Origin of the sequence: Bradyrhizobium sp., assembly GCF_035484855.1 — a bacterium.
Lineage (GTDB): Bacteria > Pseudomonadota > Alphaproteobacteria > Rhizobiales > Xanthobacteraceae > Bradyrhizobium.
In genome coordinates this window covers 1-55,058 of record NZ_DATHOP010000190.1, presented here as the reverse complement: position 1 = coordinate 55,058, position 55,058 = coordinate 1, and the positions used below count along the sequence as shown (strand labels likewise).

Genomic DNA, 55,058 nt, shown 5'->3' with positions numbered 1-55,058 from the left:
GCGGCGCGAAAGCCGGGTCTGCGAGGTGTTGACATGGGCTTCGGCGACGCGCAGCGCGGACAGCGCGGCGTCGAGATTGGCCTGGGTGCCGGAGCCGGTCTTGCTCAGGGAGTTGGCGCGGTCGTAGCTCTGCCTAGCGTTGGCCAGCGTTGCGTTGTTCTGGTTGAGGTCGGCCTGCTGCAGATCATCGTCAACGGAATAGAGTTGCGCGCCAGTCTTGACCTCGTCGCCCTCGCGCACATTGAGTTCGGTGACGCGGCCGGATTCGTCGGGGCTGACGAAGATCATGTCGGCCTCGACCCAGCCCTGGAAGCCCGGATCGCGCGGCGGGTTGCAGCCGGCGAGCCCTGCCGCCAGCGCCAGCGCCACGAGCGCTCGCAAAACTATTCGTGACGACATCATGCCGTCCTCCGTTCGCCAAAAATCAGATCGAGATGCACGCGCAGCATTTCGAGCGCGTCCAGCGGCGCATGCCGTTCGAACAAGCTTTTCCAGATCACGGCGACGATCGCGGGCGCCACGACAATCTGGGGAAAGCGCGCCAATTCCGGCTGACTGATCTCGCCGCGCGCAACGGCGAGTTCGATCATGGCACGCATGCCGGCAAGGCCGCGCGAAATCACTTCGCGGTAGTAGAAGTCGGCGATGCCTGGAAATCGTGGACCCTCGGCGACGATCAGGCGCACGATGTCGCCGCGCCGCGTGGAGGCGACCTCCTGGATGAAGGTCCGGGCAAAGCCCTCGAGCGTCGCGCGAACCGACGCCCCCGGCAGCGGCGGTGACGTCAGGCGGCCGATCAGCGGCACGATCGCGGTCCGGATCAGTTCCTCGAACATCGACTGCTTGTCCTTGAAATGCAGGTAGATCGTGCCCTTGGCGACGCCGGCGCCCCTGGCGATGTCGTCGAGCCTGGTCGCGGTAAAACCGCGCGCAATAAACTCGTCCAGCGCCGCTTCCATGATGGCTTGGCGCCGCTCCGCGGCGCGCGCGGCGCGGCTGGATGGCGGCGAGCCTGGTGCCACATCCGGCTTCGGCAAATGGTTCACGGCAGTCTTCCCCCCACGCCGGCGGTTGGCCGGCTTGGCGGGGGCGCCTTTGATGGTGCTGGAACCTGACATAGGTCAAATATGACTGACTGGTCAGTCAATGTCAATAAACTGACCGGACCGCATTCTCACTACGCCGTTATTTCAAATCGGAAGAAATCGGCGTTGATCCGCCGCAGGCCGCGCAAGCGGAGCGGTCGGACCCAACGAGAGCGGCAACGTCCGGACGCCACGGCCAAAAATCCGCGCCTTAGAGCTTCTTCCTGCGCTGCGCCTTCAGCCGCTCGACGATGCTGCCCAAAATGCCCTTGGGCAGGAAGATGATGAACAGCACCAGCAGCACGCCATAGACGAGATTGTCCCAGCCGACGGCGCCGGTGCCGAAGCCGATGCGCAGGACCTCGGCCAGCATGATGGTGATGACGGCGCCGACGGTCGGGCCGAGCATCATATAGAGGCCGCCGACGATGGCGGCGAAAACCATCTGCAGCGACACCGCAATGCCGCTCACCGTGTCGGGCGAGATGAACATCTGGTACTGGCAGTAGAGCGCGCCGGACAGCGCCGTCATCAGCGCCGAGATCACCGTGATCTTGAGCTTTTCCCAGGTAACGTTGACGCCGGCGGCGGCTGCGGCATCCTCGTCCTCGGAGATCGCCTCCAGCGCATAGCGATCCATGCTGCGGTCGACCCAGCGCCAGATCAAGAGGCCCGCCGCCCACACCGCGAGCGCAATCAGGTACCAGGTGGTCTTGTCGTCAAACTGCAGCGCCAGCAGATGGCTGCCCCTGGTGCGGTCGGGCGTGTAGCCGAGCGAGCCGCCGGTATAGTCGCGCGTCGCGGTGATGACCTGCAATACGATGCCCGACAGGGCCAGCGTGACCAGCACGAAATAGTGCCCGGTGATGCGGAAACGGAAGCACGGATAGGCCACGATCACCGCGAGCAAGGCGGCGGCCGCCATCGCGACGGGAATTCCGAGCCACGGCGATATGCCAAGATGATTCCACAACAGCGCCGTCACATAGGCGCCCACCCCCATGAAGCCGCCATGGCCGAGCGAGACCAGGCCGAAGCGGCCCATCATCGACCATGAGGTATAGGCGAACGACCAGATCAGGATCAGGATCAGGATGTGCAGGTGATAGGGATCGCGATAGACGAACGGCAGCGCGATCAGCGCGACACCCGCGATCCCCTGGGCAAGCCGGCGTGCGGTCACGAACGCCTCGCCAATAGCCCGGCGGGCCGGATGAACATCATCACGATGAAGAAGGCGAAGGCCAGCACGTAGCCCCATTCCAGATCGGAGAACAGCCCGCCGAGCGAGATGATCTCGGCGAACACGAAGGCTGCGACAAAACCGCCGACGAAATTGCCGAGCCCGCCCAGCACGCAGATCAGGAAGGTGATCGGTCCGAACGACAGGCCGACGAACGGATGCACGTCGTATTGCAGCACCAGCAGGCAGGAGGCGAGCCCGGCGAGCCCGCCGCCGATCGCCGAGGTGATGAGATAGATGCGGCGGGTATCGACGCCCATCAGCGCCATGATCTGGCGATCCTGCGAGATGGCGCGGATGGCGGTGCCGAGAAAGGTCCGCTTCATGAACAGGAACACCAGCACCATGCCGATCAGCGCTGCGGCGAACGACAGCAGGCGTGCGTAGCTCAAATGCATGTCCATGAACTGCAGTACCGGCAGCCGGATGCCCAGATTGCGGAAATCGATGCCGAAGGCGACGGTGGCAAAGCTCTGCAGCACGAACAGCACGCCGCCGGTGGCGAGCAGCTGGTTGATCGGCGGCGCCGACAGCAATGGCGCGATTACCAAGAGATGCAGCAGCGCGCCGAGCGCTGCGACCAAAAGGATCGTCAGCGGTGCGGCGGCGTAATAGGGCAGTCCAAAGTACTGCACCAGATAATACATGCCGTACATGCCGATCATGACGAGTTCGGCGTAGCAGATCCAGGTCACGTCGATGACGCCGAAGATCAGGTTCAAGCCGAGCGCCAGCAGCGCCAGCACGCCGCCGAGCAGGATGCCGTTCACGACGGCCTCGAGCAGGTAGATATCGAAAATATCGAAAAATCCCGTCATCGTCTCACCTAGACTCCAAGATAGGCTTGCCGGATCGTGTCGTTTTGCAGCATGTCGGTCGAACTGCCCGAGGCCCGGATGGTGCCAGCCTCGAGCAGATAGGCACGGTCCACCACGCGCAGCACTTGCTGCACGTTCTGTTCGACGATCAGCACGGTCAGGCCGTTGCCGCGGATTCGCTTCACCAGTTCGAACACCTGCTGGACCACGACCGGCGCAAGCCCCGCGGAGGGCTCGTCGAGCAGCAGCAATTTCGGGTCCGACATCAGCGCGCGGCCGATCGCGCACATCTGCTGCTCGCCGCCCGACATGGTGCCGGCGAGCTGGTTGCGGCGTTCCTTCATGCGCGGGAACAGATCGAACACGAAGTCGAGCCGCTCGGCGTAGCGGGCGCGCGCTTCCGGCATGAAGGCGCCCATCTTGAGATTGTCGGTAACCGAAAGCCGCGGAAACAGCCGGCGGTTTTCCGGCACATGCGCGATCCCGAGACTGACGATGCGATGCTCCGGGGTCTTCAGGATGTCGACGCCTTCCATCGATATCGTGCCGGCGCGCGGCCGGATCAGGCCGGAGATCACCCGCATCAAGGTGGTCTTGCCGGCGCCGTTGGGGCCGATCACGCCGACCGCCTCGCCCGCCCTGACGTCGAGGTCGACGCCGAACAGCGCCTGAAAGGTCCCGTAACCCGCGTCGATCGATCTCATCTGAAGCATGCGATGGCTCCGCTATCGCCGCGCTTCGGCGGCGGCGGCTTGGGTCGCATGGGCGTCGGTGCCGAGATAGACCTCGACCACCCGCGGATCGCTCGACACCTCGCGCGGCAAGCCTTCCGAAATTTTTTCACCGTGATCCAGCACCATCACGCGGTCGACCACGCGCATCAACACCCCCATGATGTGCTCGACCCAGATGATGGTGATGCCGAGTTCGTCGCGAATCTTGCGCAGCATGTCGGCGGCCTGGTCCATTTCGGTCTCGTCGAGGCCGCCGAGACTTTCGTCAGCGAGCAAAAGTTTCGGACCCGTCGCGAGCGCCTTCGCAAGCTCCAGCTTCTTGAGGCCGGCGGCGCCGAGGCCGTCGACGCTTGCCCGGCGATCCGCCGGCAGGCCGACCATGCCAAGTGCCTTCTCCGCGGCCTCCTCGGCCCTGGCGCGGCTGTGCCGGCCCTGCCCGAAATAGCCGGCCAGCGCCACGTTCTCGAACATCGTCAGCCGGTGGAATGGACGGGGGATCTGGAAGGTGCGGCCGATGCCGCCATTGATGATGCGATAAGGCGGAAGGCCCGCGATCTCCGCCCCCGCAAAGCGGATCGAACCGGCCGACGGCGAAAGCGTGCCGGAGAGCATGTTGAAGATCGTGCTCTTGCCCGAACCGTTCGGGCCGATCAGGCCGAGAATCTCGCCCTGATCGACCTTGAACGATACCTTGTTGACGGCCGTAAAGCCGCCAAACCGCTTGACCAGCCCCTCAACCACCAGCACGACGGCCCCTTCCGTTCTTCAGGACCGTTATTTGTAGCTGTAGGTCGTGCCTGCCGGCAACGGCAATACGGTGTCGCGTTGTGCCTGGCTCTTCGGCCAGACCACATAGGCCTTGTCGTCGATATACTGGACCACCACCGGGAACGAGCGCTCGTTCTGGTGGGCCATCTCAGTACCCTCGCCGAAGAATTTGACGCCGTAGCCCAGCATGGTGCCGCCCTCGGGAATATCCGTTTCCATCGCGGCCTTGCGCAAGGCCTCGGAATCGACGCCGCCATATTTCTTGATCGCACGCGGCAGCACGTCGTTGAGGAAGACGTAGGTGTTCGAGGCAGCGATGCCGACATGCGCGGAACGGATGGAGGCGCCGGGTTTGAGCCTGTCGTACTCCTCGCCGATCATCTTGATCACCGGCAACAGCTTTGGATCGAGCCCTTCCGGCTTGGCCTGCCAGATCGAGATCGGGTCGGTGTCGAACAGATAGTTGGCATCGGGGCCGAGGCCTTCCTTCAGCTTGTCGTAGACGCCGTAGCCCGCGCCATGGCCGACGATGGCGCCGAACTTCAGGCCCTGCTCGCGCGCCTGCCGGAAGAACAGCGTGATGTCCGGATTGTAGCCGGTGTGGAAGATCACGTCGGGCCGCGCCCGCTTCAGTTTTGTCACCAGCGCGGACAGATCGGGCGCGGTCGCGGAATAACCCTCGTCCAGCACCACGTTGAAGCCGGCCTTCTTGGCGCCGGCCTCGTTGCCCTTGCTGACGTCGACGCCATAGGCGCCATCCTCGTGGATGATGGCGACCCGCAGATCCTTCGGCTCCTTGCCGAACTTGGACATCGAATTGTTGGCGATGAAATCCATCGTCATCAGCCCGAACTGGTCGCCGCTCGCCTGCGGCCGGAAAATGTACTTGAAGTTCTTGTTATCCATCACGGCCGACGAAATGCAGGTGGTGATCCACATGAACTTCTTCAGCTGCTCGACACGGGCGGCCACCGGCACGCACTGCGCCGACGAGAAGAAGCCCAACAGCATGTCGACCTTTTCCTGCTCGAGCAGGCGGACCGCCTCGTTGATGGCGACATCCGGCTTGCTCTGGGCGTCGGCATAGACCGCCTCGACCTTGTAGCCCTCGACCCCGGTCTTGGCGTAGTGGTCGAGCATGATCTTGGCGCCGAGATATTCGAGCTCCGAACCGCCGCCCGCGAGCGGGCCGGTGAGGTCGAAGACCACGCCGATCTTGATTTTCTTTTCCTGGGCGTGGGCGGAAAGCGCCATCCCCAGCACCGCGACAGCCGCGATCAGCCCACCGAACAGACGGGCAGCCCTAGGCATCGGCATCACAACCTCCCTGGAAGAACTGTGTCTTGGAATTTTCTCGGGTTTTTCTTGGTCTTGTTGGCGCCCATCACACGGGCAGCGCCGACCGATGTCAAGCGCCTTGCGGCCGCCGTTCGTCGTTAGAAGGTCGCACATCATGCGACCTGTTGCCCAGCAACCATGCACGTTTATGAAGCAGCGCCCCCGAGCTGCGCGAGGTCGTCGTGAAACCGTCAGGAGTGAAATTTCAGTCCATCGACGATCTTGTCGATCACCTTGCGCTCGGCGCGCATGGCAAGCCCGACCAGGTTGAGATCGGCGCGGGCGACCGCCCTCACCACCTCGCGATTGGCCGCATCATGGGTGGTCCTGAACATGTCCTCGGTATAGAGCGCAGGCCGCACGTCGCGCGCCAGCGCCCGCTCCAGCGCGCGGGAGAGCTGCGGCCGGTCGGCGCCGTAGATCAGGATCGGCTGGCCGATCAGCGGCAGATATCGGGTACCGGAGCCGTCCTGATAGGGCTCGCCGACGCATGGCGGAAACGAGGCTGCGATGCCGCCGGCGAGAAACGAGGCGACGTTCAACTTCTGCCACGCCTCGAGATCGGTCCGGATCACGACCGCGATCTTGGTGTCGAATTGCATGATTTGCTCCGGTGTTAATGCAGGAGCGCGCGATGGCGCGAACCTCAGATGTGCAATAGGCGAATCTCGAGATTCTCAGATGCGCAATAGCGCATGTTAGGACGCGGGCTCATCAGCACGCAACCCAATGCGGCCTTTGCAGCCGTTGCAGTTGAGCGGCCTGTTGGCATCGTAGTAAGCGGCGAGGCATTGTTTCTCGGCAACTCCGCTCGTCTTGTGGCTCTGGCCGCAGAACATGCAGTGCCAACGGTTTACCCCATCCGCGTGGCCACGACTGCTGGCGGCCTTATGAGCTATGGTGCGGATCCGATCGATGCCGGAAGGTTGGCCGCCATTTATGTCGGGCGTATTCTCAAAGGCGAAAAGCCTGAAAACTTGCCGGTGCAACAGTCCACGAAAGTCGAGCTGGTCATCAATCTAAAGTCTGCAAAAGCGCTCGGTCTTTCCATCCCGTTGGCGCTGATTGGCCGCGCCGACGAGGTGATCGAATAGGCGAGTTGCCGATGTCCGAGTCTGGCAGGTTTGAGACATGGGACCGGCTCTGGGGATGTCCGTTTCCAGGGGAAGAGCGGAAGTAGCCGGCCGTCGGCCAAAATGACGCGATTGACTCACAACAGTCATCGACCGCACTTGCGAGATTTCGGGCGCAAAGTAGTTTTTGTCTCTTCCCGGACGCTCCTCAGCCGCTACGATGCCGCCCGTCGAACGGGGGTGGGCATGAGACGGCGCGAGTTCATCGGTCTAATCGGCGGCGGAGCAGCGGCGTGGCCGTTCGGGGCGGTGGCGCAGCAGGCAGCGATGCCGGTGGTCGGATTTCTCGGAACCGGGTCGCCGCAATCCGATGTTTTTCGAGTGACCGCTGTTCGCCAGGGCCTGATGGAAGCCGGCTACATAGAGGGTAAGAACGTCGCGTTTGAGTACCGCTGGGCGGAGGATCAATACGGGCGACTGCCGGTGCTAGCGTCCGAGCTGGTCCGTCGCGAGGTCGCCGTGATTGTCGCGATAGGCGGCATCACTGCGGCCATAGCGGCCAAGTCGGCAACTGCAACCATCCCAATCGTCTTCGAAATGGGTGGCGATCCGGTCGAGGCTGGCCTTGTCGCCAGTTTCAACCGGCCCGGCGGCAACGTCACGGGCGTGACCAATTTGATTGGTAAGTTGGCCGCGAAACAGTTTGAGGTCTTGCACCAAGCGGTTCCAAATGCAGCGTTGATCGGCTTCCTCGTGAACCCTACCCTCGCGGATGCCGGAAGTCAGACAAAAAATGCGCTTGCAGCCGCGGAGTCTGTTGGGCAGAAAATGGTCATCGTTCAGGCCCGCAACGACAGCGATTTGGGCGCGGCCTTTGACATGCTGGCTCAACAGCATGCAAGCGCGCTCGTGGTCGGCGCCGATCCTTTCTTCAACACCCGACGGGACAAACTTGTTGAATTGGCAGCACGTTATGAGTTGCCCACGATGTATTCTCTGCGCGAGTTTGCGGAGGTCGGCGGTCTGATGAGTTATGGCACTAGCATCGTTGAAGCACTTCGCATCGCCGGCCTTTATGCTGGCCGAATTGTTAAGGGCGAAAGGCCAGCCGATCTGCCGGTTCAGCAGTCCACAAAAATCGAGCTGGTCATCAATCTCAAGACCGCTAAAGCACTCGGCATCGTATTTCCGCTGTCGTTGCTTGGCCGCGCCGACGAGGTCATTGAATAGTCGCCGCACTTCCGAAATTGGCACCTTTGAGACGTGGCGACCGGCTCCGGGGATGTCCGTTTCCAGAGGAAGAACGGAAGTAGCCGGCCGTCGGCCAAAATGATCCGATTGACCTGGGACGGACCTCGCGCCGCTTTGGTTTCAGGTGCAGAAATCAAGAATTATGAATTCGAGGAACGTTTGACGCTGCGCGGATGGATCGTTTCGCCGCGACGAAGCATGGTCAAGAGTTCCGTGATCTTCGCCGCGCGCTTCTCGGCGGTCTTTGCTTGGTGAACCCGATAGATAATGGCGTAGCGATTCGCCGAGTCCAAAGCGTCAAACACCTTACGAACCCGCGGATCATCATGCAGCGCTGCCTCCAAATCAGCGTGGGGAGCGGCCGTGCTCTGCGATGGGTACGCGGCTTGCCATCGCCCGTCCGCTTTTGCCGCATCAACCTGCGCCAGCCCTTGTTGTGTCATCTGGCCGGACACGATCAGCCGCTCGGCGCGTTCACAGTTTATTTTCGACCAGGCGCTCTTTGGTTTCCGTGGCGTGAAACGCGTCTTGAAGTAAAACTCATCTACACGTCCCAACTGCCCATCAATCCAGCCATGCGCGAGGGCAAGGTCTATGGCGTCCGACTTGCTAATTGTTGCCTTTGCCGCCCCTTTCTTGGCGAATTTTAACCAAGCACCCTGAGAGTTGCGGGGCTGGGCTGCCAACCAACGCTTGAATGCCGATGGGCTGGAGAAACTCAGAAGGGGAAGTTTGTCAGAGAGCATAGCATCATGATAGCATGTCGCCCTGCCATTCAGCCAGATTGGGTAGTGGAAGATCCTTGAAGCTGAAGCTGCCTTCCACGCTCCAGGCGTTTCCGTGCGTGTACTGAAAGACCGCCGATCGGAAAGAGCTTTTTCGGTGCAAAAAATATGGTGCAGAATCCCGGCCATGTCGTATCTCGGCACGTTTGAGACATGCCAACTTCCGCTGAGAATGTCCGGAGTTGGGGGCAGACCGGAAGTACGACCTCAAGGAGTTCAGTGCCGAGGTGATCGAATGAGTCGAATTTTTTTCTTGCTTGGCTTGATGCTGTTTGCGGGCCAGGTTTCAGCCGAAGAGCGCATTTGGCGGCTGGGCGTGCTTACGCCGTTTGATTGGCCGGCCGATACCACGATGCATAGCGTCATGATTCCTGAATTGGCGCGACGCGTATTCGTCGAGGGCCGGAATCTCGTTGTGCTGCCGCGGTGGGGCGGCAATGTTGATTCCGAGCAGCTTGCCCGGCTCGCGCAAGACCTCGCCACGGCCAAACCCGACGTGATCATTGCCGTTTCCCCGAGGGCAATTACGGCCGCGATGAAGGCGGCGCCTCAAACGCCTATTGTTGCATCTTTCACCATCGATCCGGTCGCGGAAGGTGCGGCGGCGAGCATGTCACGGCCCGGAGGTGAGGTCACGGGCATAGCCATGCTGGCATCCGAGGGTGACAAGAAGCGAATTGAGCTTTTGCATGATGCGATCCCGGGCGCTCACAAGTTCGCTTTTGTAGCGGACGAGGACGGGATGACGCGCAAGGACGAGTACAGGCGCGCGGCCGAAAACATCGGCGTTGAAATCGTCAGTTTCGAGGCAAAAAGTCCGGCCGATTATCAGTCGATCTTTGATGCCATTCACAATGCAGGTGTTGACGGCATTGTCATTCAGTCCTCGCCCGTATTCCATCGTGACGCAGTGCAACTGGCGCTCCTCGCGCTGGAGCGGCACCTCCCAACGATCTGCGAATGGCGCGCCATGGCCTCCGATGGCTGTCTTATCGGCTATGGCCCCGATCTTGCCGAGCTTCGACTGCGCACCGCCGATTTTGTCGTGCGTGTCTTCTCCGGCGGCAGCCCGGCTGAGATGCCATTCGAGCAGCCGACCCGTTTCGAGATGGCCATCAACAATAAGGTTGCCCGCACGATCGGGCTAACAGTACCGCCGTCGGTCTTCGTTCGCGCCGACGAGGTCATTGAATAGTGCGGCTGTCACTTCCGTCTTTGGGACTTCTCGCACGCCGTCGACAGCTTCGCTGGATGTCGGTTTCCGCGGTAAAGCGGGGGCAGACCCGGTCATCGCCGGGTTTCGGATATTGCGGCAGACTCGATCTAATGCTTCCGATTCGATCGGCTATCATGACTGACCAATGGGAAGGGCGGCTCCCAAATGAAGGGAAACCTGATTTCGATATTCGTGGGCATTTTCATCGCAGTCGTGTCATGGGTGCCGTTGTGGATTGTCGAGGCGTACGATCGCTATGCGATGCCGGTCGGGCTGGGCCTGTTTGCCTTTGCCGCCACTTTTGTCGGCGGGATAATAGCCCTAGTCGGGCTAATCCGGCTTGTTATCCACTCCTGACGAGCCTCAAATTAGGACACTGCCCGACCTTTGAGACATGCCGACTGCATTGGGCAATGTCCGCTTTTTGCGGCGCATGAGTCCGGTTGTGGCACTTTTCGGATATGGCGCGATGTCCGATGTGAGTCCGTCAGGCGCACCGAAGCCGCCGTCCGCCGACCACTCCTGATTGATGGGCTGATGCCTTGGCCCGGTCCGCGTCGGAGCCTGTCATCGGGCCGCGCTTTGTGCGGACCCGTTGGATGCGCCCGGAATGCCGGCTGATGGAATCACCCCTTGGCGTCGCAGGCCCAGGCGCGGATCACGCATTCCTTGCCGCCGAATTCGTAGCATTTGCGGGTGGCTTCGTTGAGCGAGCCGGAAATGTGCGGCTTGACCGCGTAGCCATAGGGGCCGCAGGGATTTTTCATGTCGATCGAGAGCGACGCGCAGGCCCGTTTCATGGTCACGGCCGTGCAGTCGCCCTTGCATTGCTTCAGCGCCGCGGCGCGCGCGGCAGCCTCGCCGCCGAAATCATAGGCCTGGCCATAGGCGCCGCATTTGCCGATCGCAAACGCGCCGGCCGCCCAGGATTGGGTTGCGAACCGGGTGCCGGTGATCGCTAGCGTCAGAGCAAACAGAAACAGCGCGCGGCGTTGCGCTGCGGCGGTCGAAACGATCAAAATCCCCTCCCCCGAGGCGGGTTCGCCGCAAATCTACGGGAGAGGACGTTTCAACTTGGTGAACGAGGGGTTGAAAATTTGGGGTGGCGGCCTGACCTAGGATAACCGCTCGGGCTGACGCCTGCTCTGCTGCGCATCCGCGAGCGCCTGCGGGGTGTCGATATCGAGGAACGCGCCGTGGCCCTCGACCGGGACTTCGGCTACCGCCTCGCCGTGCTTGGCGATCAGATGACGGGCGCCGATGTCGCCGTCGAGCGTCATCAATTCGTTGAAGAAGCGGCGCGCCCACAACACCGGATTGCCGCGCCTGCCATCGCTGACGGGCAAGGCGATCAGCTGGCCGCGGTCCGGCGCGAAAGCCTCGATCAGCCGGTCGATCAGCTGCGAATCGATCAGGGGCATGTCGCCCAGGCAGATCACCGCGCCATCGGCGCCGGTAGGCACAGCCGCGATGCCCGCCTTGACCGAAGAAGCGAGCCCCGCGGCGAAATCCGGATTGTGCACGAAGGTGACCTTCAGGCCGCGCAACGCCTTCTCGACCTCGCCGGCCTGGTGGCCGGTGACGACGATGACGCCTTTCGCTTTCGAGGCCAGCGCCTGCTCGGTCACGATCCGCACCAGCGGCTTGCCGCCGAGTTCGGCGAGCAGCTTGTTGGGGCCGCCCATCCGGGTCGAGCGTCCGGCCGCGAGGATGACCGCGGCGACGTTGCGGTTGCCCTCGATGTCAGGCTTGGTGCGCGGCTGCGGCCGCGTCACGATTTCCATCAATAGCCCGCCGACGCCCATGCCGGTGAGGTCGGCGCGCGTGACCTTCAGCCCCGCCAGCAGGCGCATCAGCACCCAGTCGAATCCGTTCTCGACCGGGGAGCGCGCGCAGCCGGGCGCGCCCAGCACCGGGATGCCCTGCGCATTGCCGATCAGCAGCAGATTTCCGGGGTCGACCGGCATGCCGAAATGCTCGATGGCGCCGCCGATGCCGGTCAGCGCCGCCGGAATCACGTCGCGCCGGTCGGCGATTGCGGAAGCGCCGAACACGATCACGAGTTCGGCGCCGAGCCCAAGCAATTCCCTGATCGCGGCCTTCAGCGCGGTCTCCTCATGCGGCACGCGGCGCTCGGCGATGATGGCAGCACCCGCCGGCGCCAGCCGCTCGGCCGTCACCCGCAGCGTCTTCTCCACCACCTTCGGCGCCAGCCCCGGCAGCAAGGTCGAGACGATGCCGACACGCTTGATCATATAGGGCGCGATCCGCAGCGCGCCGCCGCGGGCCGCTTCGACCGCGGCATCGCAAAGTTTTGCTTCGACCCCGAACGGGATCAGCTTGACGGTCGCCACCATCTCGCCTTCGACCACCGGCTTGAACGCGGCCAGCGTCGCAAAGGTGATGGCTTCATCGACGGCGTTGATGCGATCGACCTTGGCGCGATCGACCACCAGCACGCCGGGTTTTGCCGCGAACAGGTTGGAACGCCCGGTAAAGGCGCGCTCGACATTGACGCCCTCGCCGGCCACCGCCTGCGCGATGCTGGCGGCGGCGGCGTCCTCGGAGACGTCGCCGTCCTCGAGCCGCACCACCACGATCTCTTTCACCCCGGCCAACGTCAGCGCCTCGACCTCGGCATGGCCGATGGTGGTGCCCTTCTTCAGCACCAGGGATCCCTGACGCAAGGTATGGACGGTGACGCCGCCCATCGCTTCCATCGGGCTGGCCGGACCGAATTTCATGCCGCGGCCTCTTTGGCCTCTTTCGGCAGCCGCAGCACGGCCGTGATCTCGGCCATGATGGCGACCGCGATCTCCGACGGCGACACCGCGCCGATCGACAGCCCGATCGGCGCGTGGATACGGGCGATGTCGCTTTCCTTGGCGCCTTGCGCCCGCAACCGCTCGCCACGCCTGGCATGGGTCTTTCGCGAGCCGAGCGCGCCGATATAGAAGCAGTCACGCTCGAAGGCATGCAGCAGCGCCGGATCGTCGATCTTGGGATCATGCGTCACCGCCACGAAGGCGGTATAATGATCGATGTTGAGCGGCGGCAGCGCGACATCGGGCCATTCCGCGATCAGCGGCACGTCGGGAAACCGCTCGGGGCTCGCAAAGGCGGTGCGCGGATCGACCACGGTGACGTCGTAGTCCAGCGCACGCGCCAGCGGCGCCAGCGCCTGGCTGATATGAACCGCGCCGATGATGACGAGTTTGGCGGTCGGCGCATAGACGTTGAGAAACAGCTTCTTGCCGCCAGCCTCGACCATGCCGCTCTTGCCCATGCGCAATTGCTTTGCAAGCTCGGCACGCAGCGGGTCGGCAGCGAAGTCTTTGGCCTTCACCAATCGCTGCTCGCCATTGGCGGTGTCGGTGACGAGAATGACCGGCCGGCGCGCGACGCGCTCGGCATTGAGCTGATGCAGCGTTTCGAGCTTCACGACTGGCCTACTTTCTCGACAAAGACGCGGATGGTGCCGCCGCAGGACAGCCCGACATTCCAGGCGGTCTCGTCGGCCACGCCGAATTCGAGCATCTTCGGCTGCCCACTGGCGATCACGTCCAGCGCTTCGGTCACGACCGCGCCCTCGACGCAGCCGCCGGAGACGGAGCCCAGGAACGTGCCGTCGTCGTTGATCACAAGCGAGGAACCTGCCGGGCGCGGCGCCGAGCCCCAGGTCTCGACCACGGTGGCCAGCGCCACGCCGTGACCGGCCTTCTGCCAGTCCTCAGCCGCCTTGAGAATGTCTTCGTCGCGATTGAGCATGGGATCCTCTTTCAGGCTGCTACGGGGCGGATCAGGCTGCGATGCTGCACCGGCGGGGCGGAGGATAGCGCCGATATCAGCCCCTCGATGGAACTCAAATTATGCACCGGGCGGAATTCGTCAACGTGCGGCAGCATCATTTTGATGCCCTGCGCCTTGGCTTCGAAGCCGCCATAGCGCAACAGCGGGTTGAGCCAGATCAGGCGCCGGCAAGACCTGTGCAGCCGGTCCATCTCGAATGCCAGCCGGTCGTCGGCCTCGCGCTCCAGCCCGTCGGAAATCAGCAGCACGATCGCGCCCTGCCCCAGCACCCGCCGGCCCCACAATTTGTTGAAGGTGTGCAGCGAGGTGGCGATGCGGGTGCCGCCGGCCCAATCCTCCACCGTGGCCGAACAGCTCGCCAGCGCCTCGTCGGGATCGCGCGCCCGCAGGGCCCGCGTCACATTGGTGAGCCGGGTGCCGAACAGGAACACCGAGACCCGCTTGCGCGCGTCGGTGATGGCATGCAGGAAATGCAGGAACAGGCGCGTATACTCGCTCATCGATCCCGAGATATCCAACAGCGCCACGATCGGCGCCGGCTTGTCGATCCGCCCCAGCCGATGGATGTCGATGATGTCGCCGCCGGTACGCAAACTGCCGCGCAAGGTGCGGCGCATGTCGAGCCGCAGGCCCCGCGCATCCGGCCGATAGCGGCGGGTGTGGAGTTCTGCCTGCGGCAGTTTCATCTTGTCGATGGCGCGGGTGACTTCGGCGATCTCGGCCGCGCTCATCTGCGCGAAATCCTTCTTCTGCAGGATTTCCTTGTCGGAGACCGAAAGCCGAAGCTCCCGCTCCTGGGCCTGTGGCACCTCGGTCGTCTGCGGCTGTGCAAAAGCCTCCTGGACCCGGCGCGAGGCCGGCTTCGGCTTCTTCTTGGCGTGATCGGGCAGCGGCACCGAATCCAGCATGTGCTTCCAGTCTTCCTCGGCGCGGAAGAACAGGTCGAAGGCCTGGGCAAAGATCAGCGCATGCTCGTGACGTTTGACAAAGATCGATTCCAGCGTGGTGAAGACATCCGCACGGTTGCCGATATCGATCACCTGCAGCGCGTTCATGGCATCGATGACCGCCCCCGGCCCGACCGGAATCCCGGCCGCCCGCAGCGCGCGGGCAAAACCGATGACGTTGTCGGCCATCTGGCCGGTCGGGGGATTGAGGTGATCGATGGGCATTGGTTCTACGATTCTCCCAAACCGCGGGCGGTGCTCCCCCTCTCCCGCTCTTGCGGGGGAGGGCTGGGGTGGGGGCTGCCGCAGCGAGCACTCTGTCCGATATGCATGCGCTGTATCCGTCAGTGCCAAATTTCATAAATGGAGTAACCTGAGAGAGCCCCCACCCCGACCCTCCCCCGCAAGGGCGGGAGAGGGAGCGCACTGCGTTGCTTCCCAAGCCAAACCTACGTCTCGCTCGTCGCTTCCTTTAAAACCTTCTGCAAGCCGTCGCCCTGCATTCGCGCGATGTCGTCCTGGTATTTCAGCAATGCGCCGAGCGTATCGCCGACCACTTGCGGCGTCAGCGAGCGGGCGTCGAGTTCGGTCAGCGCGGTGGCCCAGTCGATGGTCTCGGCCACGCCCGGCGATTTGTAGAAATCCTGCTCGCGCAGCGCCTGCACGAAGCGGACGACCTGTTCCGACAGCTTTGCGGAAATTCCCGGCACGCGCGATTTGACGATCGCAAGCTCGCGCTCGGCACTGGGATAGTCCACCCAGTGATAGAGGCAGCGGCGCTTCAGGGCGTCATGGATTTCGCGGGTGCGATTGGAAGTGATAATCACGATCGGCGGATGCGGCGCCTTCACGGTGCCGAGTTCGGGGATCGTGACCTGGAAATCGCTGAGAATTTCCAAAAGATACGCCTCGAACGCCTCGTCGGCGCGGTCGAGTTCGTCGATCAGCAGCACCGGCGCGCCCGCGACATCCGGCTCCAGCGCCTGCAGCAGCGGCCGCTTGATCAGGTAGCGCTCGGCGAAGATGTCCGATGACAGCTGCTCGCGGTCGGTATCGCCGGCGGCTTCCGCAAGCCTGATCGCGATCATCTGCGCGGCGCTGTTCCACTCATAGACGGCGCTGGCGACATCGAGGCCTTCGTAGCATTGCAGCCGGATCAGCTTGCGGCCGAGCGCCGCCGACAGAACCTTGGCGATTTCGGTCTTGCCGACGCCGGCCTCGCCTTCCAGAAACAGCGGCCGGCCCATGCGCAGCGCGAGGTAGGTCACGGTGCCGAGCGAGCGCTCGGCGAGATAGCCCCGCGAGGTCAAAAGACCCAGCGTCGCATCGACGGAAGTGGGCAGCGCCGATGCACTCATGGCAAGACCAATCCCGGTTCGGCGGAGACCTGCAATGTCAGGCTTTGGCGGTCGCGGCTTCGAGCGCGCGCCGCGCCAGCACCGCGATCAGATGCGCGCGATATTCGGCGCTGCCATGCAGGTCGCTGTTCAACCCGTCGCCGGGCACCGTCAACCCGTCCAGCGCCTTCGCCGAGAATCGCTTCTTCAGCGCTTCCTCGAAGGAGGCGACGCGGAACACGCCGTCGGAGCCGGCGCCGGTGACGGCGACGCGCACGTCCGAGGGCCGCTTGGCCACGAACACGCCGACCAGCGCATAGCGCGAGGCCTGGTTGCGGAATTTCACATAGGCCGCCTTCTTGGGCAGCGGGAACATCACCCGGGTGATGATCTCGTCGCTTTCCAGCGCGGTCGTGAACAGGCCTTGAAAGAATTCCTCCGGCTTCAGCCGGCGCTTGTTGGTGACGATGGTGGCGCCGAGCGCGAGGCAGGCGGCGGGATAATCGGCGGTCGGGTCGTTGTTGGCGAGTGAGCCGCCGATGGTGCCCTTGTGGCGCACCGCGGGATCGCCGATTAACCCGGCGAGTTCGGCGAGCGCCGGGATCGCCTCGCCGACGACGGCGGAGGTCGCGACCGCGTGGTGGGTCGCGGTGGCGCCGATCACCAGCGACCGGCCCTTCATCTCGATGCCGTCGAGACCTTCGATGTGGGAGAGGTCGACCAGATGCGGCGGGCTCGCCAGCCGCTGCTTCATGACCGGCAGCAGCGTGTGGCCGCCGGCGATCACCTTGGCGTCTTCGTTCTTGGCCAGCAGATTGGCGGCCTGCCGCACGGTCGCCGGACGATGATATTTGAATTCGTACATGAATGATCCCCAAACGCCGTGCGACGAAAATTCGTTATGCGAGATCGGAGTTCGCCATCGCCTTGGCGCCGGCCGCGATCGAGACAACGATGTTCTGGTAGCCGGTGCAGCGGCAGAGATTGCCTTCGAGCTCTTCGCGAATGGTGTGGTCGGAAAGATCGTGGCCCTTGCGATGGACGATGTCGACCGCAGTCATGATCATGCCCGGCGTGCAGAAGCCGCATTGCAGGCCGTGATGCTCGCGGAACGCCTCCTGCATCGGATGCAGCGGCGCGCCGTCGGCGGCGAGCCCCTCGATGGTCCGGACCTCGTGTCCGTCGGCCATGACAGCGAGCGTGGTGCAGGACTTCACCGCCTTGCCGTCGAGATGCACGACGCAGGCGCCGCATTGCGAGGTGTCGCAACCGACATGAGTGCCGGTCAGCCGCAGATTCTCGCGCAAAAACTGCACCAGCAGCGTGCGGGGGTCGACATTTGCGTTGACGGGGTTGCCGTTCACGATCAGGGAAATCTTGGCCATTCAGCACTCTCTTCATCTGCGCCGCCTGGGGCGGCAGCACAGTCGTTAAAATCATTGCAAGGCCATAATATGAGCCATCCCGGCAATGAGCAACCTCACCTAAGGCATGGCCTGATATGACTTGCCGGGCACTATCGGCCTGGCCGGACTAACCCTGCACCGCCCTGGCGAAATTCGCGAAAAACTCGTCGGCCAGTTTCTTGGCCGAACCGTTGATCAGGCGCTGGCCGAGCTGGGCGAGCTTGCCGCCGATCTGCGCCTCGACGTCATAGGTCAGAAGCGTGCCGCCATCCTTGTCGGCAAGGGCCACCGTGGCACCGCCCTTGGCGAAGCCGGCAACGCCGCCCTCGCCTTCGCCCGAGATCTTGTAGCCGTTCGGCGGATCGAGATCGCTCAGCGTCACGCGCCCCTTGAAGCGCGCCGACACCGGGCCGACCTTGATCTTGGCCACCGCCCGAAAGCCGCTGTTGTCTTCGGTCCTGTCCAGTTCCTCGCAGCCGGGGATGCAGACCTTGAGCACTTCCGGATCGTTCAATTTGGCCCACACCGCCTCGCGCGGCGCCGCCAGCTGAACCTCGCCGTTCATCGTCATGGCCATGGGCTGCCTCCCGGATCATCGGTCTGTTGTCCTCCAAGTAAAGCACGCTCGGCCCAAAAGGAAGGGGACCAGGGGATGACGAGCGATGCATATTTGCCAAAAACCGTCATTGCCGGGCTTGACCCGGCAATCCATCGTCTTGAATAGAGTCTTCATCTACCGAACTCGCGGGGTATGCCATGCCGATGATCGACGCCGACGGTTGCCTCATCAACGTATCGGTCGAGGGCCGCGACGGCGGACCGACCCTGATGCTGTCGAATTCGCTCGGCTGCACCCTGCAGATGTGGGAGCCGCAGATGAAGGCGCTCACGCAAATATTCCGCGTGATCCGCTACGACCGCCGCGGCCACGGCAAATCCGGCGTGCCGCCCGGACCCTATTCGATGCAGCGGTTCGGGCGCGACGTGCTGGCGATCCTCGACGATCTCAACATCCAGAAGACGCATTGGTGCGGGCTGTCGATGGGCGGCATGGTCGGACAGTGGCTCGCCGCCAACGCGCCGCAGCGCTTCGGCAAGATCATCCTCTCCAACACCGCCTGCTACTATCCCGATCCGACCAATTGGAACAACCGCATCAAGGCCGTGAAGGAAGGCGGCATCGCCGCGATCGCCGACACCGTGATCGCCGCCTGGCTGACCGCGGATTTCAGGGAGCGCGAGCCGCAGGTCACGGCGAATTTGAAGGCCATGCTGCTCGCGACCCCGGCACAGGGCTATATCGCGGCTTGCGAGGCGCTGAGCACGCTCGACCAGCGCGACTTGCTGCCCAGGATCAAGAGCCCGACGCTGGTCATCGCCGGACGCCACGACATGTCGACGCCGGTCGCGGCCGGCGAGTACATCCGCAGCCAGATTCCGGGAGCGGCACTGACGATCCTCGACGCCGCGCATATTTCCAACGTCGAGCAGCCGCACGTCTTCACCGACGCGGTGGTCGGCTTTTTGACGCAGCGGTAAACTCTAACAGCGTCATTGCGAGGGCAGCGAAACGCTAGACTCCCGCAACGACATTGCGAGGAGCCCTTGCGACGAAGCAATCCATCTGAGTTCAGTGACGGCTGAGAGATGGATTGCTTCGCTTGCGCTCGCAATGACGGGAAGAACGCTATGAGGAAATGCCTCAGCGGTGCTCGAGGAATTGGGACTGCTGAAGGGATAGATCGTCGGCGATCGCGGCGCTTTCGGCCTGCGGCTGCGCGGGACGTTCGACCAGCAGCACGATTCCCGTGCCGAGCAGCATCAACAGTTCGGTCGCGTGCAGTCGAAGGGCGGCTGTCTCGCCGACCTGGGAGGCCATCACCATGCTGGCAAAGCTGATCACGCTGCCGATCGCAAGCGCCATCGCCAGCGCTTCATCGCTGCCGCCGGTCTTGCGGATCGAGGCGCGCGTGAGCAAAATCACGAACACCGCGAAGAACGCAACCACGGTGAGCTTGCCGAGCGCCAACAGCCAGGCGACGCGGACCGTGCCCGTTGCGGCGAGCTGCAGATGATCGCTGATGAACAGCCCGACCGCGATGTTCGGCCGCTCGAAAAGCGCATGGATCGGCGAGACCATGATCTTGAAGGCGACGATGGTCCAGGTCGGAATGAAATAGGCCGCAAGCAGCGCGCCGTTGAATGAACTGATCCGCCAGTTGGTCGCCATTGCCGCTTCCCGCTTTTTCCGCGGCGCTGAGAGAGCGGCGGCTTTGCGGGCGAGGTAACCTCCTTAAACTGCGACAGGCAATTTAAACCCTTTGTTTACCTTAATGGCAGGCGGCGGGACCCTACCCAATCGTCCCAGGACTCTTGCGAAAGGTCGTAGGGTGGATTGGAGCCCAACGGGTCCGCGCAAAGCGCGGCCCGATGACAGGCTCCGGCGTAATCCGCCGCTCCGGGCCGTAAATCAAAGCGGCGGGTTACGGCTTCGCCTCCAACCCGCCCTACGATCTGTCTCATCAGTTCGTGTGCGGCGTCTGCAGTTCGGGAATGCGATTGTCGGCGCGGCGGAGCCGTCGGCAAAGTTCGCGGTTGATATTCTGCAGCACTATCACATAGGCATGGATGTCGGCCTTGTAGCAGGTGTAGAGGTTTCGGGCCGTGAGCTCATACAATACGGTTGGGCTCTCGGTGACGACGGTGGCTGATCGGTTCTGCATTTCGATCAGCGTCATTTCGCCGAAAAAATCGCCCGGTTCGAGATCCGACATGCGAATGGCGCGCCCGGAATTCCCCAGCCGGCTCACCACCAGTTTGCCGGAGTGAACGATGAACATCGAGCGCCCTTGTTCGCCTTCCGCCACGACAGTGGCGCCGGCGTCGAAGCGGCGCTCGACCAGCATCGAGACCAGGAGATCGAGGCCTGCGTCCGAGAGGCCACCGAAGAAAGGCGTGGCGATCAGGAACGCTTTCAGATCGGGGGAGCTGACAGCCATCGGCCAAATATACTCCCGCGCCCAATGGCGACAAGCGGGCTGGGCCCCAGGATTGGTTCACGCATTTTGACGCAGTGCAGCGGTAGAGCAGACCCACGTGGATATGGGTGGTGAAATTCCCCGCGGCTTGTAAGGAAACGGTATCCGCAGGCCTTTGAGTCCCCTCCTGATGTTGCAATTCCCACGTTCCGTCGAGACCAGGGCGTCCTGGGCCATAGCCTCGGTCGCGCTCTTCATCCTCGGGATGTCGTTCGGCGGCGCCTGGATTGGCGTGGTGGCGCTCAAGGACATCGCCGGCGAGGTCAACGGGTCGCGCTCCGTGCCGGCGCTGGCCAGTTCGCTGGCCTGGCTCGGCACCGGCGCCGGTGGCATCATCATGTCCCGGATCGCCGATCGGATCGGCACGCGGTGGACGGTCATCTTCGGCTCGCTGATGATCGGCGTTGGGCTGTCGATCTCGACGCTTGGGCCGCCCTGGCCGCTGTGGATCGGCCACGGACTGTTCATCGGCTTGATCGGGATCGGCGGCATCAATGCACCCCTGTACATTTATGTCAGCCGCTGGTTCGACCGCCGCCGTGGCTCGGCGCTGGCGCTGATCTCGAGCGGAACCTATCTCGCCGGTGCGATCTGGCCGCCGATATTCGAGCATGCCATCGTCAATTTCGGCTGGCGGCAGACGATGCTGTGGTATGCGCTGGCCGAGATCATTCTGGTCGTGCCGCTTGCGTCGATTTATTTTCGCAGCCCACCCGAGATCATTCATCCGGCGGCGCCATCCGGTGCCAGTTCGAACAGAACGCGCGTCCTCGGCTGGCCGCCCAATGCGGTGTTCGCGGCAATGTGCGGCGCCGCCGTGCTGTGCTGCATGGCGATGGCGATGCCGCAGGGCCACCTCGTTGCTCTTTGCAGCGATCTCGGTATCAGCCGGTCGATGAGCGCCGTGATGCTGTCGGTGCTGCTCGGCACCGCGTTCGTGAGCCGGCAAATCTGGGGTGCGATCTCCGATCGGATCGGCGGCCTCGCTACCGTACTGATCGGATCGGCCTGGCAGGCCGCCTCGATGACGGCCTTTCTGTTGACGCAGAACGAAGCCGGCCTGTTCGTGGTGGCCGCCGCTTTCGGGCTCGGCTTTTCCGGCATCATCCCGGCCTATGTGCTGGCGGTACGTGAACTGTTTCCGGCATCGGAAGCCTCCTGGAGAATCCCGACCCTGTTGCTGTTCAGCGGCGGTGGCATGGCCGCCGGCGGCTGGCTCGCCGGCCTCATCTACGACCATCTCGGATATTATGCACCCGCCTTCGCGGTCGGCATCGGCACCAACCTTCTCAACCTGCTTTTGATCAGCGTGCTGGTCGGACGGCAACGCCAGCGCGCAGTCTATGCCTGAACGGTCAAGGCGGGCTGTTTTGCTTGCGCTGTAGCTTTCGAAGCCCCGGTTGAGCCCTAGTCATCATGTCTGGCGACGAGGCAGCCAGGTTTCGTAAACAGGCTGAGGAGTGCCGGGAGCCGGCGGCCAAGTCCGTCAGCACCCTCGACAAGGAAGCGTGGCTACGCGTCGCGGAGGAATGGCTGAGACTCGCCCAATCGACAGAAAATCAACGCGACAGTCGATAGCGTAAGGCCGCCTCAACTCCGGGGGGAGGCCGGCGTTCAGGCTGGATGCCCGTTCCAGATCACAAGCGCCAATCGGCAAGTTGATTTGATCGCTACGATGCCGTCGAGCGGCGAGTTCGGAATGGAAGAGGTTTTGGCCCGCCCACGATTGCAGACCGGCGTTCTACGCGCGCGGAACCGAAACAGACCTTGTCAGTTGGCTCTCCGAGATTTCATCGCTGGGAGTGTCCGCTATGGACAACGATCGAATTGCCGGCTCGGCGAAGGATTTCGCTGGTAAGGTCGAGAGCACCGTCGGCAATGTCGCCGGCGACGCAAAGACCCAGGCAGCCGGCCGCGTCCGAGAGACGACCGGCGCGGCGCAGAACCTGTACGGTCAGGCCAAGGATGTAGCGCGCGAAACCTCGGATGCAGCCGTCAGCTATGCCCAAGAAGCTTATCAGAACAGCGGCGACACCTTCCGTGACGGCTCGCAAGCGATTGCGAAGAAGGTGCAGGAGAAACCGCTCGGTTCGATGTTGATCGCGGGCGGGATCGGTTTTGCGCTGGCACTATTGATGACGCGCCCGCTGCGCCGCCCTCGGCCGCGACATTACGGCTAAGATGGCCATATCGGAAGAATCGCACTTTCGATTGATTGGCTGCTTGTTGGCTTGGAGATTAAATCGTGAGTGATGACGTCCCGCTGCCCTCTTTCGTCCACGAAGGCTTGGATCCCGTTCCAGAACCGAAATCCACCATCGCGGAAGTCTCCGACGCTGTGAAAGCTACTGTCAATCGAGTTAGCGGCGCGATAGAAGCGGGTCGAAAGCCCGGTATGCCATTGAGTGTCTTAAGCAATATCGCGCGCGAAGCGCCTCTAGGTTCACTGCTAATCGCGTTCCTGTTGGGAATAGCCGTCGCCCGCCGCCGGTGAGGGTTTGAGGGCGCTCACCGAACGCCACACCGATCCACTTTTCTTTTCGCCGAACGATATGACAAGGGCGACGTTTTAAACTCGATTACTTCCGATCCTCCCCAAAGCGAACGTCGCTGGTGCGGCTCGGCATGTCTCAGAGGTGCCAATAAGCGAGATTGCGCGCGAGCTCGACCATGACAGATCACCCAATTTCCTTTTTCGCCTGCGTCTGCCTATCCGACTATTGGAACGTTTTCGGGGACGGTGAGTTTGTGCCGGCTGGGAGCTAACAACCAACGAGGATTCCATGGCTAAAGACGAGCACAACAAGGCTGCCGAACACCACGAAAACGCTGCCAAGGCACATCGCTCCGCCGCCGAACATCACGGTAAGGGCGACCACGCCAAAGGTAAGGAGCACGCCAATGCTGCGAAGCAGCATTCGCAGACCGCTCACCAACACACCGACCAGGCCCATTCGAAGAGCCAGCAGCAGAAATAGCGAGGCAGAAAGGCCCGGGCATCCCCGGGCCTTTCAGTTTCCGCAGCACGGTAAACATTTTCTTTCAAAGAGAGCAATTGGGACTCTGTTGTGGACAGAAAAAGTAAAGCTATTAGCAAGGAGGATGAAATGTCCAAAAAGCCAAAAATTGATCACGAGTACCACGCTGGCAAGGACAAATTGAAGATAACGATAGAGGGTTATTCGCTCGGCAAAAAGTCTCGCGCGTCAATCATGAAAAAGGTGACGCACGCGGTTGAGCGCAGCCCGGACGGGCTGATCAAGGACCATAAGAAGTCAGAAAAAGGTTCTGGCAAAAAGATACCCGGTCACCAAAAGGTCTCCAAAACGTTTGAAGAAGTTGGCGACTAAGGCGAAGGGGCGGATGTCAAAGACTGAATGATGGAACCATGCAGTTTCAATACGAACAAACGTTCGGTCGGTCGTTAACTTCGCGTCTCTTGCCTTAAGATACATCCCCAAGTATACGGCCTTGCCGCATGATGATATATCAGGAGAAGATTCCGCCGCCCGCAGCTGTGCCTTTGGACGAAGAGCAGAGGAAATCGACTGCCGAACTGCTAGCCGATGACGATCGTTGGGTTAAGCACCTAATTGACGGCTTGGCCGGCATTCTTCGAGGGAAGTAGTAAGGGCCGCCTCAGTTGGCGGCCTCTTTCATTGTGGCAGCTTCGATCTCTTCGTATTTTTCCAAGTCGGCATCGACGGTGGCGCCGGTCCCTTTTTGCAGAAGCCATTGGCCCTTTCGGGTACAACTTCTGATGAGGGGGGCACCCTCGGCGGGGTAATGCACGGATGGAACCTAAGTGCACTTTTGAACAAAAGCAGTCTGGCAAGTTCGCCTATTTTTGGTTGAGTCCGGTACCGGACAATATATATTTCATAGCCTCGCTACCGGCCGATATCCGTCAGGGGACTTTTCGGATGGCAGAGTATCGGGCTTACACCATCGGGCGCGATGGGCATTTCATTGGGTTCGAACCGTTGGTCTGTGCCGACGACGCTGAGGCTATCAAGCTTGCCAGTCGCCTCCTCGGCGATCATTCGGTTGAGATTTGGAGCGGCGCCCGACTCGTGAAGCGGCTGGAGGCGAAGATAAGTCCAGTTGGTGATCCGTATGGATCAGACTCAATTTAAGACATTGGTCTAACTTGCCTTTGAGCCAAGGCTGCCAAATGTCCGAAGGCTCCATCTATCTGAGGTATCAGGCCGCCAAATGCCAGGCTCACGCCACGGCCTTGACGGACGAGCAAACGCAACTGGAGCTTCGGAGGCTGGCCCCGGAATACACTACGGAAGCGGTCGATATCGAAACCAAAGAGAAAAAGTAAGGCCGCCTCAGTTGGCGGCCTCTTTCGTCTAATGTCGTGATGACGCGGCGATCGATCGGCACGCACCGCGCTGACAGTGATGGCCTGATTTCAATTGTGAGTTGGAAACCGGACAGACAAACCAAATTTAACGCTCGTAAATGCTTCCTATCACCGTCCATTCTCGGCAATCACCGGTGACGGAGAGTTCGGTAGTGCTCCCGCCTGACCGGGAGTTTGTGCTCATGCAGCTTTACCGCGTTTATGTCATCGGCCAGGACGGTCATTTCATCAGATCCATCGACCTTAGCTGCGCGGACGACAATGCCGCCATCGAATCGGCCAAGCAACTAATTGACGGACACGATTTGGAGCTTTGGCAGCGGGATCGCCGGATCGCCCGGTTTGACAGCAAGCTGGAGTAGCCGTCCCCGATCGCCCAAAATGGAACTGAACATTTTCGCCGCTTCGTCGTCATATAGACAGCAGCCAATGACGACTGCATTCACGCGCGAATGCGGAGCTGGAAAATGTGTGACAAGTGTGTCGAACTCGACGGCAAGATCGAGCACTACCAGCGACTGGCAGACAGAATTATCGATCAACGCACCATCGATGGGATCAAGAAATTGATTGAGGAGATGAAGGCCCAGAAGATGGCACTTCACCCTGAGCAAACGCAGTAAGGCCGCCTCAGTTGGCGGCCTCTTTCATTCAATCATCATGTCGCAGGGATCGATCCGCTCGTGCAAGGCTGACTACGATCCATCCTCTCCATGGTATAGTCCTCTGTATGCGAGCGTTACTGGCCGGCCTGCTGGCGATGTCGATCCTGACCGGGGCGTCGGCCGCCGCGTTGGGCGAAGAGGTCGCCGCATGGACGATCAGCTTGCATCCGGCCGACTTCGTGATCGGCGCCACGCTCGCGCAATTGCACACCCGCCGCGCGTGGCTTGCCGGATTCGACGAGCGCTCGGGCAGCTTCGAGATCGCGCTGCGCAAGAAGGCCGTGGCGATCTCCGCGCCGCGCTGTCAGATGGATTATCTGATCCTGACGATACCGTCCTATTATCCGGAAAATCCCAAACAGGCGTCGGTCGGCGAGCGCCGCGCGATCTATGACGCCTTTGTCGCGTTCCAGGCCGGCGGCAGCGGCCACCTAGCCGCGCGGGTCGAAGCGCCGGGAAGTCTTGCAAGCCATGGTGCGAACGGCGCAGCGCTTGCCGCCTGCAATCTGTACTTCGCGTTTCCGCTATCGGCGCAGGTCTCGCCACGGTAGCGCCGGCCGCGTCTGTATTTCCCCCAACTGATTTGCCCCCTTGTCAAGCCCCTCTCGCAAAAATATTCTGCTTTACCGAATATTCTGATTATCCTATATTACTCCCTGTCCCGTCCCACCATGAGGGGCGTTTCGCGGTCGTCACTTAACGCGGGGCGGGATGCGGTGGACGCCGATAGTGCTCTTGACGAAGGCACTTGAAGCGGACGGCGAAGCCGTGTGGTCCTGGCACCTCGACGCTGGTGTCAAGTTGGCGCTTAGGAGCGCCGGCGACGGTGGCCAAAGAGCCCGAGCACCGGGGAGATCACGGAGTAAGCCGTAAACCATTGCGTGGGGAATGCCGGGTGATTCCGGTGTGACCTGACAACGCGTGTGCGTTCTACCGCTACCCGTTGCACACGCGGCTATCGGCCGCATCGGCCGCCCGGCATTCCCTGCGCCCTCAATGGAGAGGGCGGCAAATAAAGGGATACCTCGCGCAAAACGCATGCGGCGAGATCGCGAAGGTGTGCGTCGACGTCATTGCGAGGAGCACTTGCGACGAAGCAATCCATTCTTCGCTTGCTGCGCTATGGATCGCTTCGCTGCGCTCGCAATGACGAGGCTGCTTGACAATTGCGGCCTGCGCACCAAAAGAAAAGTCCCGCCTTGCGGCGGGACCTTCCTGCTCTCACTCAACTCTCGATCCGCTTTACCGGTCGCGCTGATCGGGCTTCTGGCCCTGGCGGTTCGGATCCTGCTGCTGCTGTCCGGACTTCTGGCCGCCGCCCTGTTGCTGGCCGGGCTTCTGGCTCGGGTTCTGGTTCTGCTGGCCCGGATTCGGATTCTGGTTCGCCATAACGGTCTCCCTGGTTGAACCTAACCGGAGATAACCGCGCCGGCAGAAAATGGTTTCAGGGAAAAATCGGTTCCCGCGCGGTGATTGGATGGCGGCCGCCTGTCCCGATCGCGGCGGGGGGAACCTGAGGCGAAAGTACCATTGTACAAGCGTTTGAGCCGCACCCTGCGCTGTTGCCGCCCCCGGTTCCCGCTGTTAGAAAATGGCACGACGCGCCGTTCCGGCTGCCGGGGCCATCGCCGCGTCCTTTAACTGACGGCAGCGCATGGACTATTTTGCCCAGCAACTGATCAACGGCATCGTGCTCGGCTCGATCTACGGCCTGATCGCCATCGGCTACACCATGGTCTACGGCATCGTCGGCATGATCAATTTTGCTCATGGCGACATCTTCATGATCGGCGGCTTCATCGCGCTGATCACGTTCCTGATCCTGGTCTCGATGGGACTGACGGCGGTTCCCGTGATCCTGCTGATCGTGCTGCTGGTGTCGATGGCGATCACCGCGCTGTATGGCTGGACCGTGGAGCGCATCGCCTATCGGCCGCTGCGGCACTCGTTCCGGCTGGCGCCGATGCTGTCGGCGATCGGCATGTCGTTCGTGCTGTCGAATTATTCGCAAGTCGCGCAAGGCGCGCGCGTCAAGCCGGTGCCGCCGATCATCACCGGCGGCTACACGCTGCTCGACCAGAACGGTTTCGTGGTGCGGCTGTCCAACGTGCAGATTATCGTCGTCGTCACCACCATCGTATTGCTGGCGATCTTCACCTGGCTGGTGGCGCGCACCCGGCTTGGCCGCGACATGCGCGCCTGCGAGCAGGACCAGACCATGGCGGCGCTGCTCGGCGTCGATGTCGACCGCACCATCTCGATGACGTTCGTGATTGGAGCAGCCCTCGCCGCGGTCGCGGGCATGATGTACCTGCTCTATTACGGTCTGGTCGATTTCTACATGGGGTTCGTCGCCGGCATCAAGGCCTTCACCGCAGCCGTGCTCGGCGGCATCGGCTCGCTGCCCGGGGCGATGCTGGGCGGGCTGGCGATCGGCCTGATCGAGACGCTGTGGTCGGCCTATTTCTCGGTCGAGTACAAGGACGTAGCAGCCTTCTCGATCCTGATCGTGGTCTTGATCTTCATGCCGACCGGGCTGCTCGGCCGGCCCGAAGTTGAAAAAGTTTGACCGCCGGCGTGACAGCATCGGCGCCCAACTCGAGCCCGGCCGCGCGCGCGCCGGGCATGGCCTTCATCCTCAAAAAGGCGCTGATCAGCGCGCTGGTGGCGCTGGTGCTGTTCTCGCTGATGATCGGCATCCGCACCGAAGCCGGACCCACCGGGCAACTGATCTACTGGACGCGGTTCGGCGATCTCGCGGCAATCGTCGCCGCGGTGTTCGCCGGCAGCATCGCGGTCGAATTGCTGCGCTGGTGGTGGGGGCCGGTCGGCACCATCGCGATCGTTCCGCCTGCAGTTACCCGCGCGCTGGCGCTGGCACGGCGTGCCATCGCGCCGCTGCTTCTGATCTTCACCCTGCTGGTGCCCGTGATCTTCTACGATCAGCGCTACATCCTCGACCTCGGCATTCTGGTGCTGACCTATGTCATGCTGGGATGGGGATTGAACGTGGTGGTCGGCCTCGCCGGCCTGCTCGACCTCGGCTATGTCGCGTTCTACGCCGTCGGCGCCTATTCCTACGCGCTGCTGGCGACCAATTTCGGGCTATCGTTCTGGGTCTGCCTGCCGCTCGCCGGCATCCTCGCTTCATTGTGGGGCGTGATGCTCGGTTTTCCGGTGTTGCGGCTGCGCGGCGACTATCTCGCCATCGTCACGCTGGCATTCGGCGAGATCATCCGCCTCGTCATCATCAACTGGCAGAGCCTGACCGGCGGCCCGAACGGCGTCTCCGGAATCCCGCGGCCGACGCTGTTCGGCATTCCGCTCGACCCCAGCGATAATGGCCTCGCCGCAAGGCTCGGCATCGAATTCTCGGCAACCCACCGCATCGTGTTCCTGTTCTATCTGATCCTGGCGCTGGCGCTGTTGACCAATTGGGTCACGATCCGGCTGCGGCGCCTTCCCATCGGCCGCGCCTGGGAGGCGCTGCGCGAGGACGAGGTCGCCTGCCGCGCGCTCGGCATCAACATCACCACGACCAAACTGACGGCGTTTGCGACCGGGGCGATGTTCGGCGGATTCGCCGGCGCATTCTTCGCCACCCGACAGGGTTTCATCAGCCCGGAATCCTTCACCTTCAATGAATCGGCGCTGGTGCTGGCGATCGTCGTGCTCGGCGGCATGGGCTCGCAGCTCGGCGTCGCGCTGGCGGCGCTCACCATGATCGGCGGCTTCGAGCTGTTTCGCGGGCTCGAGCAGTATCGCATGCTGGTGTTCGGCGTCGCGATGGTGCTGTTGATGATCTGGCGGCCGCGCGGGCTGATCGGCCATCGTGCGCCCACCGTCTACCTCGAGCACAGCCAGGCGATCTCCTCCGACCTCGTCAAGGAGGGTCACGGGTGAGCGACGAAACCATCCTCACCGTCGATCGCCTGACGATGCGCTTTGGCGGCATCGTCGCCGTCAACGAACTGTCGTTCACAGCGGAGCGGCACAAGATCACCGCCCTGATCGGGCCGAACGGCGCCGGCAAGACCACGGTGTTCAACTGCATCACTGGATTCTACAAGCCGACCGGTGGCGCGATGCGGCTGACGCATGACGATGGCCGCGCCATCCAGCTCGAACGGCTGAACGATTTCCGCATTTCAAAGCAGGCCAAGGTCGCGCGCACCTTTCAGAACATCCGGCTGTTTCCCGGCATGACCGCGCTGGAAAACCTGATGGTGGCGCAGCACAACGCGCTGATGCGGGCCTCCGGTTTGACGTTTCTCGGGCTGATCGGCGCGCCGTCGTGGCGCAGGGCGGAAAAGCACGCGATCGATCAGGCGACGCGCTGGCTGACGCGCATCGGGCTATTGGAGCGCGCCGACGATGCCGCCGGCAACCTGCCCTATGGCGATCAGCGCCGGCTCGAAATCGCGCGCGCGATGTGCACCGAACCGGCGTTATTGTGCCTCGACGAGCCGGCCGCCGGACTGAATGCGCGCGAAAGCGCGGCCTTGAGCGAACTGCTGATCTCGATTCGCGACGGCGGCACCTCGATCCTCCTGATCGAGCACGACATGAGCGTGGTGATGGAAATCTCCGACCATGTCGTGGTGATGGATTACGGCGTCAAGATCGCCGAAGGTTCGCCGCGAGAGGTGCGCGACGATCCCAAGGTGATCGCGGCCTATCTCGGCGTCGAGGATGACGAGGTCGCCGCGGTCGAACAGGAGCTGGGGCTGTGAGGGGGCTTCGGCATGTTCCCCGGATGCTGCGCCGCGCGCCGCCATGGCGGCGTGACGCGCCGCTGATCCGGTTCCAACACCTTCGCGCGCAGCCATGGGTCCCGGCTCGGCGGCGCATCGCAAGAGCGCGGCACCGCGTCCGGGACACGGGGGCGGTCGCATGACATCACCCCTGCTCGCGATTCGCGGTCTGCGCGCCGCCTACGGCAAGATCGAGGCGCTGAAGGGCGTCGACATCGCGATCAATCCGGGCGAGATCGTCGCCCTGATCGGCGCCAATGGCGCCGGCAAGTCGACGCTGATGATGACGGTGTTCGGCAAGCCGCGCGCCCGCTCGGGCCAGATCCTGTTCGACGGCCGCGACATTACGGAAATGCCGACCCATGAAGTCGCGCGCCTGCGGATCGCGCAAGCACCGGAGGGCCGGCGGATTTTCCCGCGCATGAGCGTCGCGGAGAACCTGCAGATGGGAGCCGACGCCACCGATTCGAGCGAGGCCGATCGTGCGGCCGGGCTCGAGCGCGTGCTGACGCTGTTTCCCCGGCTGAAGGAGCGCATGGCCCAGCGCGGCGGAACGCTGTCCGGCGGCGAGCAGCAGATGCTGGCGATCGGCCGCGCCTTGATGAGCCGCCCTCGCCTGTTGATGCTGGACGAGCCCTCGCTGGGCCTGGCGCCGCTGATCGCGCGCCAGATTTTCGACGCCATCCGCACTCTGAACCGGCAGGACGGGCTGACCGTGCTGATCGTCGAGCAGAACGCCAATCACGCGCTGCGGCTCGCCCATCGCGGCTATGTCATGGTCAACGGCCTGATCACGCTGCAGGGAACCGGCACCGAGCTGCTGCAGCGCCCGGAAATCCGCGCGGCCTATCTGGAAGGCGGCCGGCATGGGTAGCCGCAGCCCCGAAGCCGCGCCCCGCAAACGCCCCGGTAAAGACCGATTTGCCTGAAAAATGCCGATGACTTCGCGGCAAATTCAGCCGACAATAGGTGCGATCTTCGGACCCGGCCGCCCGCCGGGCACTTCCCGTAGCGATCTACCGCGAGGACCTCTCATGAAATCACTGAAACTCATCGGCCTGGCATTGGGCGCATCGTTGGCATTGTCGACGGCAGCCTCTGCGCAGGACATCACCATCGCAGTGGCGGGCCCGATGACGGGCGGCGAATCCGCCTTCGGGCGGCAGATGAAGAACGGCGCCGACATGGCGATCGCCGACATCAACGCCGCCGGCGGCGTGCTCGGCAAGAAGCTGGCGCTGGACGTCGAGGACGACGCCTGCGATCCCAAGCAGGCGCGCTCGGTGGCGGAAAAGATCGCCAGCGCGAAAATCCCGTTCGTCGCCGGCCATTATTGTTCGTCGTCGTCGATCCCGGCGTCGGAAGCCTACGCCGACGGCAACGTGCTGCAGATCACGCCGGCCTCCACCAATCCGTTGTTCACCGAGCGCGGGCTGTGGAACGTCGCGCGCGTCTGCGGCCGCGACGACCAGCAGGGCCAGGTCGCCGGCGATTACATCGCCAAGAACTACAAGGGCAAGAACATCGCCATCCTCAACGACAAGACCACCTACGGCAAGGGGCTGGCCGACGAAACCAAGAAGGCGCTCAACAAGGCCGGCGTGACCGAGAAGCTGTACGAGTCCTACAACAAGGGCGACAAGGATTTTAACGCCATCGTGTCGCGCCTGAAGCTGGAAAAGATCGACCTCGTCTATGTCGGCGGCTACCATCAGGAATCCGGCCTGATCGTGCGCCAGATGCGCGACCAGGGCCTGCAGACCGTGCTGATGGCCGGCGACGCGCTGGCCGACAAGGAATACGCCTCGATCACCGGGCCGGCCGGCGCCGGTACGCTGTTCACCTTCGGCCCCGACCCGCGCAACAAGCCGACCGCGAAAGCTATCGTCGAGAAGTTCAAGGCCAAGGGCATCGATCCCGAGGGCTACACGCTCTACACCTACGCCGCGATGCAGATCTGGTCGCAGGCGGCGGCGAAAGCCGGCACCACCGATCCGAAGAAGGTAATGGCCGCGATCAAGGGTGGCGGCGCCTGGGATACCGTGATCGGGCAGATCGAGATCGACGCCAAGGGCGACATCAAGCAACTCGACTATGTCGTCTACAAATGGGACGACAAGGGCAACTACACCGAGATCAATCCGAAGGGGTCGTAGGACTCATCGACGGATAGCAACGTCAAACGCCCCGCTTCGCCGGGGCGTTTTTGCATGACGTCTGCGGCGCAGGAAACACGCGATGAAGAATCTCCTCACCGATATTGCCGGCGTCAAGGTCGGCCATGCCGATGACCCAAAGCTCGCCTCCGGCGTCACCGCGGTTGTCTTCGACCAGCCCGCGGTGGCTGCGATGGATGTGCGCGGCGGCGCCCCCGGCACCCGCGAGGGCGCGCTGCTCGATCTCGCCAACAGCGTCGAGAGGATCGACGCCATCACGCTCTCCGGCGGCTCGGCGTTCGGGCTCGAGGCCGGCGGCGGGGTGCAGGCCTGGCTCGCCGAACAGGGCCGCGGCTATGTGGTGCGCGGCGCGGTGATTCCGATCGTTGCCGGCGCGATCTGCTTTGACCTGCTCAACGGCGGCGACAAGAAATGGGGCCGCTTCTCGCCCTACCGCGATCTCGGCTACGCCGCGGCAGTCGCCGCAGGCGAGAGTTTTGCGCTCGGCAGCGCCGGCGCCGGCTTGGGCGCGACCACGGCGAATTTCAAGGGCGGGCTCGGTTCGGCATCCGCCATGACGCAAGCCGGCGTGCGGGTTGGCGCCATCGCGGTCGTCAATGCGGTCGGCAGCGTCACCGTCGGCAATGGGCCATGGTTCTGGGCGGCGCCGTTCGAAATCGACGGCGAGTATGGCGGGCGCGGATTGCCGCCGTCGTTCACCCCGGACATGCTGGCAATGCGGATCAAGGGCGCGGCCGCCGCGACGGCGGCGGAAAACACCACGCTCGCGGTCGTGGTCACGGACGCGGCGCTGACAAAACCTCAGGCCAAGCGGCTGGCGATGATCGCGCAGACCGGATTTGCGCGCGCGATCTATCCGGTGCACGCGCCGACCGATGGCGACGTGCTGTTTGCCGCGGCGACCGGCGAGAAGCCGGTCGATCCGCTGGCCGGCCTTACCGAACTCGGCATGGTCGCCGCCAATGCGGTGTCTCGCGCGATTGCGCGCGGCGTCTACAATGCGACCGCGCTGTCCTTCCCCGACGCGCTGCCGGCGTGGAAGGACCGCTTCGGATAGCCCGCTGCGCTTCCGGCGGCGGGCGAACTAGGCATTGAGCGAGAGCAATGGGGTGGCGCCGGATGAAATCGCCTGCGCCTGGCGCTGGATCAGCTGCTCGAGGAAATTGTAGGATGCCGTCGCGTTGCTCGATGACGTCGTTGCCGCGGGCGAGGTCATCGTGATCCTGGAGCCATCGGGATTGGTGATGGAGGTCGTGGTCGAGCCGTCGCTGTTGGTGGCGGTGGTGGCGGTCGCACCTGCCAATGCCTGCAGCAGCGGGTCGCTCGCGCCGTCGGCGCTGGTGGCAGCGCTGGTCCCACTGGCCCCGGTGCTGTCGCCCGATCCGCCGACATGCGCGTGATGATGGCCGTGGCCACCCCTGCCCCCCGCTCCCTGCAGCGCAGATTTCAATTCGCCGAGACTGACCGAACCGTCGCCATTGGTGTCGAGCTTGCTGAAGACGTCGTCGGCCTGCGCGAGGTTGGTGCCGCCGGCGCCGAGCGCGTTTTCGAATTCCGATTTCGAGATCAAGCCGTCGCCGTTGGCGTCGATCTGCGAGAACAGGTCCTGCAACGCGCTGGACGGATCGGTCGATGCCGGTGTGGTTGCTCCGGTCGACGACTGGCCTTGCGCCGCGAGCAGCGCGCTCATGGTGGCCGGTGAAATCTGGGAATATCCGCCCGGCGCGGTCGACGGGCTGGAGCCGCCCGCGGTCGGGGCGCCGGCGTTGGCGCTGAAAGGATCGGTCGCGGCCTCGGCAAAGGCCGCTGCCTGGCTGGACGCCGAACCCGATGAGGTCAGCGAACGGATGGCGTCGAGCGCGGATGAGGCGGCGCCAAGGGCAAACAGCATGGCCATACTCCAACAGTGCCGCGTAACGCGGCCCACACAATTCGTGCCGATCGATCAGCAAGCCTCGTGCCATCGCGGGAAAGCCCATAAAACATGGGCTTTCTCAGCTCCGGCGGGTCCGGTTCCCCGGCAATTGCTGCCCCGGCGGCAGAATTTTCCGCCCCCTGCGGAGGGATCCGCTCGGCATTGCCGCCGCGCCTTGCCCATGTTACGCGGGGGCCCTCCGCGCGCATCAAGAGTGATCTCGGAAACAGCGCCCATGTCCGCCCAATTCGCGTCACGTCCGCTCGTCATCGCGCCGTCGATCCTGGCGTCCGATTTTGCCAAACTGGGCGACGAGGTCCGCGCCGTCGATGCCGCGGGCGCCGACTGGATTCATCTCGACGTGATGGACGGGCATTTCGTGCCGAACATTTCCTATGGGCCCGACGTGATCAAGGCGATCCGTCCGCATACCAAGAAGATCTTCGACGCCCATCTGATGATCTCACCGGCCGATCCCTATCTGGAGGCGTTCGCCAAGGCCGGCTGCGATCACATCACGGTGCATGCCGAGGCAGGCCCGCATCTGCATCGCTCGCTGCAGGCGATCCGCGCGCTCGGCAAGAAGGCCGGCGTCTCGCTCAATCCGGGCACGTCGATCACGGCGATCGAATATGTCATCGACATGATTGATCTCGTACTGGTGATGTCGGTCAATCCCGGCTTCGGCGGCCAGGCTTTCATTCCGTCGGCGCTCGGCAAGATCCAGGATTTGCGCGCGATGACGGCGGGACGGCCGATCGACATCGAGGTCGATGGCGGCGTCAGCCCCGATAATTCCGGCCAGCTGGCGGCCGCAGGCGCCAACGCCTTCGTCGCCGGCTCCGCGGTGTTCAAGGGCGGCACGATGGAGGCCTACAAGGCCAATATTTCCGCGATCCGCAATGCGGCGGCGCTGGCGCGCGGCGAGGCGATCTAGGTGCAATTCAAATCGAGCGGTCTCAGCCGGCGCCAGAGCTTATGCGCCCGCTGACGATTCTCGCATTGGTGCGAAACACGACATCCCAGAAGATCGTCGATACGCCAAAATTGCAATTCTCGAAACGATGATGCGTGAGATGCCGCAGCTTTGCCGAATAGAGCCAGGAGTTCGGCTCGATGGTCCAGCGGTGCACGGCATAGTGGACAGTGATAAAAGCCAGATAGCCCAGCAACAGGCCGGCGAAAATCGCCGATCCGTCCCGCAAGCCAGCGGTGCCGACCAGCAGAAGTCCGATCGGGAATGCCAGCAGTGGCGTGCTGAGGCTGGATCTTTCCGAATCCGGATCGTTTGGATGGTCGTGATGGAGCTGGTGCAGGCGCTGGCCCAGGGAAGGAAACTGATGGAAGACAAATCGGTGCACCAGATATTCCATCAGCGTCCAGGCCGCGAGGCCGAACAGGACCAGATAGAGCCGGTCCATGCCGGCCAGCGCCATGAAGATCATGGCGGCCAGCGGCACGGTCACGAAGTCGCCGAAGTGCCTGATACGCCGCATCACTTCGGCGGAAAGACTCGTCATGTTGACCGTTCCCCTGGTTGGACGCCTTGGCTGGCACTATCAGCGGCTTTTCCCGCGTCATGAACCGTGCAGGCTGGCGATAGGAGCAGATTTGAATGACGGAAATGCTGGCGGCCATCGGCTCCGGCGTTGCCCGAAATCGGGACCAGCCGATATAAGTTTCCAGTGGCGCAAAAGTTGCCGGTCAGGCCGAATATGTGAAGCCGTCGATCACGGCGCCGAGACCGACCGCGAGCCCGGCCGTGGCGTTACCTCCCTGCCGTGAGACGATCGGCCAGCCAGCGCGGCAGGCCGTTGTCGCGTATCCGCTGCGCCGCCGCCTCGACATCGTAGGGCACGCGGCAATAAGTGATTTCCCCGCTCACGGTATCGAACATCGCAAACCCCGCGGCCGGATCGCCGTCGCGCGGCTGACCGACCGAGCCAAGCACCGCGAGCCATTGCCGCCCCCTGAGCAGTTGCACCGGGACACCCGTGATCGGGACGAAGCTCGTCATTTTCGCGGTTATTGAGATGGAATACAGCGCCGGCCGGTGGATGTGGCCGCAGAAGGTGACATGCGCCTTCGTCGCCACCAGGCTGCGCGCCGCATCCAGCGTATTCTGGACATAGCGCCAATGCTGAGGATGGCTGGCCTCGGAATGGACATAGAGGCGATCGTCCTCCTGCAGCGTCAGCGGCAGCTCGGAAAGAAAGCGCCGCTGCGCGGTGCTGAGCCTGCCGCGGGTCCACTCGATCGCGGCCTGGGCTTCGGCGTTCATGAATTCGGACGCGGTGCTGACGGCGTTGTCGTGATTCCCGCACACCGCCAAAGCACCGTTCGCGACGAGGCCCATCACCGTCTCGACCGTCCATTCCGGATCGGCGCCATAGCCGACATAGTCGCCGAGGAGGATCATCCTTTCCGCGCCGCGGGCGCGCGCAAAATCAAGGCAGGCGCTAAACGCCTGCCGGTTGGCGTGGATATCGGAAAAAACGGCCAGCCGCACGATTTCCTCCGCGCCGATCCCGTTCGCCGGGCCTACGCCCGATTTGACCGACATCAAACATCAGCAAGCAGGCGGCGCACAATCGCGCCGAAAGCGCGCGATTGAAAATCACACGACTGAAATGGAGCGCCGGAGATGGCCTAGCGCTTGCGCGGCGCCTCCAGGGCTTTGAGCAGGAGCGCCAGCGCAGCGTCGATCCGCACCGATAGAAGCGGGTCCTTCCATTCCTCGGCATGGGCGGGATGATGGAAGCGGCTGGTGGCGTCGAACAGCGCCCGCGCCGTGGCCTTGACGTCGGCGATTTGGAAGGCACCCTGTTCTACCCCGTCCGACAGGATATGTACGATCTGATCGACCAGGCCGTCCTTGTGCGCCTTCACCACCTTGCACGCTTCCTGCGCCAAAGTGAGATAGGTTTCGAACATCTCGGGGTCGTCCAGAAGCTTCTTGTGCTTGATCGCGATCATCGTGCGCAGCCAGCGCTCCAGCCGCGCCGGCGCCGGTCCGGAAGACTCCGCGATCTTCGCAAGCGGCGCGTTAGTGCGGTCGAGCCAGCGTTTGGCCACCGCTTCGCGCAGCGAGGCCTTGCTCGGAAAATGGCGGTAGACGCTGCCGTGGCTGACGTCGAGCGCGCGCGCCACGTCGACCACGGTAGCTTTGGCGAGCCCGAAGCGGCGCAGCACGTCCTCGGTCACCTCGAGAATTCGCTCAGGTGTCAGAACAACGTTCTCGTTCATGCGCGCACCATCCCTTTTTTGAGCTTCCGCATCATTTTCGGGCTTGCGGATCGCGATCCGGCGGCTCGTCGCCGCCGTTATCTGTTAACGGGTCAGCCGCTCGACCTGGGCGGCAAGGTGGCGGGCCACTCGCCGGTTGAGCCAGCGCTGGAATTGGGAGGTCAGGTAAAGAATTTCGATAGTCATAGCGGTCGTCCTTTGCAACTCCGGGGCTTTTCGGGCCGACGGGCCCGCAAAATCCCGGTAACGCCCAGTTTGGCGTCAAAGCGAATATAGGACATCCCGCTGACAGATTTCAATATCTGTCATTCAATATTCCGTGATTGAGCGGACCCGGCCGGCTGCATAGCTGTGCGGAAGCACCAGTTCGCGACCGGCGCAGGTTTGTTTCACTCCCGCCGCTCTGCTAAAGCGCGGTGTAACCCCCACCAGTCCCGCCATGAGCCACGAGTCCTCGATGATTCCCCGTTATACCCGCCCGGAAATGGCCGCCATCTGGGAGGCGCAGACGCGCTTCAAGATCTGGTTTGAAATCGAGGCGCATGCGGCGGACGCACAGGCCGAATTGGGTGTGATTCCGAAGGAAGCCGCCAAAGCCATCTGGGCCAAGGCCCGCGACGTCATTTTCGATGTGGCGCGGATCGACGAGATCGAGCGCGAAACCAAGCACGACGTCATCGCCTTCACCACCCATCTGGCGGAGATCGTCGGCCCCGAGGCACGCTTCGTGCACCAGGGCTTGACCTCCTCCGACGTGCTCGACACCTGCCTCAACGTGCAGTTGACGCGCGCCGCCGATCTCTTGATCGACGACGTCGACAAGGTGCTTAAGGCGCTGAAGAAGCGTGCCTTCGAGCACAAGATGACGCCGACCATTGGCCGTTCGCACGGCATCCATGCCGAACCCGTCACCTTCGGGCTGAAGCTCGCCTACGCCTATGCTGAGTTCTCCCGCGCCCGCGAGCGGCTGCTCGCCGCCCGCAAGGAAGTCGCGACCTGCGCGATTTCGGGGGCGGTCGGCACCTTCGCGCAAATCGATCCGCGCGTCGAAGAGCATGTCGCCAAGGCCATGGGCCTGACGCCCGAACCGATCTCCACGCAGGTGATCCCGCGCGACCGCCATGCGATGTATTTTGCAACGCTTGGCGTGATCGCTTCCTCGGTCGAGCGGCTTGCCACCGAAATCCGGCACCTGCAGCGCACCGAGGTGCTGGAGGCGGAAGAATTCTTCTCCGAGGGCCAGAAAGGTTCCTCGTCGATGCCGCACAAGCGCAATCCGGTGCTGTCGGAGAATCTCACCGGGCTGTCGCGCATGGTGCGCGCCTATGTGACGCCGGCGATGGAGAACGTCGTGCTGTGGCACGAGCGCGATATCTCGCACTCCTCCGCCGAGCGCATGATCGCGCCGGACGCGACGGTGACGCTGGATTTTGCCCTCAACCGGCTCGCCGGCCTGATCGACAACCTGCTGGTCTATCCCGAAAACATGCTGAGGAACATGAACCGGCTCGGCGGGCTCATCCACTCGCAGCGGATTCTGACGGCACTAACGCAGAAAGGCGCGAGTCGCGAGGATGCCTACAAGCTGGTGCAGCGCAACGCCATGCCGGTGTGGCGCGGCGAAGGCGATTTCCAGACGCTGTTGAAGAAAGACCCTGAGGTGAAGAAGTATCTCACCGATGCGGAAATCTCCGAGCAGTTCGACCTCGGCTATCACCTCAAGCACGTCGATACCATCTTCCGCCGCGTGTTCGGGGAAAGCTAACCAAGGCCTGCTCGCTATTTGTCCGGCAGCAACTCGATCGTCAGATTGGCCGTTCCCTTGTTGTTCAAGGTATAGAAGTAATCGAAATATTTGGGAATGCCGATCACGCTGTCGTTGACGTAGACGAACAGTTCGCCGGATTTTCGCGCCGTGAATGTCGCCGTATAGCTCGTCGTACCCGGGCACTGGCAACGCGGTGGATCTATGCGATCCAACGACGGCACGATCTCGCCAAAACCCCTGTTGCCGATGCGAAGGATGGTCGCGAACCAGTTTGAGCCGACCAGCCGCCGGATCGGAAGACCCAGCCACATCGCGGGGGTCATCTTTTCCACGCCAAAGCCTTGCGGATCGGTTTCGATCCCCTTCGCCTTTACCGGATCGGGCTCCTTGAAGTTGTGACCGTCTTCCCAGGGGTCGGTGACGACGATGGAGAGTCGATAGGACTTGTTCCTTTCCATCGCGAGCCCGGTGGCGTTGCACAGCGTCCTGGTTTCGAACGGTTTGGTGGCGCTGCCGGTGACGAGTTGCGGGTTTTGGCTGGGCACGCACACCTGCCCCGTCAGATCGAACATCGCGAACGACACCCGGTTGACCAGCGTCACGACCGCGATCACCAGCACAACGAAAATAAGCAAGGCGAAAATGCTCGGCAAAATCCAGTGTTTGACCACATAGAAGAATGCGCGATAGGGCCCGGCCGTGCGGAGCTTGTAAACAAAACCTCCGGGCGGCTGCGCCGGGGCGGTCGGGGTTCGCCAGATACCGCGCATCACGTCGCGGATGTGTCCCTGCATCCAGCCGCCTGCATACATCAGAATGCCGAGGAGCAGCACGCCGGCGAGGAATTGCCCCGGCGAATTCCTGAACGCCTCGAGCCAGGGTTTTGCAAAGGACGGCAGGAACGCACCCACCAGGTCGATGAAAGGCACGACGACCTCGGCCGGACTGGCAGGTCCGCGTGGCGGCTTGTGCTTTTCGATGGCCGGCAGCGCCACCAGGAACAACGAAGCGAACACCGTCAGAAAATAGGTGATGCGGCGCGCCCAGACCCAATCCCAGGCTTTCTCCTGACGAATCGCGCGCGAAGCTGCGCCGGTCTCCGCAGCGGCGATGTTCAACGCAACCGCACCGTCATCACCCACGACATAATATTCTTGCGGCAACACGATGGGGCTGTAGCCGTCGGTCCCCGACCGGATGCGGTCCAGGACGCTCCGATGAACTTTTGGCGCGGGTCGCGCAACATACGACCCCGGCAATGCGAGTTCCTTCTTCACTTCGTGCTCGGGGTCGCCCCGGTCAAAGAGGAGATTGAAGATGCGCCGCAGATCCTCGCCGATCGACAGCTTATAGGGTGGCTCGTTGTAGATATCGGCGAGCTTGCGCGGCCGATAGCGATAGTAGCCGCCAAGTCCATGACGTGAATCGTTGAGCTGGTCGTAGCGGTCGGCAAAGCTCTTGAGCCAGCTTTCCTGCACCGACAGATAGTGCAGGCCATAGACGCCGGCGCGCTCCATCATCCATGCCAGCGTGCAATAGGCGAGACCGTCACGCGAATATCCGCCGCCGATGTCGGAGTGCACACCGACGAACCACACCTGGCTGATGCGTTCGCGGTCGATGGCGGCCAAGACCTTGTTCGGGTCCAGCGGCGCAGGGGCCCAGCCGTGAGCCGCGGGATAGAGCCCGTCGTCGGCGCGCACATAGCGGTCGTCCCAAAGCACCGGATGGAAGGAGTCGCGTTCCTCCTCCAGCGCCAGCGCGTGACAGGCGCGGACGATCTTGTGATTCATGAACTGGTCGGGCATCGACAGCGGCCAATACCAGTAGTCGATGGCACGCGTGATCTCCTCGATCGGCCCGCCATAGGCGCCGACGGTGTCGAAGACGCCGAGGAAGTCGAATTTTTCGATTCCGACCAAATCGAGTTGTTCCAGCGTCGGCTTGCGGAAAACGACGTGGCTTACCCAGTCGCGCAGCGCCCGCAGCGGCCCGATCAGGATGTTGCCGCCGGATTTGAAATTCTTGATCTTGCGGTAGCCGCGGTAGGCGATCTCGGCATCGCGCGCCAGATGCGCCTCGTTGCCGTCGTAATTGACGAGCCCGATGCGGGCGATGAAACCGGCGACGACGCGGATCGTGAAGGCGCCGCGGCTGAAGCCGAAACCGTAGATCTTGTCGCCATCCCTATAGTTGCGGCAGCAGAAGGAATAGATGTCGATGACGTTGCGCTTCAGGCCGAAGCCGAAGACGCCGCCGAGGATGGCGAACGGCTTGAATGACGAGGTGCCCACGCCATCATCGTAATAGGCGACCTGCCGCGCCGGATCGGTGAGATCGAGTGCCTGAAACAGCTGCCAAACGTTGGTCCTGAAAAGCTTGGCCGAACTGTTGCCGGTGCCGTCGGATAGCAGAATGATATTTTTCGACATGGATGCCCCCCTGCTCCCGCCGTAAAACCGCCAAGCTTGCCTGAAATTGCGACATAGGCAAGCTGCAATCACAGGGAGAATGGGGATGGGCTTGAGCGGCGATCGGGTGCGGCGCACGATCCCCGGGGCCGTTCTGCGGCACAGCCATGCCGACCAGCAATAACAACTGAACGGTAACCCCGGATCGGATAAGATCGCTTTCGTGTCACCACCTCCGACGATTCTCGTGTTCGATTCCGGCCTTGGCGGCCTCACGGTGTTGCGTGAGATCGTGCGTGCGCGGCCTGATGCGCACTATGTCTATGTCGCCGATGACGCGTTCTTTCCCTATGGCCACCACGGCGAGGAAGAGATCATCGCGCGCGTGGTGCCGCTGGTCGGCGAATTGATCGCCGCGCATGTGCCCGATCTGGTCGTGATTGCCTGCAACACGATGTCGGTTTCGGTCATGAGCCATTTGCGGGCCGCCTATCGCGTGCCCTTTGTCGGTACCGTGCCTGCGATCAAGCCGGCCTGCGCCGCCTCGAAGACCAGGCGGGTCTCGGTGCTGGGCACCAAGGCCACCGTCAAGCGCGAATATACCCAGGCATTGATCCGGGATCACGGCCAGGGCTGCGAGGTGACGCTGATCGGATCGGCGGAGCTTGCCTCGCTGGCGGAAGCCGCCCTGAACGGTGTCGAGGTGAGCGACCGCGAGATATTCGACGAACTGGCGCCCTGTTTTGTCGGCACCGGCGCGACCGATCCGGCGCGCACCGACACCATTGTGCTGGCCTGCACGCATTATCCGTTGCTGTTGGACCGGTTGGTGCGGCTCGCGCCGTGGCCGGTCGACTGGATCGATCCGGCGCCGGCGATCGCGCGGCGGGTTTCGGATTTGCTGCCGTCCGCCGGCACCGAGGCAGATCACGCCGGGGCCGAAATGATCTTCACGTCGAAGCGGCCGCACGCGCTGAGCCACGCCTTGATGCCATTTTTCGGCGGCCGTGTTCCCGTGTGAAGCGGCGATTGACGCTTTCCGGCCCGTGGCCGCGCTGCTAGCGTCATCTGCGACCGCCCTTCAACGCCTTAGCGAACGGAGCATGGATTTGACGCCGCCTGCGCCTGCACCGCTGAACCGCCTGCGCGAATCATGGCGGCAGGGGCGTCCGACCTTTGGCGCGATCGCGACCATCCCCAGCATCCAGACCGTGCAGATCATGGCGCGTTCCGGGCTCGACTGGATCATCGTCGACCTCGAGCACGGACCGATCGATCTTTCCTCCGCGCATGCGATGATTGTGGCGACCTCGGGCACGCCCTGCGTGCCGCTGGCGCGGATCGCCGCCAACGAGCCATGGCTGGCGAAGGCGCCGATGGACATCGGTGCGCTCGGCATCAATTTCCCGATGATCTGCAGCCGCGCCGATGCCGAAAAAGCCGTGCGCAGCGTGCGCTATCCGCCGCGCGGCGAACGGCTGTGGGGTCCCTTCCACGCCCCGTTCCGCTGGGGCGTCTCGATGGGCGACTACATGGCAACCGCCGACGACGACATGATCTGCATGATCACCATCGAGCATGTCGAGGCCGTCAACCGTATCGACGAGATCATGGCTACTCCCGGCATCGATGTCGCGGTGATCGGCCCCGGCGATCTCGCGACCTCCGTCGATAAACGCGGCCTGATCGACGATCCCGAGGTGCAGGCGCTGATGGCGCGCGCCGAGGCCGGCATCCTCAAGAGCGGCGTCCCGATCGGCGGGGTGGCGCGCACCGCCGAGCAGGCCAACCAGATGATCGAGCGCGGCTATCTGGCGCTGGCGCTCGGCTTCGACTGGTCGCTGTTTCAACGGGGCATCGTTGCGAGTTTTGCGGGCATTCGGCGCTAAATCCGGCGAATTGTCGAAACAAGCTGCTGAAAATACTTGGAATTTGTCTCGTCGCCGACCCCGGCCACTCGGCTCGCTCAAGCCCTGGCCGCACAAGCATCTGGCGTCAGTCCCCCAGGTTCGTGCTAGATCAGATGCCGGCGAGCGGAGCCATCCAGTTCGCCGGTTTGCGGTTGCGGGAACTCGAGTGAAACGATGCGCGGAACGGTTCGAAAGATTTCCCTGTCCCGCCGCGTCATCATCGACCTCATGCGCGCGTCGGCAGACGTCCCGTTCGTCGCCGTCCGCCGGACCCTCTCCATCGGACGGCTGGCCGCCGCGCGAAAAAGTCTGCGCAACCGGCCGGCCTGGGCCGCGATTTTCGCCAAGGCGTTTGCGATCCTGGCCGCCGAACAGCCGATCCTGCGCCGGGTCTATCTGAAATGGCCGTGGCCGCACTTCTACGATTTTCCCCAAACACTTGCCATGATTGTCGTGGCGCCTGACGCAACCCCCGATGGCGTGTTGCTGTTTCCCGTCAAGGCGCCCGATCTGACCTCGCTGGCCGAGGCGGATGCCATGATCCGGAGCGCGAAAAGCCAGCCCATCGAGGCGACGCCGTTCTTCCGCAAGACCATGATGGTGACCCGCCTGCCCCAGCCGCTCCGGCGGCTCGCCTGGGCCATCGGCCTCAATTTCGGCCGCCAGCGCGGCAACTATCTGGGCACGCTTCTGGTCACCTCGGTCGCAGCCTTCGGCGGCGGTGAAGTCGAAGCGCTCGGCCCGCAATCCTTCATCCTCAGCTATGACAAGGTATCGGACGATGGCACCATCGACGTGATGATCCGCTGGGATCACCGGATCGCCGACGCCGCCTTTATCGGTGGCGAGCTGTCGCGGCTCGAGCAAATCTTGAACAATCCGCTCTCCGATGAGATTCTGGCGCTGGTCGCAAATGAGCGGGCTACAGCCGCTCCGACGCTCACCAGGCGGATCGACCCCGGTCTGGCGAGCGGAATTTCCCGGGAATTCACCAACACAACCTGACCGGCCGTCGAGCGCTTGACGGAGATGCAACAATGGGGCTAGCCGCCGACCGATGAAGACCTTACGTGGACGCACCGCATTCGTCACCGGCGCCGCCTCCGGAATCGGTCGCGCGATCGCGATCGCGCTGGCGCGCGAGGGCGTCAATGTCGTGCTCACCGACCACGATGTCGCGGGGCTGGAATCGACCCGAGAGGAAGCGGCGAAACTTGGCGTGGGCGCAACGACTGCCGTTTGCGACCTGACGCAGCCCGAGGAAATCACTGAGCTGCTGGACCGGCTGTTTTCAGCCGGTCCGCTGCACATTCTCGTCAATTGCGCGGGTATCGCGCTCTATGGCCAGCAGCGCTCGGTCAAGGACAGCGACTGGCGCAATCTCATGGCCGTCAACCTGCTCGCGCCCATGCAAATCACCACCCATCTGATGAACCTGCTGGCGCGCGCCGACGAGGCCCATATCGTCAACATGTCGAGTATTTTCGGCCTGGTCCCGGTCCGCGGGCTTGCCGCCTATCAGGCCAGCAAGTACGGCCTGGTCGGCTTTACGCTGGCGATGCGCAACGACTATCACCGCAACAATTTCGGGGTCAGCGTGATTTGTCCGGGCCTGGTCAAGACGCCGATGATCGAGCCGGACGGTCCCTCAAAAATCTATTCCAAGATGCCGAGGATCCCGGCGTGGCTGTTTACGACGCCGGAGCGGGTCGCGCACGCCACCGTCGAGGCCATCAAGCGCGACCGCGGGTTGGTCATCGTCACCTTCGCCGCGCATGTGATGTGGTACCTCAACCGCTTCTTTCCGGGGCTCGTCGACCTCCTGAATCGCGAGGGATGGCGATCGCGCGGCGCCATCATCCCGGAGGATGAGATGCAGAAGCTGCCGTAACGGCCGGGTCAGCGCTCGCCTTGCATATGCCCGACGATCGCCAGCAGGACCGCGCGGGGAAGCAGCCGGGTCACCATCGCAGCGAATTTGGCGCCGAAGCCTGGCACGCAAAGCGCGTGCCCTGCCTTCATGGCGTCCCAGCCGGCGCGGGCCACCGCATCGGCGTCGAGTTTGTGTATTCCCTTGAACAGCGCCGTCTTGTCGGCTCCCGCACGCGCCAGAAACGGAGTCCGTAACGGACCCGGGCAAAGGCATGTCACGGTGACGCCGCTATCCCTGACTTCACCCATCAGCGCTTGCGAGATGGAAAGCAGGTAGGCCTTGCTCGCGAAATAGACCGCCATTCGCGGTCCCGGCGCAAATCCCGCCACCGATCCGACGTTGAGGACGGCGCCGCTCTTGCGGGCGACCATGGCGGGCAGGAATCGCAGCATCAGCTCGGTCGCCGCACGGACGTTGACGTCGATGATGGCGAGCTGGCGCTCGCGATCCAGTTCCGCCGCATCGCCGAACAGGCCGAAGCCTGCGTTATTGACGAGGATGTGGCAGTATAAATCGAGGGTTTTGAGCTCACGCGCGATGACTTCACCCGCATCGGGCGCGGTCAGATCGATCGCCAGGACCACGGCAGATCCGCCCGATCGGTTGATATCGGCCGCCAGCAGGTCCAATTCGGGCCTGGAGCGCGCGATCAGGACCACGCTCGCCCCATCAGCGGCCGCCAATTTGGCAAATTCCGCTCCCAGACCGGAAGATGCCCCTGTGACCACGATGGCTGGCTGCATGAAGGCGACCCGTTTTTCGGACATCGGAGGCCTGCCGAGGCATCCCACGGCCCTCTCTTACCGGCCGGATCGCCGATTTGACAGTCGGACCGATAATGCCTAGAAACCGCCTGCTCGCGGGCCGGTTTCGGCCCGCGATGCGTTTCGCGACCCGCGGTCCGTCTCCTCAAGCTTTGGGGGCTGGACCTGTCGGCACCGGGAACTTCCCGGCGCACAGGAGGGCGCGTTTCCTCAAAACCAACCTTTAAAGAGGACGCGATGACCAAGCGCAGTGAGGCGAAATACAAGATCGATCGCCGTATGGGCCAGAATATCTGGGGCCGCCCGAAGAGCCCCGTCAACCGCAGGGAATACGGCCCCGGCCAGCACGGCCAACGCCGCAAGGGAAAACTTTCCGACTTCGGCGTGCAGCTGCGCGCCAAGCAGAAGCTGAAGGGCTACTACGCCAATATCAGCGAGCGCCAGTTCCACGGCGTCTATGTCGAGGCCGGCCGGATGAAGGGCGATACCGGCGAGAACCTGATCGGGCTGCTGGAGCGCCGTCTCGACACCGTGATCTATCGCGCCAAATTCGTCGCCACCATGTTCGCCGCGCGCCAGTTCATCAACCACGGCCACGTCAAGGTGAACGGCCGCCGCGTCAATATCGCGAGCTACAAGGTGAAGGTCGGCGACCTCATCGAGGTGAAGGAATCCTCCAAGCAGCTTACCCACGTTCTGGAAGCGATCCAGCTTTCCGAGCGCGACGTGCCCGATTTCCTCGAAGTCGATCACTCCAAGATGACGGCGAAATTCGCCCGCATCCCGGCGCTGTCGGACGTGCCGTTCCCGGTGCAGATGGAGCCGCATCTGATCGTCGAATTCTATTCGCGCTGATTTTGTCGGCGGTGAACGAGATCGAAGGGCCCCGGTTTTGCCGGGGCCTTTTTGTGTGCTATGATTCAGGGATGTCGAAGACGATCGATATGCCAGCACGCATGATGCCGTCGGCCACGCCGACCGAGGCGGAACTTGCCGCGTGGGCGGACTTGCCCCGCGACGAGCAGGTGCGTCGCTACCAACAGCTATTCCAGCACCCGGATTGCAACACCTTCACAACCGATACGCCAGACGACATTCTTGCCGCTGCCAGGTTGCGAGTCGCCGCGCGCCGCCATGGCTGAATACCGGCTTAGTCATCGTGCGCGCGCCGACCTGATCGACATCTACGATTTTACCGAAAGCAAATTTGGGGCGTATCAGGCCGATGCTTACCACGCCGGCTTGGTTCGTTCTTGTGGACTTCTTGCCGACTTTCCCCGGATCGGCCAGCCGGTTGACGAACTGGCACCGGACTATCGACGCTTCCGCTTTCAATCACATCTGATCTTCTACAGTGTTCAGCCGGATCACGTCGAAATTCACGCCATCATTCATGGCGCCCAAGACATCCGACCACGACTTTTCGAATAGCGGTGAGACCAGCCATGACCTACACCCCTCCCCCTCGCAATCCCAAATCGCCGCCGGTCCGCATCAATCTCCTTTCCGACACCCAGACCCGGCCGACGCCCGGGATGCGCGAGGCGATCGCACGCGCCGAGGTCGGCGACGAGCAGATCGGCGACGATCCGGCGGTGAATGAATTATGCGAGCGCGTCGCCGGCCTGCTGGGCAAGCAGGCCGCGGTGTTCATGCCCTCGGGCACGATGTGCAACGTCGCGGCGACCCTGGTGCATTGCCGGCGCGGCGACGAAATCCTGGCGCATGAGACCGCCCACATCATCGCCCGCGAAGGCGGCGCCCATGCAGCCCTCGGCGGTTTCCAGATCATGCCGCTGCCGGGCGCGGACGGCCAATTTTCACCCGACGCCTTTCGCAGGGCGTTGCACCCGCGCAGCCGCTATCAGCCGCCGCAGGCCGTGGTCAGCGTCGAACAGACTGCCAATATCGGCGGCGGCACGATCTGGAAGAAGGCCGCGCTCGACGAGGTCGTGCAGATCGCCAAACAAAGCGGGCTTGCCACCCACATGGACGGCGCGCGGCTGCTCAACGCCTGCGTTGCGACGGGGATATCCGCGCAGGACATGGCGGCGGGTTGGGATTCCGCCTGGATCGATTTCTCCAAGGGTCTCGGCGCACCGGTCGGCGCTGTGATCGCCGGCAGCAGCGATTTCATCGACGAGGTCTGGCGCTGGAAGCAGCGGCTCGGCGGCTCGATGCGCCAGGCCGGCATCTGTGCCGCGGCCTGCACCTACGCGCTCGACCATCATGTCGATCGGCTGGTGGAGGATCACGCCAACGCCCGCGCGCTGGCGCGGGGGCTGTCGCAGATCGCAGGCATGGAAGTGCAAGAGCCCGAAACCAACCTGGTATTCTTCAAACCCGATGGCGCAGGCGTCAGCGGCCAGAAAATGGTCGAAGGCCTCGGCCGGCGAGGCGTGCTGCTCGCCATGATGGACGGCCGCATCCGCGCCTGCACCCATCTCGACGTCACGGCAGGCATGATCGAGGAAACGGTCACCCTGGTGCGCGACATTGTAAGGGGGGCTTAGTCTCTCATGACCCCGTCATTGCGAGGAGCCAACGGGTCCGGCCCTTGGCCGGCCCGATGATAAACTCCGCGACGAAGCAATCCATATTCTTGCCGCTGCAAAGATGGATTGCTTCGCTTCGCTCGCAATGACGGAAGTGGCGCTATCTACTTCTCCAGCGCCTGGTAGACCATCCCCTTCAGTTCCGTCTCGATCCGTCCGCGCTGCGACGGCGACTGCATCATGCAGATCGTGAACATGTCGTCTTGCGGATCGATGAAGAAGAAGGTGCCGCCGACGCCGTCCCAGCGGTATTCGCCGAGCGGCAAATCTGTTCCCGGCTCGTGCGAGGTCCGTACGGCGAAGCCGAGACCGAAGCCGCTGTCAGCTCCCGGAAAATAGTAATAGTCGCGCGCGATGTTCGTTTCCGGTCCGATATGGTCGGAGGTCATCAAGGCCACCGTCTCCGCCTTGAGGTAGCGTCGGCCGTCAAGCGAGCCGCCGTTGAGCAGCATTTGCGCAAAGCGGGCGTAATCACCGATCGTGCCGATCATGCCCGCGCCGCCGGATTCCCAGCGACGCGGCGTCATCGGATCGTGAATTCCGGCCACCGGGCTGACAAAGCGATCGTCGGGCAGCGGTTCGGCGATCAGGGCGCGCTTCGTCTCGTCGGTGATGTAGAAGGCCGTATCCTTCATTCCCAGGGGATCGAGCAGCCGCTGTTTCTCGAACTGGAACAGCGACTGCCCCGACACCACCTCGATGACGCGGCCGAGTACATCGGTCGAATGCCCGTAGTCCCACAGCGTTCCCGGCTGTTCGGCCAGCGGCAGCTTTGCCAGGCGATCGGCAAATTGAGCATTGTCAAAATCGCCTTCGTACAGGCCGGAATTCGCGTAGAGCTTTCGCACCGTGCTGTCGCCGTAGAAGCCATAGGTGAGGCCCGAGGTGTGGCGCAGCAGGTCTTCGATCGTGATCGGCCGCTGCAGCGGCTCAAGCACCAGCTCGCCGCCTTCATCCGGCTTTTCGACGCCAACTTTGGTGTCCGCAAATGCCGGGATGTATTTTGAGAGGGCATCGTCGAGCTTGAGCTTGCCGTCCTCGACCAGCATCATGGCTGCGACCGAGGTGATCGGCTTCGACATTGAATACAGTCGGAAGATGGTGTCCGGGCTCATTGGAATTTTGGTTGCGACGTCGCGCAGACCAAAACTCTGGAAATAAACGGGGTCGCCGTGCTGCTGGACCAGAATGACGGCGCCGGGAATCTTGCCGCTTGCAACCTCATTGCGGAAGTAGTCGCCGATCCCCTGCAGCTTCTGCGGCGAAAAACTCGCCAAAATCGGAGCGGGCGTTTCCGCGCTCCCGGCATCGGGTCGCCCGGCCGCGAGCGCGACAATCAGAAGCCCGAGCGCGGCAAGGCCGCGCCGCCATCGTGAAAACCCGTCAGTTCTCCATCGCTTCATAGATCAGTTTCTTCACCATCGGCTGTATCTTCTGCCGCTCGGACGGGGTCTGCTCCAGCAATACGAAAAACATGTCCTGCTTGTGGTCGACCACGAAAAGGCAGCCGCTGGCGCCGTCCCATTTGATCTCGCCCAGCGAGCCCGCCGGCGGCGGTTTTGCATTGCCCGGATCGGTACGGACGCCAAAACCGAGCCCGAAGCCGAACCCGTCGCCGGGGAAATAGAAAAAGTCGCGCCCGACCCCTGAGGTGGCGCCGATATGGTCCGAGGTCATGTTCTCGAAGGTTTTGGGGCTCAGATATCGCTTGCCGTCGAGTTCGCCGCCATTGAGCAGCATTTGCGAGAAGCGGGCGAGGTCCGCGAGCGACGAAACCATGCCGCCGCCGCCGGATTCCCACTTCATCGGGACGTCGGCATAACCCGTAAAGCCGACCCGGAAGTCGCTATCGCCAGGCATCGGCTTGGCGATCAATTTTTGCTTGTCGGGATCGGTGACATAGAAGGTCGTCTCAGACATGTGCAACGGATCGAGCAGCTTTTCCTTCTCGATCCCGAGCAGGGATTTCCCCGACACCACCTCCATGATCCGGCCGAGAATGTCGGTCGAGTGGCCGTAGTCCCACAGCGTGCCCGGCTGTTCCGCCAGTGGCAATTTGGCGATCCGCTCGGCAAACTCGGCGTTGTCGAAATCGCCGTCATATATTTTGGCGTTGCGATAGGCCAGCCGCACCATGCTGTCGCCATAGAAGCCATAGGTGATTCCGGAAGTCTGGGTCATCAGGTCGAGAATCGTTACCGGCCGTTTGGGCGCCACCAGGTCCAGCGTCTTGGTGCCGTCGGCGGCTTTGTTTTCGACGCCGACCTTCACATTGGCAAAGGACGGAATGTATTTCGCGACGGGATCGTCGAGCTTCAGCTTGCCCTCTTCGATCAGTTGCATCGCCACCACTGACGTGATCGGTTTCGACATCGAAAACAGCCGGAAGATGGTGTCATCCGTCATCGGCTGCTTGGTCGCGACATCGCGCACGCCGAAGAATTCGTGGTAGACCGGCTTGCCGTGCTGCTCAATCAGGACGATCGCGCCGGGGATCTTGCCCTGCGCGACCTGGTCGCGGAGATAGTCGCCGACCCGCTCGAGTTTTTGCGGGTTGAAATGCGCACCGGCGGGAATATCGAAGGTGCCTTCGGCGCCAGCCGATGACGTCGGCGCGATCGCGAGCCACACTCCGCAGGCAAGCAACCGCAATGCATCGCGTGAATTCATGTCCCCTCCCGCAAAATCCTGCCGACAGAGTGTAGCGGCCGGTTCAAGGGGCACAAGGCCCGCCAACCACGTCCCTCGGCCGCGGCCGGTCTATTTCGCGACATCTGCGGAACCCGGATCGTGATATATGCCTTGTGCCCATGGGAGCACCGCCGGATGATCAAGCTGATTTCAGCTCCAATACGAGGCCTGATCCGATTTCCCCTGGTTCAGTTCGCCATCGTGATCGCAATCATTCTCTGGCTGCAGGCCGCAGACGACAAATCGATATTCGGCGAAATCTTTGCCGGCCTCGACAAACTGGTCGAATCCACTGTGGAGATGGTCTCGGCGATTTTCACTGTAAAATCCTTCACCCGGTCCTGGCTCACATTTGGTTTCATGATCGCCTATGTCTACCTGGCCGGATCCTTCATTCTCTGGCTTGCGCGCCTTTTGGCCATTGCGGCCATTGATTTTGCCGGGCGTCACAACCTGTTCTACCTGCGAAGCGCGATCGCGCGCGAGCGCGGGATCGGGGCTTACCGCGCCTGGGTGCCCTTGGAGCGAATCAGGCCTGATCACATTTCCCAGCGAGACTGGGAAGAGGCTTTCGCCTGGCCGGCGGACAACAAGCCGCCCTACCCACCGCTCGGACACCGCATGCTGCGCGCGTTACTGTTCTACGCGGCGATGATCGTGATCGCCGCCTGTCTGCTGCAGTTTCTGACGCCATTTCCGGTTCTGACCTGGATTTTCGGCTGGCCGGCGCCGAAGCCGTCATGACGGCTCAATCGGCGCACGGGCTGCCGAATTCGGCCATCGCCTCCGCGTGCAGGGCGGCGCTCTCCTTCGAGAAGCAGCAGAAGATCACCCGGGAAACCGCGGGCGCCGCAGCCAGTGCAGTCACCGTCGTCTTAACCGCGATCCGCGCGGCGCGGTCGGCGGGGAAACGATAAATGCCCGTCGAGATCGCGGGAAACGCGACGGAGGCGAGGCTGTGGCTTTGGCACAATTCGACGGCGCTGGTGTAACACGAGGCGAGCGCGGCATCTTCGCCGTGGCTGCCCTGATTCCAAACCGGACCGACGGCATGAATCACATGCCGTGCCGGCAGCCGATAACCCCTGGTAATTTTGGCGCCGCCGGTCATGCACCCATTCAGGGTGCGGCATTCGGCCAGAAGTTCAGGTCCGGCCGCGCGATGGATCGCGCCATCGACGCCCCCGCCGCCGAGCAGCGAGGTGTTCGCCGCGTTAACGATGGCGTCAACGCGAAGCGTCGTGATGTCGGCGACGATGACTTCCAGCCGCGCCGGGCCGATCTGGCATGCCGCCCGATTCAGGCGGAGGCCGCCGCGCTGACCGTGACGCCCTTGTCGGCAAACAGCTGTTGCAGTTCGCCGGCCTGGAACATCTCGCGGATGATGTCGCAGCCGCCGACGAACTCGCCCTTGACGTAGAGTTGGGGAATGGTCGGCCAGTTCGAATAGGTCTTGATGCCGTTGCGCAGCTCGGCGGATTCCAGGACGTTCAATCCCTTGTAGCCGACCCCGACATGGTCGAGGATCTGCACCACCTGGCCGGAAAAACCGCATTGCGGAAACTGCGGCGTTCCCTTCATGAACAGCACGACGTCGTTCGACTTCACTTCGTTGTCAATGAATTGCTCGATGCTCATCTTCGCTTCCTTTTGGGGCGTGCCCGCTGGCGGCATAGCCTTCCGGGCCGGCCGGCCCGACAAACCCGACATCTCATATATGTACCCCAAACCGTTGTGCATCCAAAGTAAAATGGCGAGGAGCTGGCATGCGCGGGGCCGATCGTCCCGGAGGCGCGCGAGGCTCGGCCATCGACCCCGCCCATGGGCTGATGGTGCCAATATCATGGTCCAGGGAGGCTTTTTTCCCGGACGGAAGCCCCTATCTAGGACAGGCTATTCTCGGGGAACCCGCCGGCTGGAGCGACGTTCTCCTGCGAACCGGAGACTACCGTGACGAAAACAGCATTTGCTGCGGCCACGCTTGCCGGCCCTTGCCCGTCATTGTTCTCCGATTCCGGCAATCTTGCCCAGAATCTGGTGGAAGCCTATCTGGCTGTGCGGAACGAGACCGAGCGCCGCGCCGCCCCGCTTTCGCCGGAAGACCAGCTGATCCAGTCGATGCCGGACGCGAGCCCGGCAAAATGGCACCGCGCCCATACCACCTGGTTTTTCGAACAATTTCTGCTCGGCGAGCACAGCGAGGGCTATGCGCCCTACCATCCCGATTACGCGTTCCTGTTCAATTCCTACTACGTCAGCGCGGGGCCGCGTCACGCCCGCCACCGGCGCGGCGATTTGACCCGGCCGAGCGCCGATGAGATCACCGCCTACCGGCGCCACGTCGATGCAGCGATCGTAAAATTCTTTCGCGAGGCCCCCGACGACAAGTTGGCCGCCATCGCTCCCCTCGTGGAGGTCGGCCTCAACCACGAACAGCAGCATCAGGAATTGATGCTGACCGACATCCTGCATGCGTTTGCGCAAAATCCGATTCCACCCGCCTACGATGCCTCCTGGCGCTTTCCTTTTTCGACGCGCTCAGGCGAGGAGTGGGTCGATCTCAATGAGGGCATCCACAGCATCGGGCACCCCGGTGACAGCTTTCATTTCGACAATGAAAAGCCGGTCCACCGTGCGCTGGTCGGTCCGGTCCGGCTGGCGCGCAACCTCGTCACCAACGCCGAATGGCTCGCCTTCATGGCGGACGGCGGTTACACGACGCCGACGCTCTGGCTGATGGATGGCTTTGCGACCGCAAGCGCCGAACAATGGCAGGCACCCGGCCACTGGCGCGAGATCGACGGCGAGTGGCACATCATGACGCTCGCCGGGTTAAAACCGTTCGATCCGCAAAGCCCGGTCTGCCATGTCAGCTATTACGAGGCCGACGCCTTTGCGCGCTGGCACGGCAAGCATCTGCCGACCGAGATGGAATGGGAAGTCGCAGGCCGCGCCGGCCAGCTCAACGACGCCTTCGGCATCGTGTGGCAATGGACGCGCAGCGCCTATTCGCCCTACCCCGGCTATCGCGCGATCGAGGGCGCGCTC

General features: G+C 62.9%; 62 protein-coding genes (1 of these 62 running past the window's edge). 31 read left to right on the top strand and 31 right to left on the bottom strand.

All coding sequences use genetic code 11. The annotated features are described in order from the left end of the window. The 8 genes from VK804_RS21690 to VK804_RS21655 form a co-directional block, all read right to left on the bottom strand. Positions 1-399: the 5' portion of an HlyD family secretion protein gene (locus tag VK804_RS21690; protein ID WP_414642829.1), read on the bottom strand. Its footprint begins 387 nt before the window's first position; 399 of the gene's 786 nt are visible here — the first part of the coding sequence; its start codon is at positions 397-399; its stop codon lies beyond the left edge, outside the window. After that, on the bottom strand, positions 399-1,118 hold the full coding sequence (locus VK804_RS21685; RefSeq protein WP_414642827.1) for a TetR/AcrR family transcriptional regulator: 720 nt from the start codon (positions 1,116-1,118) through the stop codon (positions 399-401). Before VK804_RS21685 ends, VK804_RS21690 begins: the two co-directional genes overlap by 1 nt. Positions 1,119-1,296: 178 nt before the next feature. Continuing rightward, positions 1,297-2,268 (bottom strand): branched-chain amino acid ABC transporter permease, encoded by a 972-nt coding sequence (locus VK804_RS21680; RefSeq protein ID WP_325374033.1) that lies wholly within the window; start codon positions 2,266-2,268, stop codon positions 1,297-1,299. Beyond that, on the bottom strand, positions 2,265-3,146 hold the full coding sequence (locus VK804_RS21675; protein ID WP_325374031.1) for a branched-chain amino acid ABC transporter permease: 882 nt from the start codon (positions 3,144-3,146) through the stop codon (positions 2,265-2,267). Before VK804_RS21675 ends, VK804_RS21680 begins: the two co-directional genes overlap by 4 nt. An 8-nt stretch (positions 3,147-3,154) precedes the next feature. Beyond that, entirely contained in the window at positions 3,155-3,859 is a 705-nt protein-coding gene (locus tag VK804_RS21670) for an ABC transporter ATP-binding protein (RefSeq protein ID WP_325374029.1), read from the bottom strand. A 12-nt stretch (positions 3,860-3,871) separates the two neighbouring features. Continuing rightward, positions 3,872-4,627 (bottom strand): ABC transporter ATP-binding protein, encoded by a 756-nt coding sequence (locus VK804_RS21665; protein WP_325374028.1) that lies wholly within the window; start codon positions 4,625-4,627, stop codon positions 3,872-3,874. Positions 4,628-4,654: 27 nt separating this feature from the next. Continuing rightward, positions 4,655-5,965, bottom strand: a complete 1,311-nt coding sequence (locus VK804_RS21660; protein ID WP_325374026.1) for an ABC transporter substrate-binding protein — start codon at positions 5,963-5,965, stop codon at positions 4,655-4,657. Positions 5,966-6,177: 212 nt separating this feature from the next. Further along, positions 6,178-6,588, bottom strand: a complete 411-nt coding sequence (locus tag VK804_RS21655; protein WP_325374025.1) for a DUF2000 family protein — start codon at positions 6,586-6,588, stop codon at positions 6,178-6,180. A 93-nt stretch (positions 6,589-6,681) separates the two neighbouring features. Here VK804_RS21655 and VK804_RS21650 point away from each other — a divergent pair, with 93 nt between their 5' ends. Together VK804_RS21650 and VK804_RS21645 are read left to right on the top strand one after the other, a co-directional pair. After that, positions 6,682-7,080 carry an ABC transporter substrate binding protein gene (locus tag VK804_RS21650; RefSeq protein WP_325374024.1) on the top strand — a complete coding sequence of 133 codons (399 nt, stop codon included), beginning with the start codon at positions 6,682-6,684 and terminating at the stop codon, positions 7,078-7,080. A 225-nt stretch (positions 7,081-7,305) separates the two neighbouring features. After that, entirely contained in the window at positions 7,306-8,289 is a 984-nt protein-coding gene (locus VK804_RS21645; RefSeq protein ID WP_325374022.1) for an ABC transporter substrate-binding protein, read from the top strand. Positions 8,290-8,450: 161 nt separating this feature from the next. On the opposite strand, the gene VK804_RS21640 is transcribed toward VK804_RS21645, so the two are convergent. Then, the gene (locus tag VK804_RS21640; protein ID WP_325374020.1) at positions 8,451-9,224 is read right to left on the bottom strand and encodes a YdeI/OmpD-associated family protein; all 774 of its coding nucleotides are present in this window, start codon (positions 9,222-9,224) and stop codon (positions 8,451-8,453) included. A 106-nt stretch (positions 9,225-9,330) separates the two neighbouring features. Here VK804_RS21640 and VK804_RS21635 point away from each other — a divergent pair, with 106 nt between their 5' ends. Together VK804_RS21635 and VK804_RS21630 are read left to right on the top strand one after the other, a co-directional pair. Next, positions 9,331-10,290, top strand: coding sequence for an ABC transporter substrate-binding protein (locus VK804_RS21635; RefSeq protein WP_325374019.1), 960 nt, complete (start codon positions 9,331-9,333; stop codon positions 10,288-10,290). Between the two features lie 186 nt (positions 10,291-10,476). Further along, entirely contained in the window at positions 10,477-10,668 is a 192-nt protein-coding gene (locus VK804_RS21630; RefSeq protein WP_325374017.1) for a hypothetical protein, read from the top strand. 269 nt (positions 10,669-10,937) lie between these two features. Here the strand turns inward: VK804_RS21630 and VK804_RS21625 are convergent, their stop codons facing one another. The 9 genes from VK804_RS21625 to VK804_RS21585 all read right to left on the bottom strand — a co-directional run bounded on the left by VK804_RS21625 (position 10,938) and on the right by VK804_RS21585 (position 18,388). Further along, the gene (locus VK804_RS21625) at positions 10,938-11,327 is read right to left on the bottom strand and encodes a DUF4189 domain-containing protein (protein ID WP_414642828.1); all 390 of its coding nucleotides are present in this window, start codon (positions 11,325-11,327) and stop codon (positions 10,938-10,940) included. 99 nt (positions 11,328-11,426) lie between these two features. After that, positions 11,427-13,055, bottom strand: a complete 1,629-nt coding sequence (locus VK804_RS21620; RefSeq protein WP_325374014.1) for a molybdopterin-binding/glycosyltransferase family 2 protein — start codon at positions 13,053-13,055, stop codon at positions 11,427-11,429. Then, complete coding sequence (locus VK804_RS21615) at positions 13,052-13,753, bottom strand: XdhC family protein (protein ID WP_325374012.1); 702 nt, start codon at positions 13,751-13,753, stop codon at positions 13,052-13,054. Before VK804_RS21615 ends, VK804_RS21620 begins: the two co-directional genes overlap by 4 nt. Beyond that, positions 13,750-14,079 carry an XdhC family protein gene (locus tag VK804_RS21610; protein ID WP_079543614.1) on the bottom strand — a complete coding sequence of 110 codons (330 nt, stop codon included), beginning with the start codon at positions 14,077-14,079 and terminating at the stop codon, positions 13,750-13,752. The genes VK804_RS21615 and VK804_RS21610 overlap by 4 nt, the downstream gene beginning before the upstream one ends. Positions 14,080-14,090: 11 nt before the next feature. Beyond that, complete coding sequence (locus VK804_RS21605) at positions 14,091-15,293, bottom strand: VWA domain-containing protein (protein ID WP_325374009.1); 1,203 nt, start codon at positions 15,291-15,293, stop codon at positions 14,091-14,093. 224 nt (positions 15,294-15,517) lie between these two features. Continuing rightward, on the bottom strand, positions 15,518-16,426 hold the full coding sequence (locus VK804_RS21600; protein WP_325374007.1) for a MoxR family ATPase: 909 nt from the start codon (positions 16,424-16,426) through the stop codon (positions 15,518-15,520). A gap of 37 nt (positions 16,427-16,463) precedes the next feature. Beyond that, on the bottom strand, positions 16,464-17,270 hold the full coding sequence (locus VK804_RS21595; protein ID WP_325374006.1) for a xanthine dehydrogenase family protein subunit M: 807 nt from the start codon (positions 17,268-17,270) through the stop codon (positions 16,464-16,466). A 34-nt stretch (positions 17,271-17,304) separates the two neighbouring features. After that, positions 17,305-17,790, bottom strand: coding sequence for a (2Fe-2S)-binding protein (locus tag VK804_RS21590; RefSeq protein WP_325374005.1), 486 nt, complete (start codon positions 17,788-17,790; stop codon positions 17,305-17,307). A gap of 148 nt (positions 17,791-17,938) precedes the next feature. Further along, on the bottom strand, positions 17,939-18,388 hold the full coding sequence (locus tag VK804_RS21585; protein ID WP_325374004.1) for a carbon monoxide dehydrogenase subunit G: 450 nt from the start codon (positions 18,386-18,388) through the stop codon (positions 17,939-17,941). A gap of 179 nt (positions 18,389-18,567) precedes the next feature. Here VK804_RS21585 and pcaD point away from each other — a divergent pair, with 179 nt between their 5' ends. Next, entirely contained in the window at positions 18,568-19,350 is a 783-nt protein-coding gene (pcaD, locus tag VK804_RS21580; RefSeq protein ID WP_325374002.1) for a 3-oxoadipate enol-lactonase, read from the top strand. A 163-nt stretch (positions 19,351-19,513) separates the two neighbouring features. Here the strand turns inward: pcaD and VK804_RS21575 are convergent, their stop codons facing one another. Beyond that, entirely contained in the window at positions 19,514-20,041 is a 528-nt protein-coding gene (locus VK804_RS21575; RefSeq protein ID WP_325374001.1) for a hypothetical protein, read from the bottom strand. Between the two features lie 292 nt (positions 20,042-20,333). Next, positions 20,334-20,810 (bottom strand): cyclic nucleotide-binding domain-containing protein, encoded by a 477-nt coding sequence (locus tag VK804_RS21570; protein WP_325373999.1) that lies wholly within the window; start codon positions 20,808-20,810, stop codon positions 20,334-20,336. A 169-nt stretch (positions 20,811-20,979) separates the two neighbouring features. On the opposite strand from VK804_RS21570, the gene VK804_RS21565 reads away from it, so the two are divergent. The 8 genes from VK804_RS21565 (at position 20,980) to VK804_RS21530 (ending at position 26,437) form a co-directional block, all read left to right on the top strand. Then, positions 20,980-22,200 carry an MFS transporter gene (locus tag VK804_RS21565; RefSeq protein WP_325373997.1) on the top strand — a complete coding sequence of 407 codons (1,221 nt, stop codon included), beginning with the start codon at positions 20,980-20,982 and terminating at the stop codon, positions 22,198-22,200. Positions 22,201-22,660: 460 nt separating this feature from the next. Then, on the top strand, positions 22,661-23,029 hold the full coding sequence (locus VK804_RS21560) for a CsbD family protein (RefSeq protein ID WP_325373995.1): 369 nt from the start codon (positions 22,661-22,663) through the stop codon (positions 23,027-23,029). Positions 23,030-23,094: 65 nt separating this feature from the next. Then, entirely contained in the window at positions 23,095-23,343 is a 249-nt protein-coding gene (locus VK804_RS21555) for a hypothetical protein (protein WP_325373993.1), read from the top strand. Positions 23,344-23,632: 289 nt separating this feature from the next. Further along, complete coding sequence (locus tag VK804_RS21550) at positions 23,633-23,827, top strand: hypothetical protein (RefSeq protein ID WP_325373990.1); 195 nt, start codon at positions 23,633-23,635, stop codon at positions 23,825-23,827. Between the two features lie 129 nt (positions 23,828-23,956). Further along, positions 23,957-24,199: a hypothetical protein gene (locus VK804_RS21545; RefSeq protein WP_325373988.1), complete on the top strand. Its 243-nt coding sequence runs from the start codon at positions 23,957-23,959 to the stop codon at positions 24,197-24,199. 1,204 nt (positions 24,200-25,403) lie between these two features. Next, positions 25,404-25,583 carry a hypothetical protein gene (locus tag VK804_RS21540; RefSeq protein ID WP_325373986.1) on the top strand — a complete coding sequence of 60 codons (180 nt, stop codon included), beginning with the start codon at positions 25,404-25,406 and terminating at the stop codon, positions 25,581-25,583. Between the two features lie 105 nt (positions 25,584-25,688). Continuing rightward, positions 25,689-25,844, top strand: a complete 156-nt coding sequence (locus tag VK804_RS21535) for a hypothetical protein (protein ID WP_325373984.1) — start codon at positions 25,689-25,691, stop codon at positions 25,842-25,844. A gap of 107 nt (positions 25,845-25,951) precedes the next feature. Beyond that, positions 25,952-26,437, top strand: a complete 486-nt coding sequence (locus tag VK804_RS21530) for a hypothetical protein (protein ID WP_325373982.1) — start codon at positions 25,952-25,954, stop codon at positions 26,435-26,437. A gap of 691 nt (positions 26,438-27,128) precedes the next feature. Here VK804_RS21530 and VK804_RS21525 read toward each other — a convergent pair. Further along, positions 27,129-27,275, bottom strand: coding sequence for a hypothetical protein (locus VK804_RS21525; RefSeq protein ID WP_325373980.1), 147 nt, complete (start codon positions 27,273-27,275; stop codon positions 27,129-27,131). 265 nt (positions 27,276-27,540) lie between these two features. Between VK804_RS21525 and VK804_RS21520 the strand changes: the two genes are divergently transcribed. The 6 genes from VK804_RS21520 (at position 27,541) to VK804_RS21495 (ending at position 33,874) form a co-directional block, all read left to right on the top strand. Next, positions 27,541-28,455, top strand: a complete 915-nt coding sequence (locus tag VK804_RS21520; protein WP_325373978.1) for an ABC transporter permease subunit — start codon at positions 27,541-27,543, stop codon at positions 28,453-28,455. A 56-nt stretch (positions 28,456-28,511) separates the two neighbouring features. Continuing rightward, complete coding sequence (gene livM, locus VK804_RS21515; RefSeq protein ID WP_325374079.1) at positions 28,512-29,789, top strand: high-affinity branched-chain amino acid ABC transporter permease LivM; 1,278 nt, start codon at positions 28,512-28,514, stop codon at positions 29,787-29,789. Next, a complete protein-coding gene (locus tag VK804_RS21510) occupies positions 29,786-30,619 on the top strand; it encodes an ABC transporter ATP-binding protein (protein ID WP_325373976.1) in 834 nt (277 codons plus the stop codon). Before livM ends, VK804_RS21510 begins: the two co-directional genes overlap by 4 nt. A gap of 160 nt (positions 30,620-30,779) precedes the next feature. Next, the gene (locus VK804_RS21505; protein ID WP_325373974.1) at positions 30,780-31,514 is read left to right on the top strand and encodes an ABC transporter ATP-binding protein; all 735 of its coding nucleotides are present in this window, start codon (positions 30,780-30,782) and stop codon (positions 31,512-31,514) included. Between the two features lie 160 nt (positions 31,515-31,674). After that, entirely contained in the window at positions 31,675-32,796 is a 1,122-nt protein-coding gene (locus VK804_RS21500; RefSeq protein WP_325373972.1) for a branched-chain amino acid ABC transporter substrate-binding protein, read from the top strand. An 82-nt stretch (positions 32,797-32,878) separates the two neighbouring features. Beyond that, positions 32,879-33,874, top strand: a complete 996-nt coding sequence (locus VK804_RS21495; RefSeq protein ID WP_325373969.1) for a P1 family peptidase — start codon at positions 32,879-32,881, stop codon at positions 33,872-33,874. A gap of 27 nt (positions 33,875-33,901) precedes the next feature. Here the strand turns inward: VK804_RS21495 and VK804_RS21490 are convergent, their stop codons facing one another. Beyond that, positions 33,902-34,708: an EF-hand domain-containing protein gene (locus VK804_RS21490; RefSeq protein WP_325373967.1), complete on the bottom strand. Its 807-nt coding sequence runs from the start codon at positions 34,706-34,708 to the stop codon at positions 33,902-33,904. A gap of 259 nt (positions 34,709-34,967) precedes the next feature. Here VK804_RS21490 and rpe point away from each other — a divergent pair, with 259 nt between their 5' ends. Beyond that, positions 34,968-35,669 carry a ribulose-phosphate 3-epimerase gene (rpe, locus tag VK804_RS21485; protein ID WP_325373965.1) on the top strand — a complete coding sequence of 234 codons (702 nt, stop codon included), beginning with the start codon at positions 34,968-34,970 and terminating at the stop codon, positions 35,667-35,669. 22 nt (positions 35,670-35,691) lie between these two features. On the opposite strand, the gene VK804_RS21480 is transcribed toward rpe, so the two are convergent. The 3 genes from VK804_RS21480 to VK804_RS21470 all read right to left on the bottom strand — a co-directional run bounded on the left by VK804_RS21480 (position 35,692) and on the right by VK804_RS21470 (position 37,978). Next, positions 35,692-36,252: a sterol desaturase family protein gene (locus tag VK804_RS21480; RefSeq protein ID WP_325373962.1), complete on the bottom strand. Its 561-nt coding sequence runs from the start codon at positions 36,250-36,252 to the stop codon at positions 35,692-35,694. 248 nt (positions 36,253-36,500) lie between these two features. After that, positions 36,501-37,241, bottom strand: coding sequence for a metallophosphoesterase family protein (locus tag VK804_RS21475; RefSeq protein ID WP_325374077.1), 741 nt, complete (start codon positions 37,239-37,241; stop codon positions 36,501-36,503). A 140-nt stretch (positions 37,242-37,381) separates the two neighbouring features. Then, on the bottom strand, positions 37,382-37,978 hold the full coding sequence (locus VK804_RS21470) for a TetR family transcriptional regulator (protein WP_325373960.1): 597 nt from the start codon (positions 37,976-37,978) through the stop codon (positions 37,382-37,384). Positions 37,979-38,435: 457 nt separating this feature from the next. Here VK804_RS21470 and purB point away from each other — a divergent pair, with 457 nt between their 5' ends. Then, positions 38,436-39,743, top strand: coding sequence for an adenylosuccinate lyase (purB, locus tag VK804_RS21465; RefSeq protein ID WP_325373958.1), 1,308 nt, complete (start codon positions 38,436-38,438; stop codon positions 39,741-39,743). A 14-nt stretch (positions 39,744-39,757) separates the two neighbouring features. Here the strand turns inward: purB and VK804_RS21460 are convergent, their stop codons facing one another. After that, positions 39,758-42,178 carry a DUF2235 domain-containing protein gene (locus tag VK804_RS21460; RefSeq protein ID WP_325373956.1) on the bottom strand — a complete coding sequence of 807 codons (2,421 nt, stop codon included), beginning with the start codon at positions 42,176-42,178 and terminating at the stop codon, positions 39,758-39,760. A 202-nt stretch (positions 42,179-42,380) separates the two neighbouring features. Between VK804_RS21460 and murI the strand changes: the two genes are divergently transcribed. From murI to VK804_RS21440, 4 genes are all read left to right on the top strand, one after another. Then, a complete protein-coding gene (gene murI / locus VK804_RS21455) occupies positions 42,381-43,178 on the top strand; it encodes a glutamate racemase (RefSeq protein WP_325373955.1) in 798 nt (265 codons plus the stop codon). 82 nt (positions 43,179-43,260) lie between these two features. Further along, positions 43,261-44,046: an HpcH/HpaI aldolase family protein gene (locus VK804_RS21450; RefSeq protein WP_414642826.1), complete on the top strand. Its 786-nt coding sequence runs from the start codon at positions 43,261-43,263 to the stop codon at positions 44,044-44,046. 195 nt (positions 44,047-44,241) lie between these two features. Beyond that, entirely contained in the window at positions 44,242-45,072 is an 831-nt protein-coding gene (locus VK804_RS21445; protein WP_325373954.1) for an acyltransferase, read from the top strand. Positions 45,073-45,124: 52 nt separating this feature from the next. After that, positions 45,125-45,958, top strand: coding sequence for an SDR family oxidoreductase (locus tag VK804_RS21440; RefSeq protein ID WP_325373953.1), 834 nt, complete (start codon positions 45,125-45,127; stop codon positions 45,956-45,958). An 8-nt stretch (positions 45,959-45,966) separates the two neighbouring features. On the opposite strand, the gene VK804_RS21435 is transcribed toward VK804_RS21440, so the two are convergent. Then, on the bottom strand, positions 45,967-46,767 hold the full coding sequence (locus tag VK804_RS21435) for an SDR family oxidoreductase (protein WP_325373951.1): 801 nt from the start codon (positions 46,765-46,767) through the stop codon (positions 45,967-45,969). A 234-nt stretch (positions 46,768-47,001) separates the two neighbouring features. Here VK804_RS21435 and rpsD point away from each other — a divergent pair, with 234 nt between their 5' ends. The 4 genes from rpsD to VK804_RS21415 all read left to right on the top strand — a co-directional run bounded on the left by rpsD (position 47,002) and on the right by VK804_RS21415 (position 49,277). Continuing rightward, complete coding sequence (rpsD, locus tag VK804_RS21430) at positions 47,002-47,619, top strand: 30S ribosomal protein S4 (RefSeq protein WP_325373949.1); 618 nt, start codon at positions 47,002-47,004, stop codon at positions 47,617-47,619. Between the two features lie 71 nt (positions 47,620-47,690). Continuing rightward, positions 47,691-47,906 (top strand): hypothetical protein, encoded by a 216-nt coding sequence (locus VK804_RS21425; protein WP_325373947.1) that lies wholly within the window; start codon positions 47,691-47,693, stop codon positions 47,904-47,906. Continuing rightward, a complete protein-coding gene (locus tag VK804_RS21420) occupies positions 47,899-48,195 on the top strand; it encodes a type II toxin-antitoxin system RelE/ParE family toxin (protein ID WP_325373945.1) in 297 nt (98 codons plus the stop codon). Before VK804_RS21425 ends, VK804_RS21420 begins: the two co-directional genes overlap by 8 nt. A gap of 14 nt (positions 48,196-48,209) precedes the next feature. Then, complete coding sequence (locus tag VK804_RS21415) at positions 48,210-49,277, top strand: threonine aldolase family protein (protein WP_325373943.1); 1,068 nt, start codon at positions 48,210-48,212, stop codon at positions 49,275-49,277. Positions 49,278-49,423: 146 nt separating this feature from the next. Here VK804_RS21415 and VK804_RS21410 read toward each other — a convergent pair whose 3' ends face one another. Both VK804_RS21410 and VK804_RS21405 read right to left on the bottom strand, forming a co-directional pair. Then, a complete protein-coding gene (locus VK804_RS21410; RefSeq protein ID WP_325373941.1) occupies positions 49,424-50,722 on the bottom strand; it encodes a serine hydrolase domain-containing protein in 1,299 nt (432 codons plus the stop codon). Next, positions 50,703-51,989 carry a serine hydrolase domain-containing protein gene (locus VK804_RS21405; protein ID WP_325373939.1) on the bottom strand — a complete coding sequence of 429 codons (1,287 nt, stop codon included), beginning with the start codon at positions 51,987-51,989 and terminating at the stop codon, positions 50,703-50,705. The genes VK804_RS21410 and VK804_RS21405 overlap by 20 nt, the downstream gene beginning before the upstream one ends. A gap of 156 nt (positions 51,990-52,145) precedes the next feature. Here VK804_RS21405 and VK804_RS21400 point away from each other — a divergent pair, with 156 nt between their 5' ends. After that, on the top strand, positions 52,146-52,754 hold the full coding sequence (locus tag VK804_RS21400) for a hypothetical protein (protein ID WP_325373937.1): 609 nt from the start codon (positions 52,146-52,148) through the stop codon (positions 52,752-52,754). A 4-nt stretch (positions 52,755-52,758) separates the two neighbouring features. Here the strand turns inward: VK804_RS21400 and VK804_RS21395 are convergent, their stop codons facing one another. After that, on the bottom strand, positions 52,759-53,313 hold the full coding sequence (locus VK804_RS21395) for an O-acetyl-ADP-ribose deacetylase (protein ID WP_325374074.1): 555 nt from the start codon (positions 53,311-53,313) through the stop codon (positions 52,759-52,761). Continuing rightward, positions 53,310-53,648, bottom strand: coding sequence for a Grx4 family monothiol glutaredoxin (gene grxD, locus VK804_RS21390; protein ID WP_325373935.1), 339 nt, complete (start codon positions 53,646-53,648; stop codon positions 53,310-53,312). The genes VK804_RS21395 and grxD overlap by 4 nt, the downstream gene beginning before the upstream one ends. A gap of 312 nt (positions 53,649-53,960) precedes the next feature. Between grxD and egtB the strand changes: the two genes are divergently transcribed. Beyond that, positions 53,961-55,058 (top strand): ergothioneine biosynthesis protein EgtB (gene egtB / locus VK804_RS21385; protein ID WP_414642825.1); only part of this gene is annotated, 1,098 nt, incomplete at its 3' end.

Bases quoted from the DNA above. Each gene is read 5' to 3' on its own strand.
- VK804_RS21670 (WP_325374029.1), bottom strand. From the start codon at position 3,859: ATGCTTCAGATGAGATCGATCGACGCGGGTTACGGGACCTTTCAGGCG.
- livM (WP_325374079.1), top strand. From the start codon at position 28,512: ATGGCCTTCATCCTCAAAAAGGCGCTGATCAGCGCGCTGGTGGCGCTG.
- VK804_RS21405 (WP_325373939.1), bottom strand. From the start codon at position 51,989: ATGAATTCACGCGATGCATTGCGGTTGCTTGCCTGCGGAGTGTGGCTC.
- VK804_RS21565 (WP_325373997.1), top strand. From the start codon at position 20,980: ATGTTGCAATTCCCACGTTCCGTCGAGACCAGGGCGTCCTGGGCCATA.
- VK804_RS21575 (WP_325374001.1), bottom strand. From the start codon at position 20,041: ATGGCGACCAACTGGCGGATCAGTTCATTCAACGGCGCGCTGCTTGCG.
- VK804_RS21400 (WP_325373937.1), top strand. From the start codon at position 52,146: ATGATCAAGCTGATTTCAGCTCCAATACGAGGCCTGATCCGATTTCCC.
- VK804_RS21560 (WP_325373995.1), top strand. From the start codon at position 22,661: ATGGACAACGATCGAATTGCCGGCTCGGCGAAGGATTTCGCTGGTAAG.
- VK804_RS21425 (WP_325373947.1), top strand. From the start codon at position 47,691: ATGTCGAAGACGATCGATATGCCAGCACGCATGATGCCGTCGGCCACG.
- VK804_RS21520 (WP_325373978.1), top strand. From the start codon at position 27,541: ATGGACTATTTTGCCCAGCAACTGATCAACGGCATCGTGCTCGGCTCG.
- VK804_RS21585 (WP_325374004.1), bottom strand. From the start codon at position 18,388: ATGGCCATGACGATGAACGGCGAGGTTCAGCTGGCGGCGCCGCGCGAG.
- grxD (WP_325373935.1), bottom strand. From the start codon at position 53,648: ATGAGCATCGAGCAATTCATTGACAACGAAGTGAAGTCGAACGACGTC.
- VK804_RS21470 (WP_325373960.1), bottom strand. From the start codon at position 37,978: ATGAACGAGAACGTTGTTCTGACACCTGAGCGAATTCTCGAGGTGACC.
- VK804_RS21570 (WP_325373999.1), bottom strand. From the start codon at position 20,810: ATGGCTGTCAGCTCCCCCGATCTGAAAGCGTTCCTGATCGCCACGCCT.
- VK804_RS21650 (WP_325374024.1), top strand. From the start codon at position 6,682: ATGTTAGGACGCGGGCTCATCAGCACGCAACCCAATGCGGCCTTTGCA.
- VK804_RS21535 (WP_325373984.1), top strand. From the start codon at position 25,689: ATGTGTGACAAGTGTGTCGAACTCGACGGCAAGATCGAGCACTACCAG.
- VK804_RS21445 (WP_325373954.1), top strand. From the start codon at position 44,242: ATGCGCGGAACGGTTCGAAAGATTTCCCTGTCCCGCCGCGTCATCATC.
- VK804_RS21490 (WP_325373967.1), bottom strand. From the start codon at position 34,708: ATGCTGTTTGCCCTTGGCGCCGCCTCATCCGCGCTCGACGCCATCCGT.
- VK804_RS21550 (WP_325373990.1), top strand. From the start codon at position 23,633: ATGGCTAAAGACGAGCACAACAAGGCTGCCGAACACCACGAAAACGCT.
- VK804_RS21450 (WP_414642826.1), top strand. From the start codon at position 43,261: ATGGATTTGACGCCGCCTGCGCCTGCACCGCTGAACCGCCTGCGCGAA.
- VK804_RS21685 (WP_414642827.1), bottom strand. From the start codon at position 1,118: ATGTCAGGTTCCAGCACCATCAAAGGCGCCCCCGCCAAGCCGGCCAAC.
- VK804_RS21505 (WP_325373974.1), top strand. From the start codon at position 30,780: ATGACATCACCCCTGCTCGCGATTCGCGGTCTGCGCGCCGCCTACGGC.
- VK804_RS21500 (WP_325373972.1), top strand. From the start codon at position 31,675: ATGAAATCACTGAAACTCATCGGCCTGGCATTGGGCGCATCGTTGGCA.
- VK804_RS21630 (WP_325374017.1), top strand. From the start codon at position 10,477: ATGAAGGGAAACCTGATTTCGATATTCGTGGGCATTTTCATCGCAGTC.
- purB (WP_325373958.1), top strand. From the start codon at position 38,436: ATGATTCCCCGTTATACCCGCCCGGAAATGGCCGCCATCTGGGAGGCG.
- VK804_RS21420 (WP_325373945.1), top strand. From the start codon at position 47,899: ATGGCTGAATACCGGCTTAGTCATCGTGCGCGCGCCGACCTGATCGAC.
- VK804_RS21640 (WP_325374020.1), bottom strand. From the start codon at position 9,224: ATGGCCGGGATTCTGCACCATATTTTTTGCACCGAAAAAGCTCTTTCC.
- VK804_RS21595 (WP_325374006.1), bottom strand. From the start codon at position 17,270: ATGTACGAATTCAAATATCATCGTCCGGCGACCGTGCGGCAGGCCGCC.
- rpsD (WP_325373949.1), top strand. From the start codon at position 47,002: ATGACCAAGCGCAGTGAGGCGAAATACAAGATCGATCGCCGTATGGGC.
- VK804_RS21605 (WP_325374009.1), bottom strand. From the start codon at position 15,293: ATGCCCATCGATCACCTCAATCCCCCGACCGGCCAGATGGCCGACAAC.
- VK804_RS21590 (WP_325374005.1), bottom strand. From the start codon at position 17,790: ATGGCCAAGATTTCCCTGATCGTGAACGGCAACCCCGTCAACGCAAAT.
- VK804_RS21675 (WP_325374031.1), bottom strand. From the start codon at position 3,146: ATGACGGGATTTTTCGATATTTTCGATATCTACCTGCTCGAGGCCGTC.
- VK804_RS21545 (WP_325373988.1), top strand. From the start codon at position 23,957: ATGTCCAAAAAGCCAAAAATTGATCACGAGTACCACGCTGGCAAGGAC.
- rpe (WP_325373965.1), top strand. From the start codon at position 34,968: ATGTCCGCCCAATTCGCGTCACGTCCGCTCGTCATCGCGCCGTCGATC.
- VK804_RS21620 (WP_325374014.1), bottom strand. From the start codon at position 13,055: ATGAAATTCGGTCCGGCCAGCCCGATGGAAGCGATGGGCGGCGTCACC.
- VK804_RS21435 (WP_325373951.1), bottom strand. From the start codon at position 46,767: ATGTCCGAAAAACGGGTCGCCTTCATGCAGCCAGCCATCGTGGTCACA.
- VK804_RS21660 (WP_325374026.1), bottom strand. From the start codon at position 5,965: ATGCCGATGCCTAGGGCTGCCCGTCTGTTCGGTGGGCTGATCGCGGCT.
- VK804_RS21540 (WP_325373986.1), top strand. From the start codon at position 25,404: ATGCAGCTTTACCGCGTTTATGTCATCGGCCAGGACGGTCATTTCATC.
- VK804_RS21495 (WP_325373969.1), top strand. From the start codon at position 32,879: ATGAAGAATCTCCTCACCGATATTGCCGGCGTCAAGGTCGGCCATGCC.
- VK804_RS21440 (WP_325373953.1), top strand. From the start codon at position 45,125: ATGAAGACCTTACGTGGACGCACCGCATTCGTCACCGGCGCCGCCTCC.
- VK804_RS21635 (WP_325374019.1), top strand. From the start codon at position 9,331: ATGAGTCGAATTTTTTTCTTGCTTGGCTTGATGCTGTTTGCGGGCCAG.
- VK804_RS21460 (WP_325373956.1), bottom strand. From the start codon at position 42,178: ATGTCGAAAAATATCATTCTGCTATCCGACGGCACCGGCAACAGTTCG.
- pcaD (WP_325374002.1), top strand. From the start codon at position 18,568: ATGCCGATGATCGACGCCGACGGTTGCCTCATCAACGTATCGGTCGAG.
- VK804_RS21600 (WP_325374007.1), bottom strand. From the start codon at position 16,426: ATGAGTGCATCGGCGCTGCCCACTTCCGTCGATGCGACGCTGGGTCTT.
- VK804_RS21480 (WP_325373962.1), bottom strand. From the start codon at position 36,252: ATGACGAGTCTTTCCGCCGAAGTGATGCGGCGTATCAGGCACTTCGGC.
- VK804_RS21410 (WP_325373941.1), bottom strand. From the start codon at position 50,722: ATGAAGCGATGGAGAACTGACGGGTTTTCACGATGGCGGCGCGGCCTT.
- VK804_RS21415 (WP_325373943.1), top strand. From the start codon at position 48,210: ATGACCTACACCCCTCCCCCTCGCAATCCCAAATCGCCGCCGGTCCGC.
- VK804_RS21530 (WP_325373982.1), top strand. From the start codon at position 25,952: ATGCGAGCGTTACTGGCCGGCCTGCTGGCGATGTCGATCCTGACCGGG.
- VK804_RS21610 (WP_079543614.1), bottom strand. From the start codon at position 14,079: ATGCTCAATCGCGACGAAGACATTCTCAAGGCGGCTGAGGACTGGCAG.
- VK804_RS21525 (WP_325373980.1), bottom strand. From the start codon at position 27,275: ATGGCGAACCAGAATCCGAATCCGGGCCAGCAGAACCAGAACCCGAGC.
- VK804_RS21655 (WP_325374025.1), bottom strand. From the start codon at position 6,588: ATGCAATTCGACACCAAGATCGCGGTCGTGATCCGGACCGATCTCGAG.
- VK804_RS21645 (WP_325374022.1), top strand. From the start codon at position 7,306: ATGAGACGGCGCGAGTTCATCGGTCTAATCGGCGGCGGAGCAGCGGCG.